The organism is Avibacterium sp. 20-129 (genome assembly GCF_026226845.1).
Classification (GTDB): Bacteria; Pseudomonadota; Gammaproteobacteria; order Enterobacterales; family Pasteurellaceae; genus Avibacterium.
Genome location: NZ_JAKKOE010000001.1, coordinates 1384116 through 1441786 on the forward strand (window position 1 = coordinate 1384116; position 57671 = coordinate 1441786).

Consider the following 57671-nt stretch of genomic DNA (forward strand, 5'->3'; position numbering starts at 1 on the left):
AACGCATTGCCGATATTTACCGCCGCTGCCGCAAAAGCGAAGAAATTCAGGCAGCCTTTGATATCTTGCAGCAAGAGCTTTCGGGTGAAATTGACGAAGCCATGATGCAAACCCGCCAAATCCTGCTAGAGCATTTTGATGAAAGCGTCAGCCAAAGACTGCGGGTGTATGAAGAAGAGGGCAGAGCTGTCCGCACCGCCCATGAACGCCTGCTATTGCAATTTACCCAAAGCGAGCTTGGAGAAAATGCCAGTTTTGATGCGTATGGTTTTACCCTGCACAAGCTGCCTGGAAACCTAGCTGCCGAGCAAAAAGACATTCCGATAGGGCGGTATCGCCTGCCAAGCCAGCAAGGAGAGGCACATCTTTACCGCCTACAACACCCCCTTGCCCAAAGCCTGCTTGAACAAGCCAAAAACCGCCGCTGTCCAGAGGCGAAGCTGATTTTTGATTACCAAGCCTATGGCAGCAAAATCAGCACCCTAGAACCCTACATTGGCAAAAGCGGTACCTTGACTGCAAGCCTGATAACCATCACCGCCCTTGAGAGAAGTGAGCAGCACGTTATCATCAGTGCCTGCACAGATGCAGGCGAGATTTTGATTGATGATGACCCTGAAAAACTGTTGCGGCTGCCTGCCACCCATACCCAGCCACATAACGCAAAGCAAGTCAAATCAGCATTAGCGGCAGATAGGCATGCACGCCTTAAAGACTTACTTGAGAAAACAGCAGCACGCAATCTCGTTTACTTTGATCAAGAGATAGAAAAATTAGACAGCTGGACAGATGGCCTGAAAGACGGTCTGGAGCAAGAGATTAAAGCAACCGATAAAGCGATTAAAGAAATCAAGCGTGAAAGTGCCGCCGCTCAAACCGCACAGGAAAAATTAAGCTGGCAGAAAAAGCAGCGTGAGCTAGAGCGAAAACGTACCAAACAGCGGCGGGAGCTTTTTGATCAGCAAGATGAGATTGAGGCGATGAAAGATGAACTGATTGAAGGACTAGAGGCGAGTTTAGACCAAAAGATAGAAGAAAAAACGTTGTTTGTGATTGAATGGGAAGTGGTGTGATGACTGATAAGTTAAATCTAAGTGAAGTAAAGGTTGAAAAAGTTATTGTCCATAAGGTTGGCAATAAGTTTAGGGATGAGGGGTTGATACTATCAAGTGCTGAATCTGAACATGATTCTTCTGTGGATAGTTTACTGATTCAACACTTTTTATTGCCTATCATAGATAGTGAAAATGAATATTTATTGACACATGAATCTGATATTAATTTAAATCCTATAAAGCATTATTCATCATTAGTTTTTAAAGATGAAAAAGAATTTCTTACATCATCGTTAGCGATAGCAAAACATTTATATATATCTTCTGATCACCCTAATATTGGTGGAGGAGAATTTATTGAAGTTCTATATAGTGGAATCAAAGTGGATGACTTAAAGATTCAAGCAATTGGGTTATTTAGAATTGAATCCAAAAGTAGTTATTTGGATGTAAAAAAACAAAATGACGTTATCGATATTGTAGAAAAAAAAGGCATATCTATTGATTCTATTCAAAAAGGAGCAGTTGTTTTATCATCTGAAGATACAGTATTTATTATAGATAGCGTTGGTAAAAAGACAAAATATTGGGTAGAAAACTTTATTAAAGCTGTACCTAAAAATACCGTAAAAAAATATACTCAGATTTTATCTTCTCTTACCAAGGCTGTATCAAAGAAAATACACTTACCGCAAGATTTTTTAGATTTTTCTGATGCCTTGTCCAAAGAGGATAATTTATCAGTTAATCAGTTAAAAAGGATATCTACAGCATTTGTTGAAAATGAGGATTTTGATAATATTGTTAGTAGTTTGGGTATAAAAAATAGTATGGAGATTGATATGGATTTTGTTGTTGAAATGCAAGATTTTTCTAAAAAAATTAATAAGACTCTATCTAAAACAAGGATATCAAAAGGTGTGGATATCGTAATTTCAGAGTCTAATTTGAAAATTTTATCCATTGATTCACAGATTACTGATTTTGGATTAAGATCAATAATTGATATTCAAAGAGGAGGATAAGTATGTCTGGAGAAAAGTCTAAAAAATCAGGAGAAATTGGTGAGGTGATTGCTTCTGAATTATTAAAAAAAATTGGTTGGAAACACCAGATACAGAATATTTCTATTGAATGTAACGATGGTAATCATAAAAATAAATCTGATAATCAAAAAAGAAGCCATGGTGATGATATTGTTTATCTTTATCATAATCCGTTCCATGATGACACTACAACAGTTTGTCATATTTCTGTTAAACACAGTTTGGGTGGTTATCCTAAATCAGAGCAACAAATTAGAAAAAATTTTAATCCTTATATTAAGGAGCTTGAACAAATTATCCAATGTGCACGCTATAATACAGAAGTGAATTCTTTTATAGAGGCTTTTGACGCAAAGGTTAATATAAAACACATTGGGGTTTTAATTTGGTTGCATAATGATAAAGATAGCCTAGATAGAAATATTTTACCTGCTATTGCAAAATCAAAACCAGACTTAGAAGAAGATATTCCTTATTATATTATAGATAGTAGTAGAGCAAGTTTTTTGCTAGATATTATTAATGATTTAATTCAAAAATCAAATGGTGGAACGTATGAATTTTATTATCCTAGAATAGGGACTTCAATTTTAATTGATACAAGTAGACATGGTCAGTTTTTGCCAATAGAGTTGATTGCATCAGATATTATTACCGCTATTATTACTATTGGAGATAAAAAGCAGTTTTATTTGTACAGTAGAGAAGGATTTGGTGAAGAAACTTGTAGAAATATGATGGCTTATGCATTAGATTTTTCTGCAGGATTGGTTGGTGAAATATGTATAGGATTTCCTGATTTTAATTCAACCAAGGATAAAGATATCGTTACGAGAGCCAGATTATCTTTTAAAGATAGAAGTGAAGATATTAGACTATTTTCTTATCATCAGACAATTTTAGATTTATTTTAGGAGTGGTCATGAGTGGAAATATTGATTTAAAAGGATTGATTCCGTCTGGAAATGAACTCCGAATACTCCTCAATAGCCGACATATCTCAGATGGAGAAATAAATACCCTTTTAAAAGAAAAAGGTGTTTTTTGTGGAAGTGGAGAGAAAATTATTTCTGTACCACTACTTTCTGCTATGCTATTAACATCGGATGAATATGGGAAATTAATAGATGATTCTATTTCTAGAAGTTTAAAACCTAAAAATAAACTTTCTAGCCTATCATTAATGAGTGAAGGTGTTGATATAATAAAACCTATAAAAAATTTATTTTCTCCTTCCCCTAACTTCTCAGAGAATATACCTAATATAGAATTTATTAAAAAACCAAATCCAGTATTCGAAGGCAATACTATAATAATTAAATATGAAATAAAAAGAAATGATTTTAGTAAGGATTTTTTAAATAGAGAGCTTAATTTTTCTGCAGAAATTATTATAGAAAATAAAGGAAGTGAGCTTGCATTAGATATTGCTTCCACTCATACATCGTATGAAACAGAGCTGATTAATCGAAGAATTTTAGATGCTATTACAGGGATGCTAAAAAAGAACAATATTATTCAGTTTGAACAAGAGGAAAAAATTACTTTTGATGCCTTTGAGGATATAGAAAGAGTAAAATTTTTTAAAAGATTAACTGCAGGATATGGAAAGTTCCTAGAGTTGGATAATGTTCATGAAATAGTGATCAGCAGAGAGGCTTCAAACTCCCCATTGCCCCAAGATCCAGAAGTATCATGGATGAATGATACTGTAACATCTGTAACCATAGATGGTAAGAAGCTACATAGTATTTTTCTTATATCGAATGAAAAATACTATGAATATTATTTTATCGATAGTATGACTTTGACTTATAAATATACAAGTAGTGCCAATTCTGGAACAGTAAAAGTAAGTTTTTTCTTCAGTTCTCCATCAAAGAAAAGATCTTCTTTTGATAAAAACTTAGAACTAACATTTGAGGTAATTAATACAAAATATGACAATAAGACTACAGTTCAGTCTAGAATAGAAATCGAAAAAGATATATTAAAAAATATTAGATCCTTGGTTAAGGAGCAATATAAGACAATTATGGAAGAGCGTAGTTAATTATTTAGAGTTTATGACAGTAATTATGCTTGTATAGATATCAATCTTTTGGATTGAAAATATATAGTTTAAAAATGAAATCAAATATTAATGCTAGCTATAAGGACCCCTATGCTACACCTCCAAAAACTTACGCAAAAACTGCAAGAAATTTTTCAAACCGACCGTGCGGATTTAGATTTTGGTATTTACCGAATTTTAAACAGCCGCAGGGATAAGATTAATAAATATCTCACGTCCACTTTGCCGAAAAAAGTGGAAGAAGCCTTTAAAGCCGTCAATCAAGATGCCATTACAAGCTTAGAGCATGAACTTGGCGAGGCGGTTAAACAGGCGAAAGCCTTAGGTGTTGATGCCGATACCTTGCCCAAGGTTCAGGAAATCCAAGATAAACTTGCCCAGATGAAAACAAGTGGCAGCGGCAGCGGCAGCGAAGCGATGGTTTTTTCGCATTTGTTTACGTTTTTTAGCCGTTATTATGAAGAGGGTGATTTTATCAGCCAGCGTCGTTACAAGGGCGAGACCTATGCCATTCCTTATAATGGTGAAGAAGTGATGCTGCATTGGGCAAACAAGGATCAGTATTACACCAAATCGGGGGAGAACTTCAGCAATTACCGCTTTAAGCTTGATGATGGGCGTGAGGTTTTCTTCCGTCTGATGGCGGCGGATACTGCCAAAGACAACCGCAAAGACAGCAATGCCAAGAGGCTTTTTTCCCTTGTTGAGCTAAGAGAGGTTGAACGCTATGACGACGTGGGCGAGGTCTACGAGGAACGCTTAATCCCTATCAAGGAAGAGGGTGATCGGTTAGAGATTTTCTTTGAATATGTGCTCAAAGATAAGGCAGATAAGCAAGAAAAAGAAAATGAACGCACGCTAGAGCAGCTGCACATGCTTATCCCTGCATCGTGGCAGGCGGTATGGCAAGAGGCACCGACAGAGAAAAATCCAAAACGCACGTTGCTTGAAAAGCATTTAAACGACTATACGCAAAAAAACAGTGCCGATTATTTTATTCATAAGGACTTGGGCAGTTTTTTACGCCGAGAGCTTGATTTTTATATCAAAAATGAGGTGCTGCATTTAGATAATATCCAGCATGCCGAGCATTTTGACCAAATAAAAAACAGCCTGCGTCAGATTCAGGTGCTGCGTACCATCGCCCATGATTTAATTGACTTTTTGGCACAGATTGAAGATTTTCAAAAATCTTTGTGGCTTAAGAAAAAATTTGTTGCCCAAACGCATTATTTGATTACGCTTGACCGTATACCAAAGGCATTGTTGCCTGAAACCCTTGCTAATGAAAAGCAGCTTGATGATTGGAAAAAACTCTTTAATTTCAATTACTTATAATTTGCGACGGGGGGGGTAATACCTGCTTAGATTCTGCCAATCTTGTTGCCCAAGAGCCTTATTTGGTGGTGGATACCTCGCTTTATCCGCCAGCTTATCAGCAAAAATTGCTTAGCCTGATGTCAGAGGCTGTTGATTTGGACGATAGCATCAATGGCGTACTCATTCATTCGGATAATTTCCAAGCCTTAAATCTTTTGCAGGCTCGCTACCGTGAGCAGGTGAAATGTATCTATATTGATCCGCCTTATAATACTAGTGCATCTGAAATTATTTATAAAAATGGATATAAACACTCGTCATGGCTTTCATTAGTTGATAATAGATTATTCTTAAGTAAAAACTTATTGGCTGATGATGGTATTTTATGTGGAACTATTGATGATTTAGAACAAAAGGTCTTTTGTCAATTATTGGAACAAAATTTTCCCTATTTAGCGGGAGTGGTTGCGATAAGAATAAAACCCTCTGGCAGACCTATTCCAAATGGTTTTGCTCTTTCTCACGAATATGCAGTTTTTGTAAAGAAAATGGAAGCGACATCGATTTCAAGACTTTCCCATAGTGAAGAGCAAAAAGCACGGTATCGAGAAAATGATGAAAAGGGAGCTTTTTTTTGGGAAATGTTTCGCAAAGCAGGCTCGAATTCAAGCCGTGAGAATAGACCGACTATGTTTTATCCATTTTTCTTAAATGAAAAAACAGGGGTTTTGAGGCTACCTGAAATGGAATTTGATGCGGAAAAAAATGAATATTTGATTTATGATAAAGAGGGTGATGAGGAAATATCCATATATCCTATAAAAGATGATGGCAAAGAAGGTCGTTGGTATTTTGGTTTAGATAGGGCATTAGAGATTGTTGATGAGTTTCGTGCTACAAAAAAAGATGATGGAAAATACTATATCTATTATCGAAGAAGGCCAAATGAAGGTGTGCAACCCACAACACATTGGTCGGATTCAAAATATTCTGCTACAGAGCACGGAACGGCTTTATTAAAGAATATATTCGGCACTCAAGAAGTTTTTTCTTATCCAAAATCTATTTATGCAGTGGAAGATTGTTTGCTGGTTTCTGGTGCAAAAGAAACAACCGCTCTTATCCTCGACTACTTCGCAGGTTCTGGCACCACTGCTCATGCGGTCATTAACTTAAACCGTGAAGATGGCGGTAACCGCAAATATATGCTTGTGGAGCAAGGCGAATATTTTGACACTGTGCTAAAACCTCGTGTGCAAAAGGTGATTTACAGCAAAGAGTGGAAAAATGGTAAGCCTGTTCTTGGTGAACAAAAAAGCGATTTATCTAATGACTCGGGTGAAAATCCACGTCATGGCGTATCGCAAATGGTTAAGGTGTTAAAGCTTGAAAGCTATGAGGATACGCTCAATAACCTTGAGCTTAAAGGGCAGATGGATCTTGCGTTAGATTTGCCCAAACAGGTGCAGGAGGATTATTTGCTACGCTATATGCTGGCAGAGGAGAGCAAAAGCTCACAGCTTAGCGTGCATGATTTTCAAAAGCCGTTTGACTATGAACTCAATATCGCAAGCGATAGTGCTGGGGCTTATGTGCCGACCAAGATTGATTTGATTGAGACCTTTAATTATCTCTTGGGACTGCGGGTGCAGCGGGTAACAGATGATCGGGAAAAACGTGGTTATGTGCTGGTTGAAGGCAGGCTCAATGATGAATCTTGCCTGATTGTGTGGCGGGACTGCACCCGTGTGGGCTATCAAGAAATTGTCCATGTATTTGATCAGTTTAATATTCATCCAAATAGTGAGCAATATGATGTGGTGTATTTAAATGGCGATCATGATTCATGATATGGCAAGCGTTTGGGAAAATAATGATGGCACAGAAAGCCGTTTGAAACTGCGTGCTATTGAGCCTGAATTTTTGCGTTTGATGTTTGCGGAGTAAGACGATGGCTGCGAAAAAATGGCTAAAAATTCGGCAAAAAATCACCGCTCTTTTCATGATGAATTGGTGCTTAACCGCTTTATCTTATCTTACTTGGGGCTGGGCGATTTTGCAGCTTTGCAAAAAATCTTAAGCGATGAACGGCTTATCGGCATCAATCAAGAGGGGCAGACGTATTTTTTTGAAGCCTTAAGCCAGGCGGGTTTGTCAGCGGTTATCGATGAGGACAGCTTACGCCGTTATGATGGCAATATTGTCAGACATTGGCAAAAGGTTACCAAAGAGCGTAATAAAAAAAGCGGACATGCGCTTCAAATGAAGTATTTTCAGTATTTATCGCTTCTTTTTACAGAAATTTATCTTGATGGCTATTTTCATCAAAGAAAGCAGATGCTTTTGGGTTTAAATGCTTTGCTTAATGAGCATCAAGAGTTGGGCTTTTTTCCTTATGATGAAGATGATTTAAATAAAATCGCTTTTTGGAATGCCACAGGTTCGGGTAAAACGTTGCTGATGCACGTCAATATTTTGCAATATCAGGATTATTGCACGGATAAGATTGATCAGATTATTGTGCTTACGCCCAATGAGGGGTTAAGTCATCAGCATAATCAAGAGCTGATGCAGTCAGGTTTTTTTCCGCTGATTTTTGGTAAAAATCAGGGCAATATGCTTAAGGCACCTAACGAGGTGCTGATTATTGATATTAATAAACTTGCTGATAAGACGGGTGAAAAAACCGTTGCGGTGGAGAGCTTTGCGGGGCGAAATCTGGTTTTGGTGGACAAGGGGCATCGCGGTGCCTCTGGCGATTCTTGGTTAAGACTGCGGGGGAGCTTAATCAGTGCGGGCTTTTCGTTTGAGTATTCGGCAACCTTTGGTCAGGCGGTCGCCAAGAGCAAAACACTTGCCCAAGAGATAGAGGCTTGGCAAAAAAATCAGGCGGGCAGTCTTTTTGGTAAAAAAAGCTTAAAAGGCTTAAGCGATGATGATTTGGCACGGCTAACGCCCGATGCTTTGACGTTGCAGGAGGAGATTAAACCACGTGCTTTGCGGGAGGTGTATGCCAAAGCGGTGTTGTTTGATTATTCTTATAAATATTTTTATGCCGATGGTTATGGCAAAGAAAGTCAAATTTTAAATCTGCGTGATGAGGATTATGAGCGGCATAGCAACAGCTATCTGATTGCCTGTTTACTGAGTTTTTATCAGCAGTGCTATCTTTATGAGCGTCATAAAAAAGCATTAAGCCCGTTTTTGCTTGAAAAACCCTTGTGGATTTTTGTCGGCAATACGGTTTCTCATGAAGACAGCGATATTTTGGTCATCGTGCAGTTTTTGGCGTATTTCTTGGGGCAGCCTGAAGCGGTTAAACGCCACTTGCACAGCCTGCTAAGCGATACAGCAGAATTGACCGACCCTCATGGCAAGAATATTTTTTTTGGGCAATTTATTCCCCTTATGCACTATTTGGGCAAAGAGGCGGACCTGTATCAGGATATTTTGCAAAAGGTATTTAACACGGCCATTGATGGACGTCTACAGCTCACACGGTTAAAAAATGCGGACGGTGAGTTTGCCTTATCGGTAGGCAGCGGTGAGGCTTTTGGCGTGATTAATATCGGCGATACGAAGAAATTTGCCAATTTGCTTGAGCAAGAAAAAACCATCGATGTGCTGGATAATGATTTTACCGCCTCGTTATTTAAAGAGATTAACCAACCAGACAGCCCAATCAGCTTGCTTATCGGTGCCAAAAAATTTACGGAAGGCTGGTCAAGCTGGCGGGTCTCTACCATGGGGCTGCTCAATATCGGCAAAAACGAAGGCAGCCAAATTATTCAGCTGTTTGGGCGTGGCGTGCGTCTAAAAGGGCAGAATTTCTCACTCAAACGGACGCAAGAGAGCGAACGCCCAAAAGATGTTTTTTTGGAAAAACTTGAAACCTTAAACATCTTTGGTATCCGTGCAGGCTATATGGAAACCTTTAAAAACTATCTAAAAACAGAGGGGATTACGCCCAAAGATGAAATGCTTACGCTTGATTTTCGAGTGCGTTCCAATTTACCAGAAAAACGCCTAAAAACCTTGCAGCTAAAAAACGGCTATAAAGATAACCAAAGCATGGGCTTTAAACGGCAAGAAAAAGGCTTTAGCTTCTTTTTGCTGCCTGAAAAATATCAGGGCAAGATTAAGCCTATTGTGGTTGAGCTTGATTTGTATCCCAAGATTGAAGTGCAGCGAAGTAAAGAAAAAATCATGAGCCTTGATAAACGTCAGCAGCATAGGCTTGATACGGCTTTATTTTCTTTATTTGACTGGGAGGAAATCTATCTTGCGTTATGGGAAGAAAAATGGCTGCGTTCATGGTGGAATCTCCGCCTAGAAAAAGAGCATATCCAATCTTTTGCCAGAAAAAATGATTGGTATAAACTGTATTGTCCGCCTGATTTTTTAGCCATCAATAGCTTTAGTGATATTAAAAAGCAACAAGAGATATTGATTGACCTGCTTTCTTTATATATGAAGCGTTTTTATCAAACTTTAAAAGCCGCTTATGAAGGGCAGTTTTATGAGGCGGTATGGGTGGATAAAGACAACCCGTCGTTGCAAAACAGCTACCAATTTACCATTGAAAATACCGATGAAGGCAGAGGCTATTATGACAAACTGATGGCACTTAAAGTCATTATAGAAAAAGGTACTTTAAAAGAAGCACTTAATTGGCAGGCGGCAAGCATCACCGCCATCTGCTTTGAGCCGCATCTGTACTATCCCATCATGACACTTGCCAATAAAGAAGATTTACCGCTCACCATGAAGCCAATGGACATGAATGAGATGAGCGAAATCCGTTTTGTTCAAGACCTACAGGCAGCGGCAAATTCAGGCAAGCTTAAAAGCTGGATTGGTGATAAATCGCTGTATCTTTTACGCAATGCGGCAAATAAGAATAAAGGGCTAGGATTTGCTTTGGCGGGCAATTTTTATCCCGACTTTTTGCTTTGGTTAACCGATGGTGCGTCCGATAAGCAGTGGTTGAGTTTTATTGATCCTAAAGGCATTTTGCATATGGGAATAAATCATTCTAAATTTGGCCTAGCGGAGGAAGTCAAAAAACTGCAAAAAGATAATACCATTGATATGAATCTTAATGCCTTTATTCTTTCTATCACCAAAAAAGAAGAGTTGCCTCATCAATATGATGAAGAAGCGTATCGCAAAAGAAATATCTTGTTTATGCAAGAACAAGATTACTTGCAAACCCTGTTTGCCAAAATGCTGGAAACAGAGGTTTGATAAATAACCTCAAAAGGCTGCCTGAAAACCCCATTTTAATTTTCAGGCAGCCTTTTTACATTAATACCACATCACCGTAAATTCCCCTTAAAACGGAATCTTTTCCCCATCTTCTGGCACGGCAACCCAATCTTTTAACCCAGATTTTTGCACAAAGGCACGCATTGCTTGACGGCTCACCGCACCGTGATTGACTGCATCCATATGCACGGCAATGATTTTTGCCTTGGGCATGGCCTGATGGGCGTGGGCGACATCTTCCTTGCCCATAATAATGCCTTCATTAAAGCCATTGACCCTTGCCGACCCCGTATTCATCACCAAAACATCGGGCTTATATTTGATGAGCGCCTTATTGACATCAGCCGTCCAGAGCGTATCGCCCATGATATAAAGCGTCTTACGGTCTTTGGCACGCAGCACCACGCCCATCGCATCGCCCAGCAATTGCCCAAGCGGTGCGACCGCATACATCTCTTTGGTGCCATGTGCACCGCCTGTTTTGTGCAGGCTGACATCGCCAATTTTCAAGGTCTCGTTTAACACCCGCACATCATTAAATCCCTGTTCACGAATCAGTTTCGCATCATCTTGATTTTGCACGATAATTGGCAAATCTTTAGGCAGATATTTTTGTGCTGCCTCGTCCCAGTGGTCAAGATGGGTATGGGTAACCACAACCGCCGTTACCCCTTGCCAAGCCTCATTCATCGGCATCGGCAGTTCGGTCAAAGGGTTACGCAGCTGACTGTTTAGCGTGTTGGCAAAGCCTTCATACGCCCCTTTTTTGGCAAGCATCGGGTCAATCAAAAACGTCTGTCCTGCATAGCTGACTTTTGCGGTGGCGTTGCGGATATGCTGATAGCTGTCGCTGGCGTAAGCCTGAACGCTCAATAACGCCCCCAAAAGGGCAGTGGCAAGTAAAGTTTTGGTACGCATCGTGATTCCTTAAATCGATTGCCCATGCTAAAAATGAAGCATCGGGCGGTGAAAAATCATCAAAATGGCGGGTGAAATGCCATCTTTTTCAAGAACGAGCATTATCCATCTTCTTGAAAAACAAAAATATTGACCAATCTTTCAAAAACCGAAAGAATTGGCTCAAAAAGTGAGAAAAAAATGACCGCACCGATTGTTGCCCTGCTGCTGTATCCTGATTTTAACCCCTTTCAATTTGCCATACCGCACCGTGTTTTTTCGCTCAATGTTGATGATAAGCCACTGTTTCATCTGAAAATTGTTGCAGAAAATCCCGACTGCTGTTATGGAGAAAACGACATTTATGTGCCTGCTGACGGCGATTTACGCCTGCTTGAGCAGGCCGATATGGTGATTGCCTTTGGCTGGCAGCCTGAAAAAATGCCCAGCGATGCCTTAAAACAGGCACTTATCCGAGCCAATCAACGTGGGGCTTTGGTTGCAGGGCTTTGTTACGGTGCTTATTTGTTGGCGTACAGCGGACTGCTAAACGGCAAAGAGGCGACCACTCATTGGCTGGGTGAAGCGGATTTTGCCAAGCGTTTTCCTGCCGTTAAACTGAGTATTGAAGCCATCTACATTGAGCAAGGTAGCCTGATGACCTCTGCTGGCACGGCGGCCGCCCTTGACTGCTGTCTTGCCATCATTCGCAGAACGTACGGGGTGAAAATCGCCAACCAAATCGCCCGCATACTGGTGGTTTCACCGCACCGTGAAGGCGGACAGGCACAATTTATCGAGCAGCCCATCGCCCGCCTAAGCCCAAGCGAAAACATGAGCGAACTGCTGGCACAAATGCAGCAAAACCTTAAGCAGGATTACCGTATTGACGCACTGGCAAGGCGTCTGAATATGAGCCGAAGCACCTTTACCCGCCATTTTCGCCAAGCCACAGGTGTGTCTTTGACCGAGTGGCTGATTGCCCTGCGTCTTCAGCGTGGACGGGAGCTGTTAGAAAGCACGGATTTGGGCATTGAACACATTGCAAGCGAAATCGGCTTTCACTCTGCCACCGCCTTTCGCCAGCATTTTAGAAAGAAACACCGCGTAAGCCCGAGAGCGTGGCGGAGGGGGGAATGCCACCCGAGTTAGTAGATGGCTACCGCATTGGAAAAATGCATCTGTGTAACTTTTAGGCTACCTAAAAACCCTATCTTTTTCAGGCCGCCCCAAATTATCCAATCCCTAATCCCCAAGCTCCTCCGCCAAAAAATCTGCCACATCACGTACGCTTTGGCTATGGCGGACATCTTCGTGCATGATGAGATAAAGTGGTGTGCTAAGGCTTGGCATGGTGGTAAGTGCGGTCATCGCTTCTGTGCGGTAATCACAAGGCAAAAGCCCAATGCCAAGTTTGTGGACAATGGCGGTCTGCATTATCTGAAAATCATTGCACACAAAGCAAACAGGCTTTTCCGCCAGCTGCTCCTCCACCCATTTGGCCTGCGTACCGCCTAAGTGCAAGCCCAGATATTGCCACGCGTCTTTGGGCGTGTCGGCAAGATAATCTTGATGCCCATACCAGCGGTAATCAATATTGCATAGACGGCGGGCAACAAGGTCGTTTTGCTCGGGCAGGGTAATCCTTAGGGCAATGTCTGCCTGACGCTGATGCAGGCTGCTTAAGGTCGGGTCGCTGGTCAATACCAAGCGAATATGAGAAAAACGCTGATAAAAGAGCGGCAACAGCGGGGCAATCAAGGCATGGGCAACAAAGGGCGAAACCGACAGCAACACCTCGCTGACCGCCTGCTGGCTATCTTCGGCGGTTTGGCGGAACTGGCGGATATTAAATTGCAGTTTTTTCGCTTCAGGATAAAGCCGTTCCCCTGCTGCCGTGAGCAAATAGCGTTTATTGATGCGGTCAAAAAGATGTAGATTGAGCTGTTTTTCCAAGCGTTCAATACGGCGGGCGACCGTGCTGTGCTCTACACCCAAAGCCTCGGCGGTGGCGGTGAGCGTCTGTTTTTCAACCAGCAATAAAAAATAGTGAATATCGTTCCAATCAAGTCGCATAAGAATGTGCATAAATCGTCATTGTTTTGCATTTTATCCATATTATTGAACAATAACAAGCGGTAAAATAACCCCACATCAAATAATTTTTGGAGAAAAAACCATGAAAAAACCGCTGATTACCGCCGTCTTACTGTTTGGATTGACCGCTTTGCCTGCGATGGCACAGCCCGTCCATCAGCCCAAAGCCAACCCCGTTCCCATGCAAAAAACACAGGTTGCAGGCTACTTTCGCCAAATGGTCGGCGATTACGAAGTTACCGCCCTTTATGACGGCGTAGGCAATCTGGACACCGCCCTGATGGCAAAACACACCGACCTTAGCGAACAAGCACTCAACCAACTGCTTGATGATGCCTTTGTTCCCCGAACCCATCTTGGCGGCATGGAAGGCACCATCATCGGCTTTTTAATCAACACAGGCCGCCACCTTATCCTCATTGATGCAGGCAAAGGCGAAGTCCAAGCCCCCATCTTTTTGGACAAACAAGGGAGGCTCCTTGACAGCCTGCGCGCCTCAGGCTACCGCCCCGAACAAATTGACATCATCTTGCCCACCCACATGCACGCCGACCACCTAAACGGCATCGTCCACAAAGGCAAACGCACCTTCAAAAATGCAACCCTCTATCTGGCAGAACAAGAAAAAGCCTTTTGGCTTGACACCCCCATAAACATGCTGCCTGAAACCGTCTGCCCCTATGTTGAACTGGCACGCCAAGCCGTCCGACCCTATGCCAAAGCAGGACGGGTCAAATACTATCCATCGGGCAAAGAAATCTTTGAAAACCTAACCGCCATACCGCTCTTTGGGCATACCGCAGGGCATAGCGGCTTTCTCATTGAATCCAAAGGCGAAAAACTGCTCATTTGGGGCGACCTCATGCACAGCCCAGCCATACAAATGCCGCACCCAGAAGTCGCCATAGACTTTGATGCCAATGCCGAGCAAGCCCGAAAAACCCGTCAAACCATGCTCAAAAACATCGTGGCGGAAAAAACACTCATCGCAGGTGCACATCTGCCATTTCCAGGGCTTGGACACCTACAAAAAGACGGCGAAGGCTACCGCTTTATCCCTGTACAATACCGCCTCCTTGACCAACACTAAACACCTAAGGAGAACACCATGAACGACCGTTACGCACCGCTCTTTACCCCCTTTACCCTTAATAACGGCATCACCATCAAAAACCGCCTTGCCGTTGCCCCGATGACCCACTTCGGAGCCAACCCAGACGGCAGCCTAGGCGAAGAAGAAGCCCACTTTATTGAAGGCAGAGCCGCTGACTTTGGACTCTTCATCACCGCCGCCACCCTTGTTGCCGAAAACGGCAAAACCTTTTTTGGCCAGCCCCACGCCATCGGCCAAGAAAACCTGCCACGGCTGACCGCCCTTGCCGAACGGATTAAAAAACAAAACGCCAAAGCCATCTTGCAAATCCACCACGGCGGAGCACGTGCAGCAGACTTTGGACTCATCAAACACCCCCTTGCCCCAAGTGCCATCAACCAAGCCAAAGCCCTAGAAGACAGCGAAATTCACGCCATCATCAACGCCTTTGGACAAGCCACCGAACTTGCCCTGCAAGCAGGCTTTGACGGCATAGAAATCCACGGTGCCAACGACTACCTATTGCAACAATTTTACTCAGCCAAAACCAACCGCCGCACCGACCAATGGGGCGGCAGCCCAGAAAACCGCATGCGGTTTCCACTTGCCGTGATTGACGCTGCCGTTGCGGCCAAACAACGCCATCAGCGAGACGACTTCATCATCGGCTACCGCTTCTCACCCGAAGAAGCAGGCGAAGACGGGCTCACCATGCACGACACCTTGCAGCTCATCGACCGCCTCATTGACAAACCCCTGCAATACCTACACGTATCCCTATGGGACTTCTACAAAAAAGCCCGCCGAGGTGCCGACACAAACCAAAGCCGCATGCAGCTTATCCACGAACGCATCGGCGGCAAACTCCCGCTTATCGGCGTAGGCAACCTCTTTACCGCAGACGACCTCATCGCCGCCTACCAAACAGGCTGGGCAGAATTTTTGGCCGTAGGCAAAGCCTCGCTCATCAACCCAAACTTTGCCACCCTTATCAAAACAGGCAAAGAAGAGCAAATACAAACCGCCATCGACCCCGAAAGAAAAACCGCCTACCGCTACCCAGAAGCCCTATGGCAACAGCAACTGCAAGGCCCGTCATGGCTGCCGCCGCTAAAAGGTGCCAACTGGCAGCCAAGAGATGTGTAGGTGGTGATGGGATAAGGAGATGGTGTTAGAAAAGGAGGCTGTCTGTTGGGCAATAGCGATGGAATTGAAATATATAGTATTGAGCAAGCATCATCAGTTCTTTTTAAATAGGCAGCCTGAAAAGGCTCAGGTTGCCTATTTATAGTGGATTAAAATAAGAAATCTACTGCGTTGCCAGCCCCTGATGTGCAAAATGTACACGACAGTCGCTATTGACTTGTACCTTTCTATTTTAATCATCCACTATGCTTACTTAGGTTGCTTATAAAAATCTTTAAATACATTCATAATATCAATTGCTTGTGAAGGTAAAATCGTTCTACCTTCATCTTCATTATAATAATATTTCAAGACTTCAATATAGGCATGTCCAATAGCTTCAGTTAGTGCAACAGCAGTAGCAGCTCTTATTGACCCACCAATTACACTTCCAACACTTGGAATGAGCTTGAAAGCATTTGCAACTATAGTTTTGCCAACTTGAGCAACTGCTGTCATACCTAAAATTGAAGTAATGACGCTAGTTGTTGCATTGCTTTGGTCATCCACTTCAAATTCCGCATTTAATTTAGCAATCATCGCACCTTGGGCTGCCGCAATTAATGGAGCATCTGCCATAGGAATAGGAATTGCACCTGTTGCACCAGCAGCAGCTGCGGCAGTGTGTACAATCTTTCTCGCATCATTAATCATTTGTTCCAATTTCAATTTTTTGTTAACCAATTGAGCCTTTTTAAATAAAGAGATTAGCTCTTCAGCATTTCGCCCTACTTCTGCTAAACAACTGAATGTTGCTGTTAATAGGTCTTCCAAGCCAGATTGCGGAAATTCGTGTCCAGCTTTGCGATTTTTAACGGAATTGACTCTAACAAAACGATTTTTTGGAAAATCATTATACTTAATAAAAATTTCATTTTTTGCTTTTTCTACAAATTCATCCCCATCTTCGTATTGTGTATCAGTAAACACAACAACTGTAGGAAGCTTGCGTTCACGTGCGATCTCAAGCAAATCTAAATCACTCTCTTGAATTCTTTTACTACCTTCTTTAATACATAACCATACGACATGTGGTAAATCTTCATGATTTAAAGATTGTTTGGCTTTTTCAAAACCTGACTCAATATCTTTAATGATTTGGTTGCGAGTTCCCTCGTAATCTTTAGTTTCTATACCCTTGGTGTCCCAAAGAACCAACCCTTTTGTTTTAATTTCATATTTTTCAAGAAATTGTGTTACTGGTTTTCCTGTCCCTGATACAGCAACATTGTTACCAAAAACCGCATTAATTAATGCACTTTTCCCTACTCCAGTTGAGCCAAGTAAGACTATATTTAATTTTCCTCTTTTATCTTCAGCCTCCTTTTTTGCAAATTCAGCGTTGAACTCTCCCGTTTCACGGTTGTACGCGCCACCTATAAAATCTTCAAGTATATTCATGATAAACCTCTTTCTTTAATGAAATAAAAATCACCCTTTCAAGTTGCCTGAAATAATAAATAATGCTCGGAGCTAGCTTAAGGGCTTAATCCAAATACCATTGCACGGTTTGTGGCTTAATGCTAACGTTTAATCCGTTTCTTCCATGCTTAAGTATTGCCTCGTTCTAAACATCAATTTCTACCAACAAACGACTTCTCTTAAATCAAGCAAAAGAGTGAATCGCCTAGAAAAACTTCAAATAACATAGTGTTATGCGGAAAAAGCAATCCAATAACCATACAAGGTTGTTTCAACAAATACGATTGTACGAAAACAGAATGCTAGCAGATGTCGTAGTTATGACTTTTTGCAGGCTTTCTGTATCAGCTACCGTAAAACTTTGTTAATCAATGTTTGGTTATTACTTATTTTATACGAATTTTATTCTTTTAACAGAATTAATAGCGATTTTCTTTTTAAGTTGGTTGTTTATATTTGCTTGGCAAGGAGCAAACATGAGCAACACAGCCAAATCTCAACTCACTAATCAAAGCATCGGTGCAGCTATTGCTAAACAACGCAAGGCCTGTGGCATAACGCAAGCACAACTGGCAGAACGATTAGAATTAAGTATTGATGCGATTTCACGCTTGGAGCGTGGCAATATTGCACTGTCTGTTGCAAGATTGGTTAAACTGGCAGAAATCTTTGATTGTGAACTTGTGGATTTACTAGACGAAGCGAGCAATCGCCCACGAGATCAAGCAAGAAAATTAGAAAGCATGCTGATGCAATTAGATGAACAGAAACGGCAAGGTTTATTGCAGTTAATAGAACAGATGATTGAATGGCAAAAATAAAAGGCAGCCTGAAAAAAAAAAGAGGGGCAGCGATACGCCATGCTCTCTTTAATATTTAGGGTGATTTTGGCAATTCAAGTCATAAAAACTTATCTAAAAGTTTTCACCCAGCCCCTTCATTTAGCCTTGATGCTTTTTGCCCCATCACAAAGCTAATCGGCAAGCATTTCAATCAGAAAATCGGCCACCGTCCGCACTTTTTTTGATGCACGAACGTCCTCATGCATCACCAAATAAAGCGGTGCGGTGAAGTCCTCCATCTCCTCAATGGCAGCAAAATCAGGGTGGTCGGCATGGCAAATCGGCAATAAACCAATGCCCATTTTTTGGGCAATCGCCGCCTTCATCACCTGAAAATCATTGCAGGCAAAGCGAATCGGCTTGCCGTTAAGCTCGGTTTGCAGCCATTTTTCGTGCGTGCCAGCAAGCTGTAGGCTTAAGTATTGCCAGCTTTCTTGCGGCTCGTGCTGAAGATAGGAGCGATGGGCAAACCAGCGGTATTTGACGTAGCACAAACGGCGTGCCACCAAGTCTTCTTGCAGCGGCTCGGCAATCCTTAGGGCGATGTCGGCTTGGCGGGCGTGCAGATTGCTGATGACCGAATCGCTCTGGATAATCAAGCGGATATACGAAAACCGCTGATAAAAGAGGGCAAGGGTCGGTGCCAGCAGGCTGTTGGCGACAAAGGGCGGTGCCGAAACCGCCACTTCACCCACCGATTCCCGCTTATCCTGTGCTGTTTGGGCAAATTGCTTGATGTTTAGCTGCAATTTTTTGGCTTCTTGATACAGCTCTCTGCCGTCATCGGTCGGCAGATAACGCTTGTTGATGCGGTCAAAGAGGTGTAGTCCAAGCTGTTTTTCCAGCCGTTCAATCCGCCGTGATACCGTGCCGTGTTCGACATTTAGGGCGTTTGCCGCCGCCGTTAGGGTCTCTTTTTCCATCAGTAAGATGAAATAATGCACATCGTTCCAGTCTAAATCCATCGCTTAATTGTGAAAAAATAAACATTACTGTCAATTTTAAGCCTATTTATGTGAAAAAACAACGTATAAAATACGCTTATTCAAATCATCATATCGGAGAATGTAAATATGAATAAGAAATTTTTAACATTGTTAGTGGCTAGTTCGCTAGGGTTTTCAGTACTAAATACAAATGCAGTGGCTGAGCCAACTTATTATCCCCCTGAGAATGCTATTCCAATGAAATTGACACAAGTACCAGGATATTATCGTGTAATGGTGGGAGAATTTGAGGTAACCGCTTTATATGATGGGGCTGCTTCACTTAATGCAGAATTATTTTCTAAATATAGTAAATTTAATAAAAAAGAATTGGAGAAAATGATTAATGATGAATTTTCTTTAAAAACAGAAAATGGAGGAGTAAATACAGCTATTATTGCATTCCTTATTAATACAGGTAAAAATTTAATTTTAGTTGATGCGGGAAAGGGAAATGTTCAGGATCCTATTTTTGTCAACGACCAAGGTTCGCTGATTTCTAGTCTTAATGCTGCAGGCTATAGTGCGGATCAAATTGATATCATTTTACCTACTCACATGCATGCTGATCATTTCAGTGGGGTAACTGTCGATGGAAAGAGGGTCTTCCCAAATGCAACAATTTATTTACCAAACCAAGAAAAAGCTTTTTGGTTAGATAAGTCAATAGATCAAATTCCTAATAGTGCTAAACCATTTGTAAGATGGGCAAGAGAAGCAGCAGAACCGTATATAAAAGCAAATAAAATAAAGTTTTATAACTCGGGCGATGAAGTTATCCCTAGTGTAAAATCAGTCCCTTTGTTTGGGCATACGCCTGGTCATAGTGGATTTGAGATTACGTCAAATAATGAAACTATACTGATATGGGGGGACTTGATGCACAATCATGCCATTCAGATGCAGCATCCTGAAGTTGCGGTGGACTTTGATGCAAATTCAATCTCAGCACGAAAAAGCCGTTTAAACATATTACCCAAAATTGCTAAAAGAAAAATATTGGTAGCTGGGGCTCATTTACCTTTTCCTGGAATAGGGCATATCCGTATTGAAAATAATGGATATCGGTGGATACCTATAGAGTATCAACCAATTTCTAAAAATTAAATGAAATTTAACCGCTCTTTATCTATAAAAAATATTACGTAGGAGTATATCTATGTCCTTTAAACATTACCGTGGTGAGTGGATTTTACTGCTTGCCACCCTTGCCGCCGCCTTTGGCTGGCTGTTTTCCAAAAGTGCGATCGCCGAATTGCCAGCGGTAACCTTTGTGAGCTTGCGTTTTGGTGCGGCAGCCCTTATCTTTTTGCCCTTTGCTTTTCGTGGACTTGGGCGGTTAAGCCGTAAACAGTGGCAGCAAAGCCTGCTTGTTGGCTTATCTTTTAGCCTGTATCTTTTTTTCTGGGTGCTTGGTGTCAAGCACACCCAAGAGCTGGGCAAGGGGGCGTTTTTGTTAAGCCTTGCGATGCTTGCCGCCCCGTTGATTGCGTGGCTGATTTATCAAGAGCGACCCGTAAGGCGGTTTTGGCTTGCCCTGCCGATTGCCGTTTTGGGCATGATTTTTTTGGCAGCAAGCGGTCTTTCTTCGGGCGGCGGATTGGGGCTTGATACGCTGTTCTTTTTATTGACGGCACTTTGGGCGGGCATTCAGTTTGTGTTAAACAGCCGCTACGCAAAGTCGGTGCCGATTTTGCCGCTGACCTTTATTCAGCTTGCGATGGTTGGGCTGTCAAGCGGTTTTTATGCACTGTTGGCAGAGGATATGCCGTCTTCTGTTGGCTCGATGACGTGGCTTTGGCTTGCCCTTAGCGTTTTGATTGGTACCAATGCCCGCTTTTTGCTGCAAACCTTTGGGCAAAAATTAAGCGATGTCGGCAATGGGGCGTTAATCATGATTTTAGAACCCGTTTGGACAATGCTGCTTAGCGTGATGTTTATGCAAGAAATGCTTGGCACGTCAAAAATCATCGGCTGCGTGCTGATTTTGCTTGCGTTGCTGCTCTACCGTGTGAAACGGCTGCCCAAAGCTGCAAGCCTGCATGGCAAAAAATCCCGTAAACAAGTGGGCATTTCGCTCTCTTCAGCAAGCCCTTGTATCAAAAAAGGGGATTAAAAGTGCGGTCAAAAATCTTTAAGTTTTTATCCTGATTTGATGGTTTCCCGTTTTGATTTTTGAATGATTATTTCTAATAACTTGGGTGAAAATTCCTATTGAATCAAACCGCTATTTAAAAGCGTATTTTTTTAATTAGGCTACCTGAAAATCCTTATTTAAAGTTTTCAGGTAGCCTTTTTATGGCCAAAACTTGGGCATTTTATACGGCTGCCATCAGCTGGTTAATCAGCTCTTTGACCGATACAATGCGGTTGATTCTGCTCACACCTGTGCCAACGGAAACATAGCCCTGTTCAAAATCGCCCTCCAGCATACCAAGACGCATACCTGTGCCGCCATTCATCAGCTTGGCAATCTCGGCACGGCTTGCTCCCTCTTCGCTCATGGCGTGCAGTCTTTTGCCAAGGGCGGTCGGCAGTGAGCGATAGTAGTAAGGCTCTGTGCGATACAGCAGCAAATCGTCCGCACTGGCTTGAGTCAGCCATTCTTTGACACTTTGGGCGGCACGGCATTCATGGGTGGCAATAAAGGCGGTGCCAACATAAACACCCTCTGCACCCAAAACCATGGCCGCACGCACGCTATCGGCATCGGCAATACCGCCAGCCAGCATCAAGGGCAATTTGACTTTGCCGACAAAATCCGCCAGCACGCTAAAGCTGCCCACCTCTTTTTGCGGCAGTGTACCGCCTTCATCAAAGCCTGTAACAACCAAAATATCTGCCCCCAGTGCTTCGGCTTTTTGGGCATCTTGAAGGTTTGGGTTGCCAAGACGGCAGATGATGGTCATGCCAGCATCTTTAAAACGCCGATACAGTGTTTCATCTAAATAACCATTATCAAGCACCACAGGCACCTGCTCTTCAATCAGCAAATCGGCCATACGTGGCATCAAAGACAAATCATAAGAAACCACCACAGGCACGCCAAAGGGCTTGTCGGTCAAAGTCCGAACCTTGGCAATTTCGGCACGCATACGGCTTAAGACTTCATCGTTTGAGCTTGGATTGCTGTTTTGTCCCGCATGGGGAGCCAAAAAGCCAAGCCCGCCCGCTTCATTGACGGCGGCAACCAGCTTGGCATCGGTCAGCCACGACATGGGGGCTTGGATAATGGGGTGGGTGATGTGCAGAAGGTCGCAAATACGGTTCATGGGAAGACTCCTTGTTGATGTAGATGATTATGATGAGATTATATATTCTTGAAATTAAAAAGATAACCCATTAAAATAAGAACCAAATTTTCATTTATGGAAAGATAATGGATTTAAATGCTCTGCGTTTATTTGTGGCGGCGGTGCAGTGCGGCAGTCTTTCTAAAGCCAGTCAGCAGCTTGATATTCCGCTTGCGACCTTAAGCCGTCAGATTGTCAAATTGGAAGCTGCGTTGCAGGTGCAGCTATTTAATCGCTTTAAGGCAGGCGTTAAGCCGACTGAAGCGGGTTTGAGGCTTTATGAACAGGTGCATTTGCCGATGGATAATCTGCTCAACGCCCAAGAGGCCTTGTTTCACGAACAAAACGAGCTGGCAGGCAGGCTGCGGCTTTCGGCGATACCGACCTGCACTCCTTTGCTTGCGTGGGTTGATGAATTTTGTCAGCGTTATCCCAAGGTGCAGGTGCATTGCCAATTGACCGAGAGGGTTTTGGATTTGGCGGCCGATGGCATTGACATTGCCTTTCGCGTGGGCAATTTGCAGGCCGATCATCTGATTGCCAAGCCCATTTTGCAAAGCCGTGCCAAGCTGGTTGCCCACCCAAGTCTTTTGGCAAAATGGGGTGTGCCTCAAGACCCGCAGGCCTTGAGCCGCTTGCCTTGTGCAGGCTGGGGCAGGGGCGATGCTATGATGACTTGGCAGCTGGGCGATGAGCGGTTAAACCTTAACTATCGCTTTGCAAGCAATGATTCTTACGCTTTGGTTTTTGCGGCCAAAGCAGGCATGGCGATTTGTCAGCTGCCTGACTTTCTTGCTGATGATTTGATACAAAAAGAGGGGTTGGTCGAGGTGTTGGCGGATTATCCGCAGCCTGCCCATGAGCTGTATATGCTTTATGCCGCCCACCGCTACCCATCAAGAACGATTAAGACCTTTATTGATTTTGTCAAACAAAAAAGCCCGCTCTATAAGCAAAAGACTGCTTACTTAGGCGGGGATTGGCTTGGGTAAGTGTTTGGATTAAAGAGCGGTCAAAAATTTTTAAGTTTTTATCGCTGTTTTGATGATTTTTTTAATAACTTGGGTGAAAATTCCTACTGAATAAAACCGCTATTTAAAGGCGTATTTTTTTAATTAGGCTGCCTGAAAGTTTGATATTTTCAGGCGGTTTTTTTATGAAATGAAATAAAAAAATCAGTGAAAAAACGGGTATTTTTCGCTTTAATCTTTAACCCCTTTTTCTCATAACTCGGGTGAAAATTCCTATTGAATAAAACCGCTATTTAAAGGCGTATTTTTTTAATTAGGCTACCTGAAAGTTTTTATTTTAAGTTTTCAGGTAGCCTTTTTTATTGTCAAAGGATAAAAAATCGGTCAAAAATCTTTAAGTTTTTATCCTGATTTGATGGATTGTTGGCTTTTATCTTTAACCCCTTTTTCTAATAACTCGGGTGAAAATTCCTATTAAACAAAATTCCCATTTAAAAGTATTTTTTTAATTAGACTGCCTAAACGTTTTACATTTTCAGGCAGCCTAAAATCCTAAACAATCCTGCCAAACTGCATTTCATTGTCTTTGAGCCGCTGTATATCACGGTGGGGCGGTTCGCCAAACAGTCGGGCGTATTCACGGTTAAATTGGGTTGGGCTTTCATAGCCCACGGCAAAGGCGGCGGTGGTGGCATCTTGATTTTCTTTAAACATCAGCCGTCTGGCGTGCTGGAGGCGAAGCTGCTTTTGGTATTGCAGGGGGCTTACGCCTGTCAGTTTTCTAAAGTGCTGGCGAAAGGACGATGGACTCATGTGTGCCTGTTCTGCCAGTTGGTTGATGTCGGTCTTTTGGGCGTAATGCTCGTTAAAATAGGCAATAATTTTGGCAATGTTGCGTTCGGCACTGCCTTGCATCAAGAGCCTTTTGAGCATGGGCTGATGCACGCCGTTTAAGAGGCGTAAGGCGATTTCACGTTCAATCAAGGGGGCAAGGTATGGCTGCCATTGGGGTTCGTCAAGCAGGGCGGTGTAACGCACCACCGCATCAAGCAATCCCTCATCAATCGGGGCGACCGACAGGCTGTCCGAAAGGCTTGATTGCTTGGTCTGCCAGTCGGTCTGTTCGGCAAGTTCACGCAAGAGCATCACATCAAGTTCAATTCTTAAGCTGAGGTAGGGCGTGTTTTGGCTTGCCTGCAAAACGTGCGATACCACAGGCAAATCAAGGGTGGTCAATGCGGCATCGCCTTGGGCAAGCTGCATGATTTCGTTGCCAAAATTGACGTGTTGCACGCCTTGCACGACCACAAACAGGCTAAGCGGATAGATGCAAGGCACGGGGTGGGTGCGGTGGTTGCGGCGGCAGAGGTTTAAGGCGGGCAGGGCGGTGTCAGAAAAGCTGCCTTCTTGTTGGGTGAAGCGTTTGATGAGGCTGGCAAGTTTTTCCCATGGGTCTTGATACATGATGCGGCTCACTAAATGTTTTTATGGCGATTTTAAGGGAATTTGTCAAATTAGGCAAGAATTGACTTCGTTTTGGCAAATATGGCGGCAGGGTTTAGCCGATAATAACGCCATCAAAGCTTTTCAACATGAAAGCTTTTCAACATCAAAACTTTTTCAATGGAGTATTTTTTATGATTTATGCCACAGACAAGACCTTTTCTGATGAAGTGTTAAATGCAAACACGCCCGTGCTGGTTGATTTTTATGCCGATTGGTGTCCGCCTTGCCAAATGATTGCCCCTTTGCTTGATGAATTGGCAGAGGATTACGCAGGCAAGGCCAAGGTGGTGAAAGTCAATGTTGATGACAATCCTAAGCTTTCTGCCCAATATGGCATTCGCAATATCCCAACGCTGATGACTTTTAAAGCAGGGCAAATGACGGCACGCCACGCAGGTGCGATGCCCAAATCTGCCCTTGCCCAATTGATTGATAAAGAACTTTAAGGAGAACAGAATGACCCCTTTTGCTGATGTTACAAAAATTAGCGAGCTTGCCGCCCGTATTCAAAACGATGCCAAACTTGGCGAATTTACTCTGCATATGAGCAGTGAATCAAACGGCGGTGTTGGCGTAAAAACCGCAACAGGCATCACGGTGCAAGGCGGTGTTGCCGATAACAGCCGTGTGAATAAATTCATCACGCTTGGCGATGAACCGCAGGCGGTGCTGGGCGAAGACCGTGCCTTAAGCCCGATGGAGTATGTTTTGCAGGCGTTGGCAGGCTGTTACACCGCAACCCTCACGCTGCTTGCCGCTGGCAAGGGCATTGAATTAAGCCGTATTGATTTAAAGCTTAGCGTGGATTTTGATTTAAATGGCTTTTTGAAGTTTAAAGACGTTCGCAGCGGTGCAAGCCAAATCCGTGTGGATATTCACCTAGAAAGTCCAAATACCGATAAAGAAAAGCTTGATGCCTTGGTTGATGAAATCGCCAATCATTCGCCCGTGTATGACACGCTGGTCAATCCCGTTAACGTGATTAACCGCTCGGTGTAAGGACAATAAAGAAAGCCTGAGCTTGGCTTTGGCTTTCTTTGCCGATGGCTTTTTAACTTTTATTGTGTGAGCCTTTATTGCATGAGCCTCATATTTTTTAAGGAAAATCATGTCAAACCGTATTGTATCGTTGCTTAATATTGAAAAACCCTTTATCCAAGCCCCGATGTCTTGGGTAACCAATGCCGAATTTGTCGCCGCCGTCAGCAACGCAGGCGGACTGGGCGTGCTTGGGCCCAACGCAGGACAAACCACCTTGACCACAAGCCCCGAAGAGACGGCAGAACGTATGCGTCAAGAAATCCGCAAAACCAAAGCCTTGACCGACAAGCCCTTTGGCGTCAACCTTGCCCCCAATGCCGACCAAGCCAAAGACCCATGGACACGCCCCATTCTCAACGTCATCAAAGAAGAAGGCGTTCATGCCGTGGTGTGGATGGGTATGGGCGAAGGCACGGTGCTGCCTGAAATCTTTGCCGAACTCAAACAGGCAGGCATCAAAATCCTCTATCGGGCCATCACCCCAACCGTCCAAAACACCCGTCAGGCAGAAGAGGCAGGTGCCGACATCATCGTTGCCACAGGCTTTGATGAAGGCGGATTGATGCCAGAACGTGCCATTGGCACCTTTGCCATTGTGCCCATGATTGCCGATGCCGTGCGTCAAGCCCCCGTGCTGGCAGCAGGCGGTATCGCCGATGCACGAACCGCCAAAGCCGCCTTTGCCTTGGGTGCAGAAGGCATCTTTGTTGGCACTGCCCTGCTGGCAACCCACGAAAACCCAGCCCACCCCAAGGTCAAACAAGCACTCATAGACAGCCAGCCGACCGATCTCTTGCTCTTTCGGGCACCGCCAAGCTTTGTCCGCTCAACCGCTGGCAAACTGGCCAAAGAACTTGCCGAAAAATCCCTAAACGGTGCAGATGATGCCGAAATCAGCCAGCATCTGGCAGGTTTATCAGGATTTGGCACAGGCATGATGCAAGGCGACCTTGACAGCGGTTGGGGCAGCTTTGGCTTAGGCGTTGGCCATATCCACCGCATTAAAAGCGTGGCAGAGGCGATGGCCGATATGCTCTCATGGCAGAATACATGAAAAAAGCCACAAGCCTTGCCGAGGTTGAGCGTCATATCACGGAGCATGATTTAAGTCTTGTTTATATCACTGCCCCAAAATGCGGCGTGTGCAGCGTCTTGCATCACAAGCTCAAAAACTTTGCCGAACGTGGGAAGCTTGCCGTCATAGAAGCAGACATCGCACAGCTACCAAGCCTTGCAGGGCGGTTTTTGGTCTTTACCGCCCCCACGCTGCTGCTTTTTTGGAAGCAACAAGAAATCTTACGGCAGGCACATTTTATCCGCCTAAACGACTTTGGAGCAAAACTTAGCAGCTACCAAGATTTATCATATTAGGCAAAAAAAAGCTTCTTTTGGGCAAATCAAGATACCAGAAAAACGCTATTATAGTCGCTTAAATTCACACGAAGACAAGGCGAAGGCGACTTAAAGTGTACAGGCAGTACATGAGGGAGCCTTCAACGCTGTATTCGTTTGAAGTTAAATGACGAGATTTGACCCTAACGCAGATAACGCATCTACCAAACATCACTTATCTTAAGAGGAAAAACCCATGAAAAACTTTGAAAACCGCAAATTATTGGTCGTTGGCGGCACAAGCGGCGTAGGACTTGCCATTGCTGAAGCCATTTTGGCACAGGGCGGCAAAGCCGTTATTTTAGGCAATAATCCCGACAAAGCCGAAACCGCCCGCCAAACCCTAGCCGAACGCTACGGACAAGAAAACGTCAGTGCCTTAACCGCCAACCTGCTCTCAATGACAAGCGTGCAAGCATTGATAGCCAAGCTCAACGCCGAACACAGCGACATAGATTTATTGGTCAATAGTGCAGGCGTGTACTTCCCCAACCGCTTCTTGGAAACCGATGAAGCCCAGTATGACGGCTATCTAGGCATCAACAAAGCCATCTTTTTCATCACCCAAGCGGTTGCCAAACTGATGATTGACAACAAAAAAGCAGGCTCAATCGTCAACATCACCGCCGCCTTATCGCACTTGCCCATCAAATCCACACCGATGGCGGCCTACTCCATGGCAAAATGGGGGCTTGAGGCACTCACCAAAAACGCCGCCGCCGAACTTGCCGAATACGGTATCCGCGTCAATGCCCTGCCGATTGGCATCATTGAAACCCGCATTTTTGAACGCTTTGCAAGCGGCGAACAGGTAAAAGATACCCTAGAAAACTTCAAAAAATACCACGCCTTAGGACGCAACGGCACGGTAGAAGATGTTGCGGCCACAGCTGCTTTCCTGCTCTCCGACCAAGCAGGCTGGGTTACAGGCAGCATTTGGCATGTGGACGGCGGTGCCATGACACGCCGCGATGACGTATAGCAAGCCCCACAAACCGCCCTTTGCAGTAAAACGCTGCCTGAATGTTTTAGGATTTTCAGGCAGCGTTTTTATTGGAAAAAGGGATTAAAAGTGCGGTCAAAAATCTTTAAGGTTTTTAGCCTGATTTGATGGGTTTTTGTTTTGATTTTTGAATGATTTTTCTACTGGCTTGGGTGGAAATCTTGTGTTTTGATTGAATAAAAGTCTACTTGAATATCCTAAACTTTCAGTAAAGCATTTCTATATCGTACGCATCTTATCAATAAACTTTCTCATCAAAAAATCAATCACTGCCTGCACAGCTTTGATTTGTTGGCTGATTTGCGGGTGGTAGATAGACTTTGGGGTTATGTCGCTAATGATGTTGCATAGGAATATAAAGGCTAATTATCAAACAAAACGATCCTCCAAAAACATATTTACAAATCTATTTTTATAGATATAATATTCCCCATCAACTAACTAATCAGACAACACTATGCCGATTACCGATACCCTTAAAGTGCTTGCCAACGAAGGCCGCCTGCAAATGCTGCAATGGCTCAAATCACCGCACGCACATTTCACCTCTGCCGAATTTTCCGCTGAAGCCATCAATGCCGAAGGCGGTGTCTGCGTGCAGGCGGTGGTCATCAAAAGCGGTTTGGCACAATCAGTGGTTTCTGCTTATTTAAACAGCTTAAAACAAGCAGGATTGCTGACCATGAAACGTGAAGGCAAATGGACGTATTACCGCTATGATGCTAACGCCGCCGCACAGTTTTTAAATCAGTTACAGCAAGTTTTGTAAGCATTTAACCGCCCTTTACGGGGCGTTTTTACAACCTAATATTCAAACAAATTTAAAGTAAGACAAGGAAAACGAGCGAAGCTGTATACCTTAATACTGCAAGCGAGTTTGACACCGTATTACTTTAAATTTGGCAGAATATATCTAAATTTCTAGATTTAACGAATTAAAAAAATATAGGAGCAACCCATGCAAATCACCCTCTTTTCCGACTATGCTTGCCCTTTCTGCTACATCGGCAAACGCTATCTTGAACAGGCACTTGCCCAATTTGAGCATGCCGACCAAGTGCAAATTCATCACAAAGCCTTTGAACTCTATCCGCAGGCAGGCAAAACCGTTACCAACACCACGCAAGGACGGATTGAATGGAAATACCAAAAAAGCCCAAGCGATGCTCTCGCGATGATCCGCGGCATTGAACAAAAAGCCAACCTTGCAGGCATCAATATGCGTTACGCCGAAGCCCAAAACACCAATATGTTTGATGCACACCGCTTAACCAAACTGGCCACCACGCTGGGCAAAGAAGAACAAATGGCCGAACGCCTGTTTGCCGCCTATTTCACCGACAGCCTGATTCTTGCCGACCACGAAACGCTCTGCCGCCTTGCCGAAGAAGTGGGCATTGAACGCAGCCGCGTGGAGCAGATGCTTGCCTCTGATGAATTTGCCGAAGCAGTGCGTGCCGATGAAACCGCCGCCCAGCAAAAAGGCGTACACGCAGTGCCGTATTTTGAAGTGGACGGCATACCCATCAACGGTGCTTTGCCAGCATCACATTTCTTGGCGGTACTGCAAGACGCTTGGCAGCAGCAAAATCAGCAAGCTATTGAAGGGGCTTCATGCGGAGTAGACGGATGCCACTAATTCCACGTGCCGAACCGCTCGTCATTGCCCCCAATGCCGCCCAATCCTGCATCATTTTTCTGCATGGATTGACCACAAGCGGACAACATTTCCGTTCGCTGGCTGAATATTTGCAGCAAAAACTGCCGCATACCGCCTTTATCCTGCCGCACGCCCCGATTCGCCCAGTTACTTGGGCTGGCGGCAACACTTCAGGTTGGTACGACTTACGCGGTGATAATTTTTTGCACAATGAGGATAAAGACGGATTGCAAGAGGCAGCCACCTACGTGCATCGCCTGATTGCAGAAGTACAGCGGCAAGGCATTGCCAGTCAAAACATCGTGCTGGGCGGTTTCTCGCAAGGCGGTGCGATTTCCTTACTGGCAGGACTGACTGCCGCACAGCCGCTTGGCGGACTGTTTAGCCTATCGGGCTACCTGCCGCTTGCAGAATCCCGCAAAGATTATGAAACGGCCGCCAATCTGCACACGCCGATTTTTATGGCACAGGGGCAATACGACCAGCTCATCACCGAAACGCAGATACAGCCTGCTGTGAATGCCCTTGCCAAACGGCAAAACTTCAGCTTCCACAGCTATCCGATCGGTCATGAAATCAGCCAGATGGAAATCGATGATTTGGCAGCGTGGCTAATAAATATCACGCAGTGATCTTAAATCATACGGAACAGGCTTGCTTTGCTATTTTTCACCATAACAGCAAGCCTTATTGGGTTATATCAAATAACAAAAAATCGTGGGGCTAAGTTACATCAACCAGAGGCTGGTGATCTTATAAAATGAACAATGAAATTTGATTTATTACCATTCCCCCAAAAAAGCTGAGAAACCTGTACGATTTAAAAGGTACCGCTAATACATCAGGAACAGAAAACAGCCTTGCTAAGCAATCGCCTAAAATGTAAAAAAATCTCTCAAAAAACCACCGCACTTGATTTTAATCACAAAACGTCACTAGAAGCGAGGAAAGAAACAACGTACAATCATCACGCTTTTAGTGAACATCAAAAGGAGAAAAAAATGGATAGACGACATTTCTTACGCGTAGGGGCATTAAGTTTATTTGCGGTAAATAGTTTAAAATTAAGTGCAGCTGAACAAAATAATGCGTTGTCTTTGCGCATTATTGCGACGACAGATATTCACGGTTTTTTAACCGATTTTGATTATTATAAAGATGCACCAACCGATAAATTTGGTTTTACACGTGCTGCCAGTTTAATCGCAGCAGCGCGGCAAGAAGTGAAAAATTCCGTGTTAGTCGATAATGGCGATTTAATTCAAGGCAACCCGATCGCAGATTATCAAGCCGCAAAAGGTGATAAAGAGGGGAAACCCAACCCCGCTATTTTAGCCTTAAATGCGATGCATTATGATGTGGGAACAATTGGTAATCACGAATTTAATTATGGTTTAGCCTATTTAGATCGCGCCATTAAGCAAGCTGATTTTCCAATTATTAATGCAAATGTCGTCAATGCCAACGATGAAAAGCCGTATTTCCAACCTTATTTTATTCAAGAAAAAACCGTAACCGATAATGCCGGAAAATCGCATCAGATTAAGATTGGTTATATTGGTTTCGTTCCACCACAGGTTATGGTGTGGGATAAAGCAAATTTAGAAGGTAAAGTCAAAGCCTATGATATTAAGAAAACCGCAGAACACTATGTCCCTATTGTAAAAGCAAAAGGGGCAGATATTATTGTGGCGTTGGCGCATACAGGGCCTTCCGATGAACCTTATAAAGAAGGGGAAGAAAATGCCGCATTCCATTTAGCTGATGTAAAAGGAATTGATGCGATTATCTTTGGGCATTCACACCGTTTATTCCCGAATAAAGAATTTGCCCACAGTAAAGGCGCAGATATTGAAAAAGGCACAATGAACGGCGTACCTGAAAGTATGGCGGGTTACTGGGCAAATAATATCAGTGTGGTTGATTTAACCTTAAACCAGCATAATGGCAAATGGTTTGTAACTGACGGTAAAGCGGCATTGCGCCCAATTTATGATGCGGATAAAAAGAAAGCCCTCATAGGCAACCATCCTGAAATTGCGGCATTACTTGCACCTATTCATCAAGCAACGCGTGAATTTGTTGCACAACCGATTGGTAAAGCATCAGACAATATGTATAGTTTCCTCGCGCTATTCCAAGATGATCCAACGGTACAAATTGTGAATCAAGCACAGAAAGCCTATGCTGAAAATGTCGTTAAAAACCTACCAGAGCTGGCAGGAATTCCCGTGTTAAGTGCGGCTGCCCCTTTTAAAGTTGGCGGACGTAAAAACGATCCAACCGCCTATGTTGAGGTAGATAAAGGGAATTTAACCTTCCGCAACGCTGCCGATCTCTACCTTTATCCCAACACCTTAGTGATTGTAAAAGTGAGTGGGGCAGAATTGAAACAATGGCTTGAATGCAGTGCGGGAATGTTTAATCAGATTGATCCACACAGTGATAAAGCACAACCTTTATTAAACTGGAATGGCTTCCGCACCTATAATTTTGACGTAATTGATGGGGTTAATTATCAAATTGATGTGAGCCAACCCGCACGTTATGATGGAGAATGCAAACTCATCAATCCTACCGCCTCGCGCATTATCAACCTGACTTACCAAGGTAAGCCCGTGCAAGAGAGCGATCAGTTTTTAATCGCAACGAATAATTATCGTGCATATTCTGGCAAATTCCCGGGAACGGGGGATGCACATATTGTCTTTGCCGCACCAGATGAAAATCGCCAAATTTTAGCGAACTATATCAGCCAAACCACAAAAGAAAAAGGCGAGGTTGTACCTTCAGCAGACAATAACTGGCGATTAGCCCCTATTGCAACAAAGGTACCACTCAATATCCAAGTGGAAACGTCACCAAGTGAGAAAGCCAATACGTTTATCAAAGAAAAAGCCCAATACCCTATGGATTATATCGGTCAAGATGAACTTGGTTTTGCAGTCTATAAAATAAATTTAAGCCAAAAATAGACCGCACTTTCTAATATGGCGATGTTTTCGCATCGCCATATACTTAAGTATTCATTTGTATTATTCTTTACATCTCAAGGATGATTGAAAATTATTATCGCTGCTTGATTTTAAAATGCCGTCGTGTCGGGTGCTTTGCCTTATTCCAAACTTAAACAGTGATAATTCTAACTATGATTTAATCACCAATGCTGCTGCCCCTTTTACGCCTGCGGAATCAAGTAATTGGCTTGGTTTGATTTGTAAGTTTTGTAAGGAAACGCCTAGGGCATAGTGCGGTAGAAATTTTTGTACTTTTTCAATGATGAACTCGGCGGATTTTGCGACCCCACCAGCGAGGACAATAAGTTCAGGGTTAAAAATATTGATCAGCACGCCTAAACCGTAAGCTAAATATTTTGCAAAATTATCCACCACTTGTAGGGCTAGTTCATCTCCTTTTTTGGCGTATTCAAAAATATGATGTGCTTGAAGGGCATCTAAATCAGTGGAAAAACGCTGAAAAAACTCACCGCACTTCGTTTCAAGTAATAATTTTTTTGCCTCTCTAACTAACCCCGGTGCAGAGGTATAGGTTTCTAAGCAACCTGTTAATCCGCACCCACATTTCATTCCTTGTTCGTTCACCATTATATGCCCAAATTCGCCTGCGCAGCCGCCAGAACCAGACAATACCTTGCCATTTAACAAAATACCTGAAGCAATGCCAGTACCAATGGGGACAACGATAAGATTCGCAATTCCTTTTCCCGCACCAAATAAATGTTCTCCTAAGGTAATAGCGCGTACATCGTTTTCCACCACCACCTTTTTATGAGAGATGTCTTCCATTAATTGTTTGGCATTAAAATCATTTCCCCAAGAAAAGTTAGCCGCAATTTTGACTACCGATTGATTCACTACGGGGCCGGGAATGCCCAAACCAATCCCTTCTAATTGGGTTTCTGAAAGCTGGTTTTGTGCAAGCAAAGCCAAAATAGTCTGCCAAATGCGAGAAAAAGTGGTTCTTGCACCTTGCTGAGATAGTGTTGCAATGCTTTGTTCTGCGAGAATATTAAAATGGCTATCTAAAATACCAATTTTTGTGTTTGTACCGCCAATGTCCACACCTGCGTAATATTTCATTATCAACTCCATTTATTTTATAAACCTAAATTTCAACATAACTAATTTACCCAAAGCAGACTATGATAAATATCATAGTTATGCAGTGATAGGGATCACAATTTTGCAAACTGGTGTGCGGAATTTGTTTTAAATGCTTAAAGGCTAGGCTTACTCACTGATATGTGGAGGTAAAATTAGGAGATAAAAAAATCTGCCCAAGATGAGCAGATTTGATGAAAAGGAAAATGGAATTAGTTTTTTGCCACCGCAGCTGCTTTTACAATCACCGCAAAAGCAGGGGCTTTTAGTGACGCACCGCCGACTAATGCGCCATCAATATCTGGCTGAGTAAATAATTCCGCCGCATTGGCATCATTTACTGATCCACCATATTGAATAATTACTTGATCGGCAACAGCTTGTGACTTGGCAGCAATATGCCCACGAATAAAGGCGTGAACCGCTTGTGCTTGTGCAGGCGTTGCTGATTTCCCTGTACCAATCGCCCAAATTGGTTCATAGGCAATCACCGCACCATTAAAGGCTTCTACGCCTAGCGCATTAATCACAGCATCAATTTGGCGAGCGCATACTTCTTCTGTTTTGCCTGCTTCGTTTTCAGCTTCTGATTCCCCAATACATAACACAGGGACTAAACCAGCTTCTTTTAATGCCGCAAATTTTTTCGCAATAAATTCATCGCTTTCTTTGTGATAAGTACGGCGCTCAGAATGTCCGATAATAATGTACTTCGCACCAAAATCTTTTAACATTGCGGTTGAAATATCGCCTGTAAATGCACCTTGCACGTTCACATCAACGTTTTGTGCGCCTAACGCAATTTGGCTACCCGCCAATGCCGATTCCGCTTCCGCTAAATACATCACAGGTGGCGCAATTGCCACATCACAGTCATTCACACCGGCAAGTTCCGCTTTTAAACCTTCAATTAATTCTTTGGTAAACGCTTTACTACCATTTAATTTCCAGTTACCCATAACTAAAGGACGACGTGCCATAATTTTTCTCCATAGTAATTAATAAAAAATAACCGCATTACTATATCAAATTTTTTATGTTCTACCGTTGATTTTAGGCAAATTTGAAAAAAATTTTTCCGAAAAGATGATTATTTTGTGTTAAAAAGATACAATTCACTGTATAAATTTCACAAAAAATCATCAATATGAAAATATTTAAAGCTGAACAATGGAATCTAGAGCTATTGCTCCCCCTTTTTGAGCAATATCGTCTTTCACAAGGTATGGTGGAAAACCCAGAACGAACCTTAATTTTTCTAACCAATCGAATTCGCTTCAGTGAAAGTATTTTTTTCCTTGCTGTCGATGAACAAAATCAAGCACTGGGTTTTATTCAACTTTATCCGCGTCTTTCTTCGTTACAACTTCAACGTTATTGGCAACTTACCGATATTTTTGTGCAGCAACACGCAAATTCATCAAAAATTTATACCGCACTTATTGCGAAAGCAACGGAGTTTGTTCGTTATACGCAAGCCACTCGACTTATTGTAGAACAGCGTAGTCAACAGCATAATTTGTTAGAAATGGCAGGCTTTAAAGTAAACCCAGATAAACAAATTTTTGAACTTCGTTTGTAGGGCAAAGTCTAACAATAGGCTTATCAAAAACACATTTAGGAGTTATTTATGAAAGCGATAAAAACCTTGGCTTCAGCCATTGTCATTGGTTCAGCCATTTTAGCAACGGTACCAAGTTATGCGGCTGATTGTCCCGTTACCAATGTGAAATTTAAAAAGGGTGCGTCTTCAGCCAGCTACAATGGGAAAATTAAAGGTTGGCAATGTCGCACTTATGCGTTTTATGCCAAAGCAGGGCAAACCTTAACCTTTAACTTAAACACAAAAGGCGCAGCGGAAGCGATTATTTATGGTAACGATGATTTTGTACAAAATGAACCTTATACGCTACCCAAAACAGGGCGTTATGAAGTCCGCGTACTCCAGCCTAAAGCTCAATCCATTAAAAATTTAACTTCACGTTATAAAGTGAATATTCAAATCAAATAAGAGGATTTATAGAACGAAAAAGTGCGGTGAAAACATACCGCACTTTTTGTTATTCTTCAGGTTTAAGCTTAATAAGCTACTAAGATTTCTTTTTCACTGATGGTATCACCATAAACAGGCAACAAGGTTTTATCATAAGCTTGTTTTAAAATGCCTTCTTCGCTTAATTTCTCGATTTCCTGATCTAGCCACGCACGCAATGCGCTGTCCCCTTTTTTCACTGCAGGCGCAATAACATCTTGATCACCCAGGTTTTTTATCCCAACGGTAAAGCCCGGATTTTCTTTTGCCCAAGCAAAGAGCAAGGTGTTATCGTGGGCAAGTGCATCGCCACGTCCATCTCTTAAAGCGTCAAAGGTTTCTGTATTTTGTTCAAATTTTAATAATTTGATATTGGGGTAATTTTTGCTGAAGTAAGCATCTGCCGTTGTGCCTTTATTGACTAACAAGGTTTTGCCTGCTAATTGATTGATGTCAGTGATAACCGCGCCATCTTTTGATACCACGCCCAACGCGACTTGCATATAAGGTTTGGCGAAATCCACCGCTTCTTTTCGGGCTGGGGTAACGGTAAAGTTGGCGAGAATAATATCTACTTTGTTAGACTGTAAATATTCCACGCGATTTGCCGCTTCCACTAAAACATATTGCACTTTGTTTTCATCACCAAGCAAATCTTTTCCAATAGCTTTAGCAATTTCTACATCAAAACCTTGGCTTTTACCTTGATTATCTACATAGCCAAAAGGCGGTTTATCACTAAAAACGCCAATGCGTATGCTATCAGCTTTCTGTAACTGCTGAAGACGATTTTGTGCGTTATTACTTTCGTTGTCATTACACGCCGTTAAGCTAACTGCAAGCAATGTGGTGGCAAAAAGTGCGGTGATTTTTTTAAATGTTTTCTGCATAGTCTATTCCTCTTGGTTCATAGTTTAAGATGTTTAAAAAGGCTTTTGCCCGATCGGAAGTCGGGTTAGTGAAAAATAAGTCTGGCGTGTTTTCCTCCACAATTTTTCCTGCATCCATAAAAATAATGCGATCAGCCACTTGGCGAGCAAACGCCATTTCGTGCGTAACAATGAGCATTGTCATTCCTTCTTTAGCAAGTGCTAAAATCACATCTAACACTTCACGCACCATTTCGGGATCAAGGGCTGCGGTAACTTCATCAAACAACATAATTTCTGGGTTCATACATAAAGAACGTACAATCGCGATACGCTGTTTTTGCCCACCAGAAAGCTCACGCGGATAGGCATTTTTGCGATCTTGCAACCCTACTCGTTTAAGTAATTCATCAGCCTGCTTTTCTACTTCCGTACGCAAGCGTTTCTGAACTTTTATTGGCCCAAGCAAAATATTGTCAATCACTGAAAGATGAGAAAATAATTCATAGTTTTGAAAAACCATTCCAATATGCTGGCGCGCTTTTACCCAAGGCACGTGTTTGCCTAATACACCTTGATCTTGCAAGGTAATTTCGCCACTTTGAATGGATTCCAGCCCATTAATGCAACGTAGTAAGGTGCTTTTTCCGCAGCCTGAAGGCCCAAGCAACACCACAACTTCGCCCTTTTTTATAGCTAAATTAATTCCTTGAAGTGCGGTAGTTTTTTCATATTTTTTTATCAGTTGTTTTATTTCTAATAATGCCATTTTGATTTCCTTTTACTGTTCCCAATGATTTTCCATATAGCGAGAAAATCGAGATAAGGGATAACAAATTGCGAAATATAAAAGAAAAATAAGTCCATAAATCCAAAATGCAGCAGAAGGATCAGTAAATAAGGAGGTTTCGATAATTTGTTGCCCTACTTTTACTACATCTAACACGCCAATTAACATTGCTAATGAACTGGTTTTAATCATTCGGGTAAATAAATTAATTGCACTTGGTGTAACCCGTTTTAAACTTTGCGGAAGCAATACATATAGGAAGGTTTGTGTTGCGTTCAATCCTAGGGCATAAGCAGATTCTCTTTGATGTTTTTCAATAGAACTTAATGCCCCACGCATTAAATCGCCCATTTCAGCAGTTCCCCAAAAAATAAATACTAAAATACATACTGCCATTCCATTTAAATGAATATTGAACCACTTAGCTAAACCAAAATACGCAATAAATAACCAAACTAATAAAGGAATAATTCGCACTATTTCCAAATATAAACGACAAACTCCTCGTATTATTTTTTGCTGGCTTGTCATTGCAATGCCAAGTAATATGCCTAAAACGCAAGAAAATAATACGGAAAGAAATGCAATTTCTGCGGTTACGGCTAAACCATTTAATAACCGTTGAAGGTTATTTCCATCTAATAAAATAGCTAATCCCATTAAATCCTCCCATATTTAGCGTAACGGCTACGTTTTTCTAAATAATGAATAAAAAATGAAACTGGCAATAAGATAATGAGATAAAAGGTGACTAATAAAAATAATGCTTCGTTCGTTTTATAATCTAAGCCAATTAACTCTTTTGCCATAAACATTAATTCTGCAATGGCAATCGCACTGGCAATAGAGGTTTCTTTCATTAAAAAAAGACAGTTTGCCCCAATCGCAGGCAGTGAAAGGCTTAAGGCTTGCGGCGTGATGACATAAATAAAAGCTTGTGTGGGTGTTAATCCTAAGCTCAAAGCCGATTCAACTTGCCCTTTTGGAACACTTTCAATCCCCGCTCGAATCGCCTCAGCCATATAGCTTCCCCCAAGAAAACTTAAGCCCACAATGGCGCAAGTAAATCCCTCTAACTTAATTCCCAATTTGGATAATCCAAAATAAAGGAAGAAAAGCTGGATCAACAATGGGGTATTACGAGAAAGTTCAATATAGACTTTAGCGAAGGAATGCAAAAAACGAACGTTATAGCTGGTTACCACAGCACACAAAAACCCAATAAGGAGAGAACACACAATACTCAAAAACGATAGCTGTAAAGTGATAATGCTGGCATCAATAAATTTTGGAATATTGTCAAAAACATACTGCCAATTCATTTTTCTTCCCTATTGAAGTCATAAACGAGCAATCATTCTAAACAATAAAATTGCTGATTGAAAAAGAATAAAAATTTATTGGTTAGATTTTTTAGTTATATAAAAAGTGCGGTGAAAATATACCGCACTTTTGTTTCGTAGAACAAATCCTCTGTTGTTCAATTCCTCAATACCGTCCTTCATTAACTTTCACGACCGTTTAGTGTGCCATTCAATAATCATATCTTTGTAATGTATTATTCTCTTATATTTAACATCCAACATATAAAAATAAAAAAGCGTTTTATTTTTATTGTGATCTTGTTCATATTTTCAAAACAGAGAAATTGAGTTCTCTTTTTCATCCGCGTAGCATAACGTGCATTACTACTATTAGTTAAGGAGAAAAAAATGCCTCAATTTCGTTTATCAAAAGTGATGTGTATGCTAGCTCCCGTGATGTTAGCCGCCATTCCAACTTTCCCTGTCCAAGCTGTAACAAATTCTGTTTTAACCGTAGAACAGGGCAAAACACAAAATGCCTATGATCAAATCTTGCAAAACTGGAAAACTCACCTTACAGGGATATCAGTAGATACCACAAATAATATGGCTAGCAATGCACAACAGGCATTATTAAATAACGATACGTTTGATTTTAGTGAACAAAAAACAGCTGGCGCAAAAATTCGCTCAACAGTGAATACAATCAGAGATTTAGCCGTAGGCTATAATAAATCTGGCTCACAATTTTACCAAAACCAAGAGACTAAACAGTTAATTATCTCTTCTTTGGAAAAAATTCATACGGGCGGTTATCAAGTCGGCGGTAAAGAATATGGTAACTGGTGGCACTGGGAAATTGGTATTCCAAAATCGTTAAATGATGTCTTAATTTTGATGAACGATGACATACCAGCTGATTTGAAAGAAAAATTAATCGCTGCGACAACGTATTTCCAACCAGATCCAACAAAAAGTGGCGCAAATGCTGAAGCGGCGAAATATTCCACATCAAAATATGAAAGAACAAGTACAGGTGGAAACCGCACGGATACTTCAACTGTATCACTGGCACGCGGTTTATTAACTCATAATAATGAGGAGGTTCAACAGGCTATTCAAGCAATTTATGATGTGGGCGAGCTTAAAAATGGAATCAGAGATACAGATGATGCAACATTAAATGATGGATTTTATGCTGATGGTTCATTTATTCAACACTCTTCTGTGGCTTACAATGGCACTTATGCCTCTGTCTTAATTGAAGGATTAGGACTTTTTGCTTATATGCTTAAAGATTCACCAAGCTTTGTTTTTAGTGATCCCAAAATGGATAATATTTATGAGTCACTTCTTAAAGGATATAGCTGGTTATTAGTAAATGGAGGAATGAATGACGCTGTAAATGGACGTGCTATAACACGAGAAAATAGTAGTGATATTACCCGTGCAAAACGCTTTATTAGTGATATTTCCTTATTAATTGATAGTGCGCCAGAAAAATACAAACCGGCATTACAAGGACTATTAAAACGCACGCTACTTGAACAGCATTATTCTATTGAGGATGCGCCAAACAATACAGTGCGGAATATTTTAAAAAATATCCTTGATAACCCAAATATTAAACCAACCGAAACCATTGGGGTAAAACGCTTTTCTTTTATGGATCGTGCTGTGCAAAAAAGTCCTAAGGGAACAGTGATTATTGCAATGCATTCTAATCGGACTGCTGCCTATGAAAGTATGAATGGTGAGAACCTTCAAGGTTGGTACACTGGTGATGGAATGACCTATATTTATGATAACCAAGGTACCGATTCATTTACAAATTATTGGCATAATGTCGATACCTATATGCTACCGGGAACGACCGAAAGCACCGCTATTCGGAAAGATGGCTCTAAGCAACGTCGATATTTAAAAGATCGTAGTAGTAAAACCTTTGTAGGTGGTGTAGATAATGGTATTAAGGCAGATGGTTCACAAGGCAATGCCACTAAAGCCATTATTGCAATGGATTTCACGTCTTATAATGATAAGACGACTGCGAAAAAATCTTGGGTTCTGCTAGGTGATATGGTACTCGCGCTAGGCTCAAATATTGCTAGTACAGATAAAGGTGAAGTATTAACAACAATTGATAATAGAGTCATCAATGGTAAGCAAACTTTATCTCACGTTGGTGATACCATTTCTTTTACCGATCCTGCCACGCAACAAACTATCAGTTATAAAATCCTTGATAAGCAGCAACCCTATACGGCTATTGAGAAGGGTAAAGATGGTTCAACAGAATTTGCTAAAATTTGGTTAAACCACGGAACAAAACCAAAAGAGGCGAGTTATGCTTACCTCATTATGCCGGGTTATCGTGCAGATGAAGCAAACCATTTTGATACAAACACCATTCAAATTCTACGACAAAATGCACAACAACACGCTGTAAAATCTGGCAACAGTCTATTTATTAATTTCTTCGAAGCTGGGGAAGTTGATGGTTTATCTGTTAATAAACCGCTTTCTGTTATCAAAACAGAAGAAAATGGGCGATTAGATGTGTATGTTGCTGATCCAACTTCGACACTTAATGATGAAATTAATTTGTCAGTACTTGGTAAATATATCTTACAAGTTGGTAATGATGTCACTGCCACAATTTTAGGAGAAAAAACAGAATTTACCTTTAAGCTTGATAATCACCAAAAATATTTCTCAGCTATTGAGGAAAGCCAGTATAAGGAAAATAACTCCGTAGAACCCCCAAAAACAGAAACCACATCTGAAAATTCTGAAGATAATCCAGCGGTAACATCAAATAACAATACGGATACACTCTCGGATACATCAGACAATGCCGTTGAATCTAATGTGGATAAGGATGATAAAGGCAGCACAACGCCTACACCAACCCAAATTGAGGATAATAATCATACTGTAACCTTAGAAGAAACGGTGGAATCTAATGATGAAGAAGAAAATCTTACCGCTCAAACATCCTCTGAACAGGTTGCGTTTAGCCAAGATTATCTTGATAAATATGCAAAAACCCTAAGAAATCTAACCGATGTAGATGTTTCTATCATTGATAACTTCAACTATGATCATTATTTCACAGCGACATTAAGTGAAAGCAATAAACAGGGGTTAGGTGGAAAATTCCAAACAGGGTTTAACCAATCCTTGAATGATCATACAAAAGTCGGGGCGTTTGCAGAATATCGTTATAATGATATTCATCAGTTAGGTATTGGTACTAACGCGAAATGGTATGATTTTTCTAGCTTTATTCGTTATCGTCACGTTTTTGATAGCACTGTACACGCAGATTATCTCGACCTTTATCTTGGTTATGATAAAACCTTTGCTATTAGCCAATTTACCATTCAACCACGCGTTGGTGTGCTAGGTTCTTACCTACTAGATAGCAAACTGCCAGATGATGGCAAACTCGCCCATCATTTTGCTGTTCAAACACAGCTATCAAGTAAATTTAGCTACCATATTGGTGGCATAGCACTTTACCTTGAGCCAACTTGGAAAGTAAACTTAGATGAACCATATCGTCTTCAATTAAATGGACAAGAATACAAACTCACTCGTTCAAAACAAGAATGGATAGGCAAACTCGGAATTGCCAAAAATATTGGTAATTACACCTTTGATTTCAGTGTACAAACTAACAACCATCAAGAACGCAAGATGATAGCAACCTTTAATTATCAATTCTAAAAAATAAAAATGCTCTCACGAATTGAGAGCATTTTTCTTATCCAATAATGCCAAAACCTGTTCAGGAATAATTTTGGGTGCAGGAATAAAAATTTGTTTATGGCGGTTGAGTTCGCCTTTTTCGATAATAATACTGCTTTTGGGTGCTTTGAATAGTTTGCTTAGGAATTTAACCAAATATGCGTTGGCTTGGCCATCAATGGGCGGAGCGGTAAGGGTAATTTTTAGCTCGTTGTCGTGTAAGCCAACAAGTTGGTCTTTACTTGCTTTCGGTTGCAGAAAAATCCGCAACCGAATTCCTTGCTCTGTTTGTTCGACGGCATTCATTAAGCAAGTTGCCATAAGATAGGGGCAATATCGTACATAACACGGTTGGCATAAAATAACAAAAATGCCAACAACATTGGGGAAAAATCAATCATTCCTGTATTCGGTAAAATACGGCGAATAGGATTAAGCAAAGGCTCTGTCAGTTGATAAAGGGTATATTGCAATGGATTTTGCCCACGATTAAACCAGCTCAAAATGGCTTGGATAAATAACACATAAATCACCGTTTCCCCGAGTGTGCGTAAGGTATGTAGCAAGCCAATAAAAAGATAAGCTTGTGGGCTTGCCGCAAGTTCTGCTGAACCCAATAAATCAATCAAAGGGTATTTTATTGTACCTAAAATAATACATAGCACTAATGCCGCGGTATTTAATCCTTTAACCGTAGGAAGAAATTTTTGTAAAGGCGCAACCACTGGTTGTGTAAATTTGACTAAGGTTTGCGAAAAAGGATTATAAAAATCCACACGGCTATATTGAAACCAAGTGCGTAAAATTAAGACGAAACTAAACACATTAATTAATGTATAAACTAAAAATTGAAGGGAATTTAAACCCATTATTTCCTCCTTAAAAATTATAACCAGCCTTTACGTTTAAAATAAATATAAGGCGTAAGCGCGGCGACGATCATTAAGCCAATTGCCATTGGATAGCCATATTTTAAATGCAATTCTGGCATAAATTCAAAGTTCATTCCATAAGTCGATGCGACAAGTGTTGCAGGTAAAAACATTACCGAAACAACTGAGAAGAATTTCATAATCTTATTCTGTTCAATATTGATATAACCCATTGCCGCTTGCATTAAGAAATTCACTTTTTGGAATAAGGATTCATTATGCGGTTGGAGAGATTCAATATCGCGTAAAATATCACGTGCCTGTTCTAACTGATTGGCGGGCAAACGTGTTTTGCGCACTAAAAAGCTCAATGCACGTTGCGTATCCATCAAACATAAGCGCACTTTGGAACTGGCATCTTCTTGTTCCGTTAAGGTTGCCAATGCCTCATCAAACGCCTCACCTTGTTTTCCTTCTAAGATAACACGGCTTAATTTTTCTAAATCCGCATAGACGTTTTCAATAACATCAGCAAGTTGCTCGATTTTTGTCTCAAATAAATCTAATAACACTTCATAAGCATTACATTCAATTAAACGCTGGCTACGTGAACGCATTCGATATAAACGGAAAGCAGGAAGTTCACGATCACGCAGGGTGAATAAGCGTCCATCACGCAAGGTGAACGCTACGCTAGCCAAGTCAGCGTAATCATTTTCATCTTCACAATAGAAAAACGAGTGCAAATGTAAGCCATCTTCATCTTCAAAAAAACGTGCTGATGCCTCAATGTCTTCCAATTCGAGGAAGGATGCCAAACTTTGTCCTAAACCTTGTTGCAACATTTCACGTTCTTCGCCTGAGGGTTCGAGTAAATCAATCCAAATGGCCGCATTAAGATTTTCATCACCGTCATCTAGCCGAATTAAACGTGCATTTTCTAGTGCAAAAGCATTAATCATTTTGTCATACTCCTTGGGGGATTATGAACAAACCCGATGAACAAAAGAAAACTAAATAATCAACACAAAAGTGCGGTACAAAATTTTTGATTATTTAATTAAAGATACCTAATAATTGAGGTAATGAAACTTACCTGCGAAATCTCGCCGATAAGTGGAGGACGAGATTTAGATCAACGATAAATTGGGTATCGACTATGACTGTCCAAAGTGTGTGTCCTCTTGTTGCTAAATCGTGCGGAATGTTACGCTTCAATGGCGTATTCGTCAAGGGGATATGTAGGAAAAGAACGAGATCAAAGTGCGGTGAAAAAATGAAGAATTTTCCACCGCACTTGAAAGAAAGGCTATTTCACCACCGTAATCGTCCATTTCGCATCGCCAATTTGATCGAAATGGGTCACGTCATAACCTTCCTCAGCTGCCCAGTTGGGTATCGCCTCTGTGGCTTGAGTACAATCAAATTCAATTTCAATGCCATCACCAGCATTTAATTTTGCCATTGCCGCTTTAGCCTCTTCCAATGGAAATGGACAAACCAACCCTGCTGTTTCTAATTTTACGATCATCTTAATCTCCTTCTCTGTCAATGATGCTTATGCTGAGGCGTTCACCAGCGCTAATTTACGTGGGCGAATAAATAAAATGTGTGCCATTGTCCATACGCCCAAAATGGTGAAAGCAAGGGCGATCCAACCTTTAGAACTCATCACCGCCGTCGCTGTTAAACCATTACCAATAGTACAACCACCCGCTAGTGATGCACCAACGCCCATCGAAAATCCACCTAGCACACTGTGATAAAGTGTTTTAGTATCGGGCAAGCGCCATCTAAACTCACGGCTTCCTTTTGCAGCAAGATAAGAACCGATAAAAATACCTATCACCAAAAACACGCCCCAATTTAACCGCTTTTCATCACCCGTTACTAAAAAATGAATCAGGTTTGCAGAAGGCGTGGTGATCCCCAATCCACCGGCTCGCCCCGTGCTTTCACTCGCAGGCCAAGCGACCAACGCAATAATGCCAATTGCTACCGCGGCAACAAAGGGGTGATAACGCTTTTCAAAGAGCCAATGGCGTAATCCTTGGTATTTTTGAGGTAAGGTTGCCACTTTATTTTTAGGACGTTTACTTAGCGTGCGAGAGATCCCAAATACCACCGCGATCGCCAATAATCCCACTAACCACCAAACAGAAATCCCCAACTGAGCCGCAAGGTTATCATTCATTCTAGTATAGCGGGTAACACTGTTTTTGAACTCTACCAACACGCCATATTTCATCATTGCCGCGCTCAGCATATACATTGCCAACGCCAGCCAGCTTCCGATTAACCCTTCGCCTGCACGATACCACGTCCCCGTAGCACAACCACTAGCAAGCACAATGCCAATACCGAATAAGTAAGATCCCAAAACCGTACCTAGCAAAGAAAAATCTTCATAAGGCGATGAAACATAACCTAGCTCTACAAGCGTCAGCACCCCCACGCTTTGAATTAAAATCGCCAGTAAAAAGGCATAAAACATTTTGTTATTTTTCGCCGTGTACATATCACGAAAACCACCCGTCATACAAAAACGCGTACGCTGCAATACAAAGCCAAAAATAACACCGAGAATTCCTCCCGAAAAAATCGTCCAAAGCATAAACTTCTCCTCTCATTTCTTCATTAAGTGTAGGTATTATGCGAGAAATTTTTTATGGCTAGCCAATAATTAATTGAGAATAGATATTTCTTTTAGTTATAAGAAATCGGTTTGCAAATTTTTGTATCGAATAGAAAATAATGGGAAGTAAGTAGAAATAAAGGAGAGGGCTATCCCTCTCCTCCGCTTGGCTGGCGTCGTTTGCCAATATTTTTCGTATCTTTATGGCGAAGTTTGGTTTTTTTCTGTTGTGCCGATTTTTTCTTTTCTGCACGTTTTTGTTTAATACGTGCTTTTTGTTTTTTACTGACACTTTTTATTTCACCATCTTTCGGAGCTTTAGTGCGAGGTTCTAACCCTTCAATAAGGCGTGGTTTGAGTAGCTCTTCAGTATAACGTTTAATTTTGCCAAGTAGCTTATAATCGTGAGCTTCAACAAAAGACACGGCGACGCCTTTTTTACCTGCTCGAGCGGTACGGCCAATACGGTGCAAATAGGTGTCTGCGCTGTAAGGCAAATCCATATTCATCACGTGGCTGATGTCATCAATATCAATACCGCGTGCGGCAACATCGGTGGCAACTAGCACGGTAACTACGCCATTTTTGAGTTTATCAATGGCATTATTGCGTTGCGTTTGCGCCATTTCCCCTTCTAAATAGGTGCTACGAATGCCGCGTTTACGCAAGGTATCAGAAAGCTCACGCACGGTTTCACGGCGACGAACGAAAATAATGCCTTTAGTCACTTTTTCTTGTTCAATAAAACGGGCAAGCAATTTTACTTTATGTTCATCGCTATCTGCGTGATAGTACCACTGTTGAATCTTTTTGCGCTCACGGCGACTTGGTTCGGCATCAATCTGTACGGGATCATTGAGTAATCGCCCTGCAAAATCCCTCAATAGTTCACCTTCTAAAGTGGCTGAGAAGAGTAAAGTTTGTTTGCGCCAGCGCGTTTCCGCCGCAATTTTTTCCGCATCTTGCCCAAAGCCCATTTGCAACATTCGATCCGCTTCGTCAAAAATCAGTATTTCTACGGAACGGCAATCAAAATTTTCTTCTTGAATATATTGCAATAAACGTCCGGGAGTGGCGACGACCAAATCTTGATTATCATTAAACACCTCGCCGTGATTTTGATAAGCTACGCCACCGGTGATCGTAGTGATATCAAGAGAGGTAAATTGTGCCAATTGCTCCGCTTGTTCTGCCACTTGCATCGCTAATTCGCGGGTTGGCGTGAGAACCAACACCCTTGGCGTGCCGGGTTTACGACGTGGATTATCAAGCAAATGTTGCAATGCAGGTAATAAAAAAGCGGCAGTTTTTCCTGTGCCAGTTGGTGCTGAACCTAGCACATCTCGTTCCGCCATCGCTGCTGGAATGCTTTCTAACTGAATGGCAGTAGGGCGTTGATAGCCTTTTTTTACTAGGGCTTTTAATAATTCAGGGGCGAGATCCAATTGTTCAAATTGTGCTAAGTTCATATTTCTTGTTACTATTAAGGAAAATTGTTGCGAATTATACCGCACTTTGCGTTTAAAGTGCGGTCAATTTTTAGGAAGTTTATGACAAAGGAAAATCAGGGCTTTACCTTTAAACAATTTCACGTGAATCACCATCGCTGTGCGATGAAAGTCGGGACAGATGGCATTTTGCTTGGGGCTTGGGCAGATGTCAAAGAGGCTCAGACGCTGTTAGATCTTGGCACAGGTACAGGGTTGATCGCCTTAATGTTAGCCCAGCGTACCGCGCAACATTGCCAGATTAGTGCTGTTGAGCGAGATCACGCAGCCGCAGAGCAGGCAAAAGAAAATATTGAACATTCCCCTTGGGCGGAAAAAATGACCTTATATCATACAGATATTGCAACATTCGCACAAAATCCCCCACATCTTTTTGATTTAATTGTAGCCAATCCGCCCTATTTTTCCCCTGCACAAGATTGCAAAACACCCCAACGCAATCTTGCTCGTTATACACTTGAACAGAGCCATAATGATTGGCTAAATATCGCAGCACAATGTTTGAATGAACAGGGCAAAATCCAATTTATTCTTCCTTATGACGCAGGAAAAATCTTGCAAAAAAGCACCGCACTTTACTGTACAGAACAATGTGATGTGATCACCAAAATCGGCAAACCCGCGCAACGCCTGTTGCTCACTTTCCGCAAACACCCCGCGCCAATGCAACATTCCCAACTGATTATTTATGACAAAAATAATCAATATCACCCTGATTTTGTGGAATTGACGAAGGCATTTTATTTGAAGTTTTGAGAAAAATGGTAATGCGGTGTTAGAGAATGATATTCCTCTTCAAGAATAAACAAAAAGCCACACTAGGTGGCTTTTTGTTATTTAATGAAAATTACCCCGCAAATTCATCTAACATATCTAACGTTGGGACGAAGAAAAGTGTTCCTGTGCGGGTGCGGCTGAAATCAAGCAAGCGGTCATAATTACCAGCGGGGTTACCAATAAACATATTGTTTAGCATTGCTTGTACTGTGGTAAAGGTATTCGCGTAAGCAATAAAATAGGTTCCCACCTCGCCGTTTGCGGAGAATGGCATATTGTCGCGAATGACTTTGCGATCATCGCCCACATTGGCTAATGCGCTGTGGCTGTTGCTTGGCTTGCTATCATCGTCCATTTCAATGTCATCGGCTTTAGAACGACCAAATACTTTTTCTTGCTCATTTACAGGTAATGCACGCCACGCTTGCATATCGTGTACATATTTTTGTACGAACAAATAACTACCGCCTTGGTAAGTGGGATCTTCTTCACCGATGGTACCGAATAATATGCGTTCTTCTGGAGCGTGCGGATTTTCTGTGCCGTCCACAAAACCGAGAATACTACGCCCGTCCCAATAACGAAACCCTTGAATATCGACCACACATTTTGCCACATCGCGCAACACATCTGCGATATTTTGTGCAATATCAAAGCAATAACTTGGCTGATCGCAACGGATATGAAAATGTAAATCACCACGCGTTGCCACTGCAGTGTATTTTGATCCCTTTATTGGTTCAAAAGGGGCAAGTTCTTTCGGTAATGGTTTAGGTAAATCAAGGCGTAGCCACGCATCGTGTCCAATGCCCATCACCACGCTGGCTTTCGCATCGGGGAAACGTGTTTTTGCTGTATTATTTAAGTTACCCACTAAACCACAAAGCTGTTGGAATGCGGGTTTAATATCGAGATTATCGTGAAAATTCCACACCATAAAAATGGTATTTTTATTTGGTTCATCAAGAACATTTTGTAAAGTCGCCATACTATTTCCTTCGTTAGAGGCACTTTAATAAGTGCGGTTGTTTTTTATTCCGTTTTTAAATATTGCAAGCCATTCACTTGCATCATTTTGCCTGCTGGCGCACCAATTGCATTTGGTAAGTTATGAATAAGTGAATTGGCAAAATCGCCAGTATATAATTTTGCCCCTTGGTGGGTAAGATTAGACTGGCAATCAATATATACTTTGCCGCCCATTTTACGCCATAAATAGCAAAAACCGTAATCTTCAGAAAGATAGCGGTGAGTCTGTGGATCAATCATTACATCAAAAAAACGATAATGTAGCCCTAAATCTTGATAGCCAATGCTATCTGGCACATATTGTAATTCGGGATAATACGCGATCATTTTCTCAAAGACTTCACGTTTTATGCACATAAATCCTGTTGGGGCTTCATCCATTTCCATAAAACCATCAGGTAAAATTTCTAATTGCACTTTATCGCCTTCTACACGTCCTGTATTTACCGTGTATCTTGTGCTGGCAGATTCAAATTCTTGCTTTGTCATTCCAGCAGGAATTTCACTTGGAAATTGTTCGTATTTTAGGGGATAAACTCCCGCGGCAATATCATAGTCCGAAAGTAGTAAACGCAAAGCCGCCTCAACAGAAAAGCCAATATCGGAGTCAATCCAAAATAAATGTGTCCACTGTTTATTCGCTAAAAATTCTGCGACAGCATTATTTCTTGCTCGTGTAATTAAACTTTCGCCACGCTGTAAAGAAATCTGTAAGTGCAAACCAAGGTTTGTTGCTGAGCTTGTCAAATTAAGTAATGAAATCACATAATTATGAAAATATTTCCCGTCGTGGCTTGGCGTCATAATAACGGGACGCATTGTTTTTAGTGCATCAAGGTTTAGCATTAGTTTTCCTTCTTATTCAATCAAACCAGATTTTACAAGAAAATTATATATACCGTCTTGTTCAATATGATCGGTAACGTGATTGGCGACGGCTTTTAAGGTATCGTGTCCGTTTCCCATTGCTACGCCAACGCCAACTGCACTGAGCATTTCGAGATCATTTAAGCCGTCTCCAAATGCCATAACATTTTCCATCGAAAAGCCAAGATGACGGGCAATCGCTTCTATTCCTCTCGCTTTTGAGCCTTCCGCATCAAAAATATCGACAGAATTTTCGTGCCAACGCACGGTTTTGAGATCGTCCAAAATATGTGCCTGCGCGACGAGTTCATCTTTGTCTTCTGCATAAAATGCTAACACTTGGTACACATCATTTTGTTGATAATAGGTTTTATCCACTTGATAATCTGTGGTGATTGGATCAAGGGCGTGTTTTAACATTGGCGTCATTTCAGAAACACGAATTTTATCATTAGAAACAAACGCATAGGCAATATGATGAAGATCAAAGAAATTCACTAGCCGTTGCACTTTTTCTGTTGGAATAGGGTGTTTTTCAATCACTTCTTCATTATGCACAGCAAATTGTCCGTTGGTTGTGACGAAAGTGTGAATCCCTTCTTGCGCCACCATTTCATTAATTTTAGCGGGAAAACTGCAACGTGCGCGCCCTGTTGCTATGCCGACTAAAATCCCGTTCGCGTGCAATTTTTGAATGGCAAGTCTGCCACTTTCTGGAAAATGAACTTTATTTTTTACAAATAAGGTTTCATCAATATCAAAAAAAACGGCTTTAATTTGCTTGCGATAGTTAGGTACGGTCATTTTTATCCTCTTTTACTAAATTTTGAGCAAATTTTACCATTTTTTGCGATCAAGATCGGAAAATTGATCAGAAAAAGTGTTTTTCTTAGAAAAATCAATTATAGTGGGTTCAACCAAAAGAGAAGTGCGGTGGAAAAATTGGTGAATTTTTTCGGTTTTCGTTGTGTCTTATGCCATCAAGTTTTATCGCAAGAGAAACAGGGTATATGCACAACTTGCAATAAAGCAATGAAACGTTACGTCTATTGTGGTTGTTGCGGAATGCCAACGCCAAGTTACGTTAAACATTGTGGACATTGCACAGCAACTCCTCCTCGCTGGGATCAAATTGTTATGGTTAGCAAATATGATCCACCTTTATCGAAATTAATTCAGCAATTTAAATTCCACCATCTCTTTTGGTTAGACAATACCCTAGCACGCTTGCTTTTATTAGCGGTTTATGAGGCAAGGCGACAGCATTCCCTTCACTTTCCAGAAGCCATTTTTCCTGTGCCACTGCACCATTTTCGCCAGTGGAAACGAGGCTATAATCAGGCTGATTTAATCGCCAAGCGTTTAGCAAAATGGTTAGCTATTCCTTGTCATTCATCATTTATTCAACGCATAAAACACACGCCCCCTCAGCTTGGTTTAAACGCTAAAGCGCGTAAACAAAATTTAAAACACGCCTTTAGGTTTGAAAACCAAACATTCAATTACCGCTCTATTGCATTGATTGATGATGTGATCACCACTGGCTCAACCTTAAATGAAATCGCTCAACATTTTCGTCAATTAGGCGTAGAAAATATTCAAGTTTGGGGATTAGCGCGGGCTTTCCACACCGAGTAGTATCTTGTGTATAGAAAATACCGAATAAAAGAAAAGGTGGAAAAAAAATCTATCTAGGGGTATGATGCCTGACTATCTAGCTCAAGTATTACTGAGGAATAAATAATGCAACAAATTACGATTTCTGATGCGGCACAAGCTCATTTTCGCCGTTTATTAGATCAACAAGAAGAAGGCACGAATATTCGTATTTTTGTGGTTAATCCGGGAACACCAAGCGCGGAATGTGGGGTGTCTTACTGCCCGCCAAACAGTGTAGAAGCTACCGATACCGAAATGAAATACGATACCTTTTCCGCCTTTGTTGATGAGGTGAGCTTACCGTTTTTGGAAGACGCTGAAATTGATTATGTGACAGAAGAATTAGGCTCTCAGCTTACGCTCAAAGCACCCAATGCGAAAATGCGTAAAGTCGCAGATGATGCGCCTTTAATTGAGCGTGTAGAATACGTCATTCAAACCCAAATTAATCCGCAACTGGCAGGACACGGTGGGCATATTACGCTGATTGATTTAACCGAAGAGGGCTATGCTATTTTACAATTTGGCGGCGGTTGTAATGGTTGTTCAATGGTTGATGTTACCCTTAAAGATGGGGTTGAAAAACAATTAGTCAGTTTGTTCCCTGATGAATTGAAAGGCGCTAAAGATGTAACCGAGCATCAACGCGGTGAGCATTCTTATTATTAATCGTAAAACAAATAAAAAGGCACGAATTATTTCGTGCCTTTTTGTTATCATTCGGGATCAAAATTGATCGCCCCAGAATAATTGAGTTGCCGCCACGCTTCATAAACCGCTACCGCAACAGAATTAGATAAATTCATACTGCGGCTATTTTCTGTCATTGGAATGCGAATTTTTTGTTCCATTGGCATTTCATCTAAAATCGCCATTGGAATACCACGGGTCTCTGGCCCAAACATTAAATAATCCCCAGCTTGAAACGAAACTTGGCTATGTGCCAAACGCCCTTTGGTTGTCATTGCAAATAAGCGTTTAGGCTGTTCTGTGGCAAGAAAATCCGCAAAGGTTTTGTGCTTTTTAATTTCGGCAAATTCGTGATAATCCAAGCCAGAACGGCGCAAACGTTTATCGTCCCAAGTAAAGCCAAGTGGCTCAATTAAATGCAAACGAAATCCCGTGTTCGCACATAGGCGAATAATATTTCCTGTATTTTGGGGAATTTCTGGCTCATATAATACAATATCTAGCATCATTTTTTTCTCGTTCAATTTTCGTGTGCGAATTTTACCGCTGAATAATGAAAGATCAAAATAATAAAAAAAGCACCGCACTTTAATATAAAGCCCTCACAAGGAGGGCTTTATGTTAGGCAGAAACGTTTTTTGTTTTAAATACCGTGCAGAGCATCATCATTGCTAAGGTTGGCAATAACCACGTTAGGCCTTCCTGATGGAGCGGTATATGCGCTAATAGGTTCTGAATAAAGTGCGGTAATAATTCCATATTTTTTAGGCTATCAGTTACGCTAAATAAGGCAGTAATCCCCATAATAAAGTTGTACCCTGTGCGAGTAATGCCTAATTTATGACGTAATAATTGCATTACAACCAGCATAATGGCGATAGGATAAATTAATAACAATGCTGGAATAGTAACGCGTAATAACGTGTTCAATCCTGTTTCAGAAATAATAATGGTACAAATGGTAAATAGCACCACGAAGAAGGTGTAATTTAAACGAGGATGGAATTTTGAAAAATAATCCGCACAAGCACTGGTGACGCCGACAAGGGTTGTTAAGTTCGCTAACAGCACGATAGCACTCATAATCCAAGATCCTTCACGCCCAAATAACGCATTCACATATTGCGCAAACAGTTGTCCACCATTGGTTGATGTTTGAGCCACTTGTTCACCCGTCGCACCTAAATAGAAGAGACATAAGTAAAGTAAACTCAATAACACCACTGAGACAGCGCCCGCTGTCAGGGTATAACGTAAAATCGCGCGTTTATTTGAAACCCCTTTCACCGCTAATGCCCGTGCGACAATGCCACCAAATGCCATAGCGGAAAGCACGTCCATTGTTTGATAGCCACCAATCAACCCCGTTGCAATCGCAGAATGATCTTTATAAGCCTGACTTGGTTCAACAATATCTGAAAGTGGTGCATTCACCACTTCAAACCCAACAATGGTTAATAGTACCAGTAATGCAGGCGCCATAAATTTCCCAATGCTAGAAATCATTGTACTGCGCCCTAGCATAAAACTCATTCCGATTAAGTTAAATACCGTCACAAAAATAATATGGGAATACTCACCAGACAATAAATTCAAGGGCTGCCACGCCATTTCATAAGCAACATTTGTGACTCTCGGCATTGCAAAGGTTGAGCCAATGACTAAATATAAAATTGTCCAGAACGCCACCTGAGCCCACTTAGGTAAATCGAGGGAAAGTTCTTCCCCACAGCCTTTTAAGGTTACGACAATTAAGGTAATAAAAGGCATAAGTACGCCTGTTAATAGAAACCCTAACGCCCCCCAAAACCACAGACTTCCAGCATAATATCCTTCCATTGGTGGAAAAATAATATTCCCAGCACCTAAGAAGAGAGAAAAAATCATCATTCCCAAAATCGCAACATCTTTTCCAGATAACATTTTATTAACCTCTTAAAACTCAGCATTTAATATTATATTAATAAATAATCAAAATGATTTTCCACTAGAAAATGGGAAAGTTATAGAGTTTTATGATTTTATTGTCAAGCGGGAGAGGGGATTTCTCAGGAATTCGCGTGGAGAATATTAAAATCACTTAAAAATAAGGGGAAATTTTTGACAAAATTTAAATATACAAGAAAAATAAAAAAGGAATGATGTTTAACCCTCATTCCTTTACTGAATAAAAACGATCAAAGCGTTTTAACAAATTGCTTCAAATAAGCACTAAATTCACTGCCTAATTTAGGGTGATTTACGCCATATTCCACAAAGGCTTGCATATAGCCTAATTTATCACCACAATCGAAATTCCCCCCAGTCTGATGAAAGGCTTCAACCTCTTCTTTTTCAATTAACATATCGATGGCATCTGTTAATTGAATTTCATCCCCCACACCAATAGGGGTTTTAGCTAATAAATCCCAAATGCTCGCTGAGAAAACATAACGTCCCACCACAGCTAGATTAGAAGGAGCATCTTCCACCGCGGGTTTTTCTACGATTCGTTTAATCTTTGCACTTTCACCCGGGTTAAACTGCACACCTTGGCAATCTACGATACCATAGCTACTAATATCCTGTTCAGAAACTGGCTCAACTAAAATTTGGCTCGCATTGGTTTCTTTAAAACGTTTGATCATTGCCGCTAGATTTTCTTTGCATTGATCTGCACTGAAATCACTTAATAACACATCAGGTAACACAACCGCAAAAGGGGCATCCCCTACCACTGGACGTGCGCATAATACCGCGTGTCCTAACCCTTTGGCGTTACCTTGACGAACGTGCATAATGGTAACATCTTTCGGGCAAATGGAACGGACTTCTTCTAATAACTGGCGTTTTACCCGTTTTTCCAGCATTGTTTCCAGCTCAAAAGAGGTGTCAAAGTGGTTTTCAATCGCATTTTTAGAAGAGTGGGTAACCAGGACAATTTCTTTTATCCCCGCTGCGGCACACTCATTCACTACATATTGGATCAAGGGTTTATCTACTAACGTCAGCATTTCTTTAGGGATGGCTTTTGTCGCAGGTAACATTCGCGTACCAAGACCTGCAACAGGAATAATGACTTTCATTGGTTTTCCTTTTCTAAAATTTCTAAAAAAACAACCGCACTTTAATAATAGGGTTGTCGTGAAAATAGCAAAGCGGCTATCTCAGATAGCCACGTTGATATGCGACACCATAAACCAAAGTGCGGTGCTTTTTTACATATTATTGACGTAATAACGCCAGAATTTCTTCGGTTTTTTCTGTCATTAATTGCTTATCACCACGAGTTTCAAGGTTTAAGCGTACGACTGGCTCCGTGTTTGAGGTACGCAAATTGAAACGCCAAGTAGGATATTCAATACTAATACCATCAATTTCATTGACCGAAATGGCGTCTTTTTCATAGGCCGCCCGTACACGATCAATCGCTGCCTTAGCATCCGTCAGTTTGCTATTAATTTCTCCCGGTGATGGGAAAGTATTAATACTTTCGTTCACTAATTCACCAAGAGACTTGCCTGTGGTACAAACTAATTCCATTACGAGTAACCAAGGGATCATTCCACTGTCGCAATAGAAGAAATCACGGAAATAGTGATGCGCGCTCATTTCCCCACCATAGATAGCATCAACAGCACGCATTTTTTCTTTAATGAAAGAATGGCCAGATTTAGACAATACTGCCTCACCGCCATTTTCTTCCACTAATTTGATGGTATTCCAAATCAGGCGTGGATCATAAATGATTTTCGCCCCTTTATTTTTTTGCAAGAAAGCTTGACCAAGCAACCCAACAATGTAGTAACCTTCAATAAAATGGCCTTTTTCATCAAATAAGAAACAACGGTCAAAATCACCATCAAAAGCAATCCCCATATCTGCGTTATGCGCAAGCACCGCATCAATAGTATCTTGACGATTTTCGTGCAAAATGGGGTTTGGAATCCCATTTGGGAATGTGCCATCTGGATTATTATGAACTTTCACAAATTCCACTGGCACGCGTTTTGCTCGGAATTGCGCTTCAATCGCATCAATAACGTGTCCTGCTGCGCCATTTCCTGAGTTAATCACCAATTTCATTGGTTTTAAATTATCTAAATTGATATAAGACAATAAATGCTCAACGTAATCACCTAACACGGAAAGTTGCTTATACTCTCCTCGTTTTTCTACAGGTGGAAAATGATTTTCCTCTGCTAAACGCTGAATATCCGCAAGACCAGTATCCGCACTAATTGGACGCGACCCCTCACGCACCAATTTTAAGCCGTTATAATCCATTGGATTATGGCTTGCGGTAACTTCAATTCCGCCATCGGCTTTAAGAAAAGAAGTGGCGAAGTAAACTTCCTCAGTTCCCGTTTCACCCAAATCAATGACGTTCACACCAGAATCTAATAAGCCATTTGTGACGGCACTTTTTAATTCTTTACTGGTTAAACGCACATCACCACCAACAACGATAGTTTTAGGCTTTAAAAACTGTCCAAATGCTCGACCAATGCGATAGACAATATCCACATTCAATTCATCGCCTAAACGACCACGAATATCATACGCTTTAAAACAAGTTAATTTACCCATAACATCCACTTCCTTTTCCTAATTAAGATGATTGCTCATCTTTTG

Annotated in this window: 55 protein-coding genes (2 of these 55 cut by a window edge); 29 read left to right on the forward strand and 26 right to left on the reverse strand. The window is 41.7% G+C overall.

All coding sequences use genetic code 11. From position 1 onward, the window contains the following. The 7 genes from L5B90_RS06625 to L5B90_RS06655 all read left to right on the forward strand — a co-directional run. Positions 1–1073, forward strand: the end of a protein-coding gene (locus tag L5B90_RS06625; RefSeq protein ID WP_250363865.1) for an SNF2-related protein. It extends 1822 nt beyond the left edge of the window; the window shows 1073 of its 2895 coding nt (coding positions 1823–2895); its start codon lies beyond the left edge, outside the window; it ends in the stop codon at positions 1071–1073. After that, positions 1073–2080, forward strand: a complete 1008-nt coding sequence (locus L5B90_RS06630) for a nucleoid-associated protein (RefSeq protein WP_250363864.1) — start codon at positions 1073–1075, stop codon at positions 2078–2080. Before L5B90_RS06625 ends, L5B90_RS06630 begins: the two co-directional genes overlap by 1 nt. 2 nt (positions 2081–2082) lie before the next feature. Continuing rightward, the gene (gapS4a, locus tag L5B90_RS06635) at positions 2083–3015 is read left to right on the forward strand and encodes a GapS4a family protein (protein ID WP_250363863.1); all 933 of its coding nucleotides are present in this window, start codon (positions 2083–2085) and stop codon (positions 3013–3015) included. An 8-nt stretch (positions 3016–3023) separates the two neighbouring features. After that, the gene (gapS4b, locus tag L5B90_RS06640; protein WP_250363862.1) at positions 3024–4154 is read left to right on the forward strand and encodes a GapS4b family protein; all 1131 of its coding nucleotides are present in this window, start codon (positions 3024–3026) and stop codon (positions 4152–4154) included. Positions 4155–4265: 111 nt separating this feature from the next. Further along, the gene (locus L5B90_RS06645; RefSeq protein ID WP_250363861.1) at positions 4266–5513 is read left to right on the forward strand and encodes a restriction endonuclease subunit M; all 1248 of its coding nucleotides are present in this window, start codon (positions 4266–4268) and stop codon (positions 5511–5513) included. A gap of 65 nt (positions 5514–5578) precedes the next feature. Next, a complete protein-coding gene (locus L5B90_RS06650) occupies positions 5579–7345 on the forward strand; it encodes a site-specific DNA-methyltransferase (protein WP_265762561.1) in 1767 nt (588 codons plus the stop codon). 115 nt (positions 7346–7460) lie between these two features. After that, positions 7461–10742: a DEAD/DEAH box helicase family protein gene (locus L5B90_RS06655; protein ID WP_265762428.1), complete on the forward strand. Its 3282-nt coding sequence runs from the start codon at positions 7461–7463 to the stop codon at positions 10740–10742. Between the two features lie 87 nt (positions 10743–10829). On the opposite strand, the gene L5B90_RS06660 is transcribed toward L5B90_RS06655, so the two are convergent. Next, positions 10830–11681 (reverse strand): MBL fold metallo-hydrolase, encoded by an 852-nt coding sequence (locus tag L5B90_RS06660; RefSeq protein WP_250363858.1) that lies wholly within the window; start codon positions 11679–11681, stop codon positions 10830–10832. A gap of 180 nt (positions 11682–11861) precedes the next feature. Here L5B90_RS06660 and L5B90_RS06665 point away from each other — a divergent pair, with 180 nt between their 5' ends. Beyond that, the gene (locus L5B90_RS06665) at positions 11862–12812 is read left to right on the forward strand and encodes a GlxA family transcriptional regulator (RefSeq protein WP_265762429.1); all 951 of its coding nucleotides are present in this window, start codon (positions 11862–11864) and stop codon (positions 12810–12812) included. Positions 12813–12905: 93 nt separating this feature from the next. On the opposite strand, the gene L5B90_RS06670 is transcribed toward L5B90_RS06665, so the two are convergent. Continuing rightward, positions 12906–13748 carry a LysR family transcriptional regulator gene (locus L5B90_RS06670; protein ID WP_326938236.1) on the reverse strand — a complete coding sequence of 281 codons (843 nt, stop codon included), beginning with the start codon at positions 13746–13748 and terminating at the stop codon, positions 12906–12908. A gap of 91 nt (positions 13749–13839) precedes the next feature. On the opposite strand from L5B90_RS06670, the gene L5B90_RS06675 reads away from it, so the two are divergent. Both L5B90_RS06675 and L5B90_RS06680 read left to right on the forward strand, forming a co-directional pair. Further along, positions 13840–14847 carry an MBL fold metallo-hydrolase gene (locus L5B90_RS06675; RefSeq protein WP_265762430.1) on the forward strand — a complete coding sequence of 336 codons (1008 nt, stop codon included), beginning with the start codon at positions 13840–13842 and terminating at the stop codon, positions 14845–14847. 18 nt (positions 14848–14865) lie between these two features. Then, on the forward strand, positions 14866–15996 hold the full coding sequence (locus tag L5B90_RS06680; protein ID WP_265762431.1) for an NADH-dependent flavin oxidoreductase: 1131 nt from the start codon (positions 14866–14868) through the stop codon (positions 15994–15996). Between the two features lie 249 nt (positions 15997–16245). Here the strand turns inward: L5B90_RS06680 and L5B90_RS06685 are convergent, their stop codons facing one another. Continuing rightward, complete coding sequence (locus L5B90_RS06685) at positions 16246–17436, reverse strand: YcjF family protein (RefSeq protein ID WP_265762432.1); 1191 nt, start codon at positions 17434–17436, stop codon at positions 16246–16248. A gap of 497 nt (positions 17437–17933) precedes the next feature. Here L5B90_RS06685 and L5B90_RS06690 point away from each other — a divergent pair, with 497 nt between their 5' ends. Continuing rightward, positions 17934–18278, forward strand: coding sequence for a helix-turn-helix domain-containing protein (locus L5B90_RS06690; protein WP_265762433.1), 345 nt, complete (start codon positions 17934–17936; stop codon positions 18276–18278). 152 nt (positions 18279–18430) lie between these two features. Here the strand turns inward: L5B90_RS06690 and L5B90_RS06695 are convergent, their stop codons facing one another. Further along, complete coding sequence (locus tag L5B90_RS06695; protein WP_265762434.1) at positions 18431–19264, reverse strand: LysR family transcriptional regulator; 834 nt, start codon at positions 19262–19264, stop codon at positions 18431–18433. A 108-nt stretch (positions 19265–19372) separates the two neighbouring features. Between L5B90_RS06695 and L5B90_RS06700 the strand changes: the two genes are divergently transcribed. Beyond that, a complete protein-coding gene (locus L5B90_RS06700; protein WP_265762435.1) occupies positions 19373–20392 on the forward strand; it encodes an MBL fold metallo-hydrolase in 1020 nt (339 codons plus the stop codon). Between the two features lie 52 nt (positions 20393–20444). Then, positions 20445–21401 (forward strand): DMT family transporter, encoded by a 957-nt coding sequence (locus L5B90_RS06705; protein WP_265762436.1) that lies wholly within the window; start codon positions 20445–20447, stop codon positions 21399–21401. A 202-nt stretch (positions 21402–21603) separates the two neighbouring features. Here the strand turns inward: L5B90_RS06705 and L5B90_RS06710 are convergent, their stop codons facing one another. Continuing rightward, the gene (locus tag L5B90_RS06710; protein WP_265762437.1) at positions 21604–22557 is read right to left on the reverse strand and encodes an NAD(P)H-dependent flavin oxidoreductase; all 954 of its coding nucleotides are present in this window, start codon (positions 22555–22557) and stop codon (positions 21604–21606) included. Between the two features lie 107 nt (positions 22558–22664). On the opposite strand from L5B90_RS06710, the gene L5B90_RS06715 reads away from it, so the two are divergent. Beyond that, complete coding sequence (locus L5B90_RS06715) at positions 22665–23570, forward strand: LysR family transcriptional regulator (RefSeq protein WP_265762438.1); 906 nt, start codon at positions 22665–22667, stop codon at positions 23568–23570. Between the two features lie 531 nt (positions 23571–24101). On the opposite strand, the gene L5B90_RS06720 is transcribed toward L5B90_RS06715, so the two are convergent. Next, the gene (locus L5B90_RS06720) at positions 24102–25025 is read right to left on the reverse strand and encodes an AraC family transcriptional regulator (protein WP_265762439.1); all 924 of its coding nucleotides are present in this window, start codon (positions 25023–25025) and stop codon (positions 24102–24104) included. Between the two features lie 161 nt (positions 25026–25186). On the opposite strand from L5B90_RS06720, the gene trxA reads away from it, so the two are divergent. The 9 genes from trxA to cpdB all read left to right on the forward strand — a co-directional run bounded on the left by trxA (position 25187) and on the right by cpdB (position 33126). Beyond that, entirely contained in the window at positions 25187–25501 is a 315-nt protein-coding gene (gene trxA, locus L5B90_RS06725) for a thioredoxin (RefSeq protein ID WP_250351316.1), read from the forward strand. A 10-nt stretch (positions 25502–25511) separates the two neighbouring features. Continuing rightward, a complete protein-coding gene (locus L5B90_RS06730) occupies positions 25512–26054 on the forward strand; it encodes an OsmC family protein (protein ID WP_265762440.1) in 543 nt (180 codons plus the stop codon). 109 nt (positions 26055–26163) lie between these two features. Then, positions 26164–27150 carry an NAD(P)H-dependent flavin oxidoreductase gene (locus tag L5B90_RS06735; RefSeq protein WP_265762441.1) on the forward strand — a complete coding sequence of 329 codons (987 nt, stop codon included), beginning with the start codon at positions 26164–26166 and terminating at the stop codon, positions 27148–27150. After that, positions 27147–27467: a thioredoxin family protein gene (locus L5B90_RS06740; protein WP_265762442.1), complete on the forward strand. Its 321-nt coding sequence runs from the start codon at positions 27147–27149 to the stop codon at positions 27465–27467. The genes L5B90_RS06735 and L5B90_RS06740 overlap by 4 nt, the downstream gene beginning before the upstream one ends. Before the next feature lie 217 nt (positions 27468–27684). Further along, entirely contained in the window at positions 27685–28470 is a 786-nt protein-coding gene (locus tag L5B90_RS06745; protein WP_265762443.1) for an SDR family NAD(P)-dependent oxidoreductase, read from the forward strand. Between the two features lie 478 nt (positions 28471–28948). Further along, complete coding sequence (locus L5B90_RS06750) at positions 28949–29260, forward strand: ArsR/SmtB family transcription factor (RefSeq protein WP_250363845.1); 312 nt, start codon at positions 28949–28951, stop codon at positions 29258–29260. Positions 29261–29449: 189 nt separating this feature from the next. Beyond that, positions 29450–30130: a DsbA family oxidoreductase gene (locus tag L5B90_RS06755; protein WP_250363844.1), complete on the forward strand. Its 681-nt coding sequence runs from the start codon at positions 29450–29452 to the stop codon at positions 30128–30130. Continuing rightward, positions 30121–30783: an alpha/beta hydrolase gene (locus L5B90_RS06760; protein ID WP_250363843.1), complete on the forward strand. Its 663-nt coding sequence runs from the start codon at positions 30121–30123 to the stop codon at positions 30781–30783. Before L5B90_RS06755 ends, L5B90_RS06760 begins: the two co-directional genes overlap by 10 nt. A 369-nt stretch (positions 30784–31152) precedes the next feature. Then, entirely contained in the window at positions 31153–33126 is a 1974-nt protein-coding gene (gene cpdB, locus L5B90_RS06765) for a 2',3'-cyclic-nucleotide 2'-phosphodiesterase (RefSeq protein ID WP_250363842.1), read from the forward strand. 171 nt (positions 33127–33297) lie between these two features. Here the strand turns inward: cpdB and L5B90_RS06770 are convergent, their stop codons facing one another. Continuing rightward, complete coding sequence (locus L5B90_RS06770) at positions 33298–34251, reverse strand: ROK family protein (RefSeq protein WP_265762444.1); 954 nt, start codon at positions 34249–34251, stop codon at positions 33298–33300. 233 nt (positions 34252–34484) lie between these two features. After that, complete coding sequence (gene tpiA / locus L5B90_RS06775) at positions 34485–35252, reverse strand: triose-phosphate isomerase (protein ID WP_250363840.1); 768 nt, start codon at positions 35250–35252, stop codon at positions 34485–34487. A 167-nt stretch (positions 35253–35419) separates the two neighbouring features. On the opposite strand from tpiA, the gene L5B90_RS06780 reads away from it, so the two are divergent. Next, positions 35420–35854 carry a GNAT family N-acetyltransferase gene (locus L5B90_RS06780; protein WP_250351303.1) on the forward strand — a complete coding sequence of 145 codons (435 nt, stop codon included), beginning with the start codon at positions 35420–35422 and terminating at the stop codon, positions 35852–35854. Between the two features lie 48 nt (positions 35855–35902). Beyond that, positions 35903–36283 carry a hypothetical protein gene (locus L5B90_RS06785; protein ID WP_250351302.1) on the forward strand — a complete coding sequence of 127 codons (381 nt, stop codon included), beginning with the start codon at positions 35903–35905 and terminating at the stop codon, positions 36281–36283. 68 nt (positions 36284–36351) lie between these two features. Here the strand turns inward: L5B90_RS06785 and L5B90_RS06790 are convergent, their stop codons facing one another. The 4 genes from L5B90_RS06790 to L5B90_RS06805 are packed head-to-tail and all read right to left on the reverse strand — an operon-like array spanning position 36352 to position 39285. Beyond that, positions 36352–37194, reverse strand: coding sequence for a cysteine ABC transporter substrate-binding protein (locus L5B90_RS06790; protein ID WP_250363839.1), 843 nt, complete (start codon positions 37192–37194; stop codon positions 36352–36354). Continuing rightward, on the reverse strand, positions 37178–37942 hold the full coding sequence (locus L5B90_RS06795; protein ID WP_250351300.1) for an amino acid ABC transporter ATP-binding protein: 765 nt from the start codon (positions 37940–37942) through the stop codon (positions 37178–37180). Before L5B90_RS06795 ends, L5B90_RS06790 begins: the two co-directional genes overlap by 17 nt. Before the next feature lie 12 nt (positions 37943–37954). Next, complete coding sequence (locus L5B90_RS06800; RefSeq protein ID WP_250351299.1) at positions 37955–38623, reverse strand: amino acid ABC transporter permease; 669 nt, start codon at positions 38621–38623, stop codon at positions 37955–37957. Then, positions 38623–39285, reverse strand: coding sequence for an amino acid ABC transporter permease (locus tag L5B90_RS06805; protein ID WP_265762445.1), 663 nt, complete (start codon positions 39283–39285; stop codon positions 38623–38625). The genes L5B90_RS06800 and L5B90_RS06805 overlap by 1 nt, the downstream gene beginning before the upstream one ends. A gap of 390 nt (positions 39286–39675) precedes the next feature. Here L5B90_RS06805 and L5B90_RS06810 point away from each other — a divergent pair, with 390 nt between their 5' ends. Further along, on the forward strand, positions 39676–42999 hold the full coding sequence (locus tag L5B90_RS06810; RefSeq protein ID WP_265762446.1) for a polysaccharide lyase 8 family protein: 3324 nt from the start codon (positions 39676–39678) through the stop codon (positions 42997–42999). Between the two features lie 15 nt (positions 43000–43014). Here the strand turns inward: L5B90_RS06810 and yggU are convergent, their stop codons facing one another. From yggU to srmB, 6 genes are all read right to left on the reverse strand, one after another. Continuing rightward, positions 43015–43326 (reverse strand): DUF167 family protein YggU, encoded by a 312-nt coding sequence (gene yggU, locus L5B90_RS06815; protein ID WP_265762563.1) that lies wholly within the window; start codon positions 43324–43326, stop codon positions 43015–43017. Then, entirely contained in the window at positions 43326–43889 is a 564-nt protein-coding gene (locus L5B90_RS06820; protein ID WP_265762447.1) for a YggT family protein, read from the reverse strand. The genes yggU and L5B90_RS06820 overlap by 1 nt, the downstream gene beginning before the upstream one ends. Positions 43890–43906: 17 nt before the next feature. Then, entirely contained in the window at positions 43907–44854 is a 948-nt protein-coding gene (gene corA, locus L5B90_RS06825; protein WP_250351295.1) for a magnesium/cobalt transporter CorA, read from the reverse strand. 347 nt (positions 44855–45201) lie between these two features. Next, positions 45202–45423, reverse strand: coding sequence for a sulfurtransferase TusA family protein (locus tag L5B90_RS06830; RefSeq protein ID WP_250363835.1), 222 nt, complete (start codon positions 45421–45423; stop codon positions 45202–45204). Between the two features lie 27 nt (positions 45424–45450). Next, complete coding sequence (locus L5B90_RS06835) at positions 45451–46506, reverse strand: YeeE/YedE family protein (protein ID WP_250351293.1); 1056 nt, start codon at positions 46504–46506, stop codon at positions 45451–45453. A 170-nt stretch (positions 46507–46676) separates the two neighbouring features. Beyond that, complete coding sequence (gene srmB, locus L5B90_RS06840) at positions 46677–47996, reverse strand: ATP-dependent RNA helicase SrmB (RefSeq protein WP_265762448.1); 1320 nt, start codon at positions 47994–47996, stop codon at positions 46677–46679. An 81-nt stretch (positions 47997–48077) separates the two neighbouring features. On the opposite strand from srmB, the gene L5B90_RS06845 reads away from it, so the two are divergent. Beyond that, complete coding sequence (locus L5B90_RS06845; protein ID WP_265762449.1) at positions 48078–48791, forward strand: tRNA1(Val) (adenine(37)-N6)-methyltransferase; 714 nt, start codon at positions 48078–48080, stop codon at positions 48789–48791. Positions 48792–48882: 91 nt separating this feature from the next. Here the strand turns inward: L5B90_RS06845 and L5B90_RS06850 are convergent, their stop codons facing one another. From L5B90_RS06850 to L5B90_RS06860, 3 genes are read right to left on the reverse strand one after another with little or no spacing between them, the layout of a single operon-like run. Then, complete coding sequence (locus tag L5B90_RS06850) at positions 48883–49800, reverse strand: Dyp-type peroxidase (protein ID WP_265762450.1); 918 nt, start codon at positions 49798–49800, stop codon at positions 48883–48885. 44 nt (positions 49801–49844) lie between these two features. Continuing rightward, positions 49845–50687, reverse strand: coding sequence for a hypothetical protein (locus tag L5B90_RS06855; protein WP_250363830.1), 843 nt, complete (start codon positions 50685–50687; stop codon positions 49845–49847). Positions 50688–50699: 12 nt separating this feature from the next. After that, on the reverse strand, positions 50700–51512 hold the full coding sequence (locus L5B90_RS06860; RefSeq protein WP_250363829.1) for a Cof-type HAD-IIB family hydrolase: 813 nt from the start codon (positions 51510–51512) through the stop codon (positions 50700–50702). 141 nt (positions 51513–51653) lie between these two features. On the opposite strand from L5B90_RS06860, the gene L5B90_RS06865 reads away from it, so the two are divergent. Together L5B90_RS06865 and nfuA are read left to right on the forward strand one after the other, a co-directional pair. Next, positions 51654–52346 (forward strand): amidophosphoribosyltransferase, encoded by a 693-nt coding sequence (locus L5B90_RS06865; protein WP_250351624.1) that lies wholly within the window; start codon positions 51654–51656, stop codon positions 52344–52346. A 105-nt stretch (positions 52347–52451) separates the two neighbouring features. Next, positions 52452–53036, forward strand: coding sequence for a Fe-S biogenesis protein NfuA (gene nfuA / locus L5B90_RS06870; protein WP_250351286.1), 585 nt, complete (start codon positions 52452–52454; stop codon positions 53034–53036). Positions 53037–53083: 47 nt separating this feature from the next. On the opposite strand, the gene trmL is transcribed toward nfuA, so the two are convergent. The 5 genes from trmL to csrA all read right to left on the reverse strand — a co-directional run. Further along, positions 53084–53563, reverse strand: coding sequence for a tRNA (uridine(34)/cytosine(34)/5-carboxymethylaminomethyluridine(34)-2'-O)-methyltransferase TrmL (gene trmL / locus L5B90_RS06875; protein ID WP_250351623.1), 480 nt, complete (start codon positions 53561–53563; stop codon positions 53084–53086). A gap of 115 nt (positions 53564–53678) precedes the next feature. Next, positions 53679–54980, reverse strand: a complete 1302-nt coding sequence (gene brnQ, locus L5B90_RS06880; protein ID WP_265762451.1) for a branched-chain amino acid transport system II carrier protein — start codon at positions 54978–54980, stop codon at positions 53679–53681. Between the two features lie 254 nt (positions 54981–55234). Further along, the gene (gene galU, locus L5B90_RS06885) at positions 55235–56122 is read right to left on the reverse strand and encodes a UTP--glucose-1-phosphate uridylyltransferase GalU (protein WP_265762452.1); all 888 of its coding nucleotides are present in this window, start codon (positions 56120–56122) and stop codon (positions 55235–55237) included. A gap of 139 nt (positions 56123–56261) precedes the next feature. Continuing rightward, entirely contained in the window at positions 56262–57626 is a 1365-nt protein-coding gene (locus L5B90_RS06890) for a phosphomannomutase CpsG (RefSeq protein WP_250351283.1), read from the reverse strand. A 22-nt stretch (positions 57627–57648) separates the two neighbouring features. Next, positions 57649–57671 carry the 3' portion of a carbon storage regulator CsrA gene (gene csrA, locus L5B90_RS06895; RefSeq protein ID WP_103854347.1) on the reverse strand. It continues 160 nt past the right edge of the window, so only the last 23 of its 183 coding nucleotides appear in the window; its start codon lies beyond the right edge, outside the window — the gene reads right to left on this strand; its stop codon occupies positions 57649–57651.

Bases quoted from the DNA above. Each gene is read 5' to 3' on its own strand.
- L5B90_RS06780 (WP_250351303.1), top strand. From the start codon at position 35,420: ATGAAAATATTTAAAGCTGAACAATGGAATCTAGAGCTATTGCTCCCC.
- yggU (WP_265762563.1), bottom strand. From the start codon at position 43,326: ATGAATGCCGTCGAACAAACAGAGCAAGGAATTCGGTTGCGGATTTTT.
- L5B90_RS06660 (WP_250363858.1), bottom strand. From the start codon at position 11,681: ATGCGTACCAAAACTTTACTTGCCACTGCCCTTTTGGGGGCGTTATTG.
- L5B90_RS06690 (WP_265762433.1), top strand. From the start codon at position 17,934: ATGAGCAACACAGCCAAATCTCAACTCACTAATCAAAGCATCGGTGCA.
- L5B90_RS06835 (WP_250351293.1), bottom strand. From the start codon at position 46,506: ATGCTTTGGACGATTTTTTCGGGAGGAATTCTCGGTGTTATTTTTGGC.
- L5B90_RS06730 (WP_265762440.1), top strand. From the start codon at position 25,512: ATGACCCCTTTTGCTGATGTTACAAAAATTAGCGAGCTTGCCGCCCGT.
- L5B90_RS06795 (WP_250351300.1), bottom strand. From the start codon at position 37,942: ATGGCATTATTAGAAATAAAACAACTGATAAAAAAATATGAAAAAACT.
- L5B90_RS06705 (WP_265762436.1), top strand. From the start codon at position 20,445: ATGTCCTTTAAACATTACCGTGGTGAGTGGATTTTACTGCTTGCCACC.
- L5B90_RS06785 (WP_250351302.1), top strand. From the start codon at position 35,903: ATGAAAGCGATAAAAACCTTGGCTTCAGCCATTGTCATTGGTTCAGCC.
- L5B90_RS06830 (WP_250363835.1), bottom strand. From the start codon at position 45,423: ATGATCGTAAAATTAGAAACAGCAGGGTTGGTTTGTCCATTTCCATTG.
- L5B90_RS06710 (WP_265762437.1), bottom strand. From the start codon at position 22,557: ATGAACCGTATTTGCGACCTTCTGCACATCACCCACCCCATTATCCAA.
- cpdB (WP_250363842.1), top strand. From the start codon at position 31,153: ATGGATAGACGACATTTCTTACGCGTAGGGGCATTAAGTTTATTTGCG.
- L5B90_RS06630 (WP_250363864.1), top strand. From the start codon at position 1,073: ATGACTGATAAGTTAAATCTAAGTGAAGTAAAGGTTGAAAAAGTTATT.
- galU (WP_265762452.1), bottom strand. From the start codon at position 56,122: ATGAAAGTCATTATTCCTGTTGCAGGTCTTGGTACGCGAATGTTACCT.
- L5B90_RS06845 (WP_265762449.1), top strand. From the start codon at position 48,078: ATGACAAAGGAAAATCAGGGCTTTACCTTTAAACAATTTCACGTGAAT.
- nfuA (WP_250351286.1), top strand. From the start codon at position 52,452: ATGCAACAAATTACGATTTCTGATGCGGCACAAGCTCATTTTCGCCGT.
- L5B90_RS06810 (WP_265762446.1), top strand. From the start codon at position 39,676: ATGCCTCAATTTCGTTTATCAAAAGTGATGTGTATGCTAGCTCCCGTG.
- L5B90_RS06790 (WP_250363839.1), bottom strand. From the start codon at position 37,194: ATGCAGAAAACATTTAAAAAAATCACCGCACTTTTTGCCACCACATTG.
- trmL (WP_250351623.1), bottom strand. From the start codon at position 53,563: ATGCTAGATATTGTATTATATGAGCCAGAAATTCCCCAAAATACAGGA.
- L5B90_RS06670 (WP_326938236.1), bottom strand. From the start codon at position 13,748: ATGCACATTCTTATGCGACTTGATTGGAACGATATTCACTATTTTTTA.
- L5B90_RS06740 (WP_265762442.1), top strand. From the start codon at position 27,147: ATGAAAAAAGCCACAAGCCTTGCCGAGGTTGAGCGTCATATCACGGAG.
- L5B90_RS06665 (WP_265762429.1), top strand. From the start codon at position 11,862: ATGACCGCACCGATTGTTGCCCTGCTGCTGTATCCTGATTTTAACCCC.
- L5B90_RS06735 (WP_265762441.1), top strand. From the start codon at position 26,164: ATGTCAAACCGTATTGTATCGTTGCTTAATATTGAAAAACCCTTTATC.
- L5B90_RS06745 (WP_265762443.1), top strand. From the start codon at position 27,685: ATGAAAAACTTTGAAAACCGCAAATTATTGGTCGTTGGCGGCACAAGC.
- L5B90_RS06680 (WP_265762431.1), top strand. From the start codon at position 14,866: ATGAACGACCGTTACGCACCGCTCTTTACCCCCTTTACCCTTAATAAC.
- srmB (WP_265762448.1), bottom strand. From the start codon at position 47,996: ATGAACTTAGCACAATTTGAACAATTGGATCTCGCCCCTGAATTATTA.
- L5B90_RS06750 (WP_250363845.1), top strand. From the start codon at position 28,949: ATGCCGATTACCGATACCCTTAAAGTGCTTGCCAACGAAGGCCGCCTG.
- gapS4b (WP_250363862.1), top strand. From the start codon at position 3,024: ATGAGTGGAAATATTGATTTAAAAGGATTGATTCCGTCTGGAAATGAA.
- L5B90_RS06645 (WP_250363861.1), top strand. From the start codon at position 4,266: ATGCTACACCTCCAAAAACTTACGCAAAAACTGCAAGAAATTTTTCAA.
- L5B90_RS06860 (WP_250363829.1), bottom strand. From the start codon at position 51,512: ATGACCGTACCTAACTATCGCAAGCAAATTAAAGCCGTTTTTTTTGAT.
- L5B90_RS06685 (WP_265762432.1), bottom strand. From the start codon at position 17,436: ATGAATATACTTGAAGATTTTATAGGTGGCGCGTACAACCGTGAAACG.
- L5B90_RS06760 (WP_250363843.1), top strand. From the start codon at position 30,121: ATGCCACTAATTCCACGTGCCGAACCGCTCGTCATTGCCCCCAATGCC.
- L5B90_RS06700 (WP_265762435.1), top strand. From the start codon at position 19,373: ATGAATAAGAAATTTTTAACATTGTTAGTGGCTAGTTCGCTAGGGTTT.
- trxA (WP_250351316.1), top strand. From the start codon at position 25,187: ATGATTTATGCCACAGACAAGACCTTTTCTGATGAAGTGTTAAATGCA.
- gapS4a (WP_250363863.1), top strand. From the start codon at position 2,083: ATGTCTGGAGAAAAGTCTAAAAAATCAGGAGAAATTGGTGAGGTGATT.
- L5B90_RS06675 (WP_265762430.1), top strand. From the start codon at position 13,840: ATGAAAAAACCGCTGATTACCGCCGTCTTACTGTTTGGATTGACCGCT.
- L5B90_RS06890 (WP_250351283.1), bottom strand. From the start codon at position 57,626: ATGGGTAAATTAACTTGTTTTAAAGCGTATGATATTCGTGGTCGTTTA.
- L5B90_RS06800 (WP_250351299.1), bottom strand. From the start codon at position 38,623: ATGGGATTAGCTATTTTATTAGATGGAAATAACCTTCAACGGTTATTA.
- L5B90_RS06755 (WP_250363844.1), top strand. From the start codon at position 29,450: ATGCAAATCACCCTCTTTTCCGACTATGCTTGCCCTTTCTGCTACATC.
- L5B90_RS06820 (WP_265762447.1), bottom strand. From the start codon at position 43,889: ATGGGTTTAAATTCCCTTCAATTTTTAGTTTATACATTAATTAATGTG.
- L5B90_RS06695 (WP_265762434.1), bottom strand. From the start codon at position 19,264: ATGGATTTAGACTGGAACGATGTGCATTATTTCATCTTACTGATGGAA.
- L5B90_RS06805 (WP_265762445.1), bottom strand. From the start codon at position 39,285: ATGAATTGGCAGTATGTTTTTGACAATATTCCAAAATTTATTGATGCC.
- brnQ (WP_265762451.1), bottom strand. From the start codon at position 54,980: ATGTTATCTGGAAAAGATGTTGCGATTTTGGGAATGATGATTTTTTCT.
- L5B90_RS06715 (WP_265762438.1), top strand. From the start codon at position 22,665: ATGGATTTAAATGCTCTGCGTTTATTTGTGGCGGCGGTGCAGTGCGGC.
- L5B90_RS06655 (WP_265762428.1), top strand. From the start codon at position 7,461: ATGGCTAAAAATTCGGCAAAAAATCACCGCTCTTTTCATGATGAATTG.
- L5B90_RS06855 (WP_250363830.1), bottom strand. From the start codon at position 50,687: ATGCTAAACCTTGATGCACTAAAAACAATGCGTCCCGTTATTATGACG.
- L5B90_RS06770 (WP_265762444.1), bottom strand. From the start codon at position 34,251: ATGAAATATTACGCAGGTGTGGACATTGGCGGTACAAACACAAAAATT.
- tpiA (WP_250363840.1), bottom strand. From the start codon at position 35,252: ATGGCACGTCGTCCTTTAGTTATGGGTAACTGGAAATTAAATGGTAGT.
- corA (WP_250351295.1), bottom strand. From the start codon at position 44,854: ATGATTAATGCTTTTGCACTAGAAAATGCACGTTTAATTCGGCTAGAT.
- L5B90_RS06850 (WP_265762450.1), bottom strand. From the start codon at position 49,800: ATGGCGACTTTACAAAATGTTCTTGATGAACCAAATAAAAATACCATT.